We start from the raw sequence: 57,671 nt of genomic DNA, 5'->3' as shown, positions 1-57,671 counted from the left end.
ACCTTAAAGAACCTGCCTTTGCAGTGCTCACACAGATTGTCTGATGAAAAGAAAGAAGCAAGGCGTCTTGCGATTGAGACTTCAGTGTCCCCTTCGTCTAGAGGCCCAGGACACCGCCCTTTCACGGCGGTAACAGGGGTTCGAATCCCCTAGGGGACGCCACTTGCTGGTTTGTGAGTGAAAGTCACCGGCCACCGTATCTCAAAACTGACTCACGAGTCATGTTTGAGATATTTGCTCTTTAAAAATCTGGATCAAGCTGAAAATTGAAACACAGAGCAGTGCAAACTGTTCTGCGAGTCTCTCAAATTTTCGCAACTGAGGATGTTTCACGAAACATCTTCGGGTTGTGAGGTTAAGCGACCAAGCGTACACGGTGGATGCCCTGGCAGTCAGAGGCGATGAAGGACGTGCTAATCTGCGAAAAGCGCCGGTAAGGTGATATGAACCGTTATAACCGGCGATGTCCGAATGGGGAAACCCAGTGTGATTCGTCACACTATCATTAACTGAATCCATAGGTTAATGAGGCGAACCGGGGGAACTGAAACATCTAAGTACCCCGAGGAAAAGAAATCAACCGAGATTCCCCCAGTAGCGGCGAGCGAACGGGGAGGAGCCCAGAGCCAGAATCAGCTTGTGTGTTAGTGGAAGCGTCTGGAAAGTCGCGCGATACAGGGTGACAGCCCCGTACACAAAAATGCACAGGTTGTGAGCTCGATGAGTAGGGCGGGACACGTGGTATCCTGTCTGAATATGGGGGGACCATCCTCCAAGGCTAAATACTCCTGACTGACCGATAGTGAACCAGTACCGTGAGGGAAAGGCGAAAAGAACCCCGGCGAGGGGAGTGAAAAAGAACCTGAAACCGTGTACGTACAAGCAGTGGGAGCACCCTCTGGGGTGTGACTGCGTACCTTTTGTATAATGGGTCAGCGACTTATATTCTGTAGCAAGGTTAACCGAATAGGGGAGCCGAAGGGAAACCGAGTCTTAACTGGGCGTTAAGTTGCAGGGTATAGACCCGAAACCCGGTGATCTAGCCATGGGCAGGTTGAAGGTTGGGTAACACTAACTGGAGGACCGAACCGACTAATGTTGAAAAATTAGCGGATGACTTGTGGCTGGGGGTGAAAGGCCAATCAAACCGGGAGATAGCTGGTTCTCCCCGAAAGCTATTTAGGTAGCGCCTCGTGAATTCATCTCCGGGGGTAGAGCACTGTTTCGGCTAGGGGGCCATCCCGGCTTACCAACCCGATGCAAACTGCGAATACCGGAGAATGTTATCACGGGAGACACACGGCGGGTGCTAACGTCCGTCGTGAAGAGGGAAACAACCCAGACCGCCAGCTAAGGTCCCAAAGTCATGGTTAAGTGGGAAACGATGTGGGAAGGCCCAGACAGCCAGGATGTTGGCTTAGAAGCAGCCATCATTTAAAGAAAGCGTAATAGCTCACTGGTCGAGTCGGCCTGCGCGGAAGATGTAACGGGGCTAAACCATGCACCGAAGCTGCGGCAGCGACACGAATGTGTTGTTGGGTAGGGGAGCGTTCTGTAAGCCTGCGAAGGTGTGCTGTGAGGCATGCTGGAGGTATCAGAAGTGCGAATGCTGACATAAGTAACGATAAAGCGGGTGAAAAGCCCGCTCGCCGGAAGACCAAGGGTTCCTGTCCAACGTTAATCGGGGCAGGGTGAGTCGACCCCTAAGGCGAGGCCGAAAGGCGTAGTCGATGGGAAACAGGTTAATATTCCTGTACTTGGTGTTACTGCGAAGGGGGGACGGAGAAGGCTATGTCATCCGGGCGACGGTTGTCCCGGTTTAAGCGTGCAGGTGTGTGTTCCAGGTAAATCCGGTTCACTTTAACACTGAGGCGTGATGACGAGGCACTACGGTGCTGAAGTGACAAATGCCCTGCTTCCAGGAAAAGCCTCTAAGCTCCAGGTAACACGAAATCGTACCCCAAACCGACACAGGTGGTCAGGTAGAGAATACCAAGGCGCTTGAGAGAACTCGGGTGAAGGAACTAGGCAAAATGGTGCCGTAACTTCGGGAGAAGGCACGCTGATATGTAGGTGAAGCGGTTTACCCGTGGAGCTGAAATCAGTCGAAGATACCAGCTGGCTGCAACTGTTTATTAAAAACACAGCACTGTGCAAACACGAAAGTGGACGTATACGGTGTGACGCCTGCCCGGTGCCGGAAGGTTAATTGATGGGGTTATCCGTAAGGAGAAGCTCTTGATCGAAGCCCCGGTAAACGGCGGCCGTAACTATAACGGTCCTAAGGTAGCGAAATTCCTTGTCGGGTAAGTTCCGACCTGCACGAATGGCGTAATGATGGCCAGGCTGTCTCCACCCGAGACTCAGTGAAATTGAACTCGCTGTGAAGATGCAGTGTACCCGCGGCAAGACGGAAAGACCCCGTGAACCTTTACTATAGCTTGACACTGAACATTGAGCCTTGATGTGTAGGATAGGTGGGAGGCTTTGAAGCGTGGACGCCAGTCTGCGTGGAGCCAACCTTGAAATACCACCCTTTAATGTTTGATGTTCTAACGTGGACCCGTAAACCGGGTTGCGGACAGTGTCTGGTGGGTAGTTTGACTGGGGCGGTCTCCTCCTAAAGCGTAACGGAGGAGCACGAAGGTCAGCTAATCCTGGTCGGACATCAGGAGGTTAGTGCAATGGCATAAGCTGGCTTGACTGCGAGCGTGACGGCGCGAGCAGGTGCGAAAGCAGGTCATAGTGATCCGGTGGTTCTGAATGGAAGGGCCATCGCTCAACGGATAAAAGGTACTCCGGGGATAACAGGCTGATACCGCCCAAGAGTTCATATCGACGGCGGTGTTTGGCACCTCGATGTCGGCTCATCACATCCTGGGGCTGAAGTAGGTCCCAAGGGTATGGCTGTTCGCCATTTAAAGTGGTACGCGAGCTGGGTTTAGAACGTCGTGAGACAGTTCGGTCCCTATCTGCCGTGGGCGCTGGAGAATTGAGGGGGGCTGCTCCTAGTACGAGAGGACCGGAGTGGACGCATCACTGGTGTTCGGGTTGTCATGCCAATGGCACTGCCCGGTAGCTAAATGCGGAAGAGATAAGTGCTGAAAGCATCTAAGCACGAAACTTGCCCCGAGATGAGTTCTCCCTGAGACCTTGAGTCTCCTGAAGGAACGTTGAAGACGACGACGTTGATAGGCCGGGTGTGTAAGCGCAGCGATGCGTTGAGCTAACCGGTACTAATGAACCGTGAGGCTTAACCTTACAACGCCGAAGATGTTTTGGCGGAAGAGAGACAATAATCAGCCTGATACAGATTATATTGACAGACCGGAAGGTGTGTTGATGACAGAATTTGCCTGGCGGCACTAGCGCGGTGGTCCCACCTGACCCCATGCCGAACTCAGAAGTGAAACGCCGTAGCGCCGATGGTAGTGTGGGGTCTCCCCATGCGAGAGTAGGGAACTGCCAGGCATCAAATAAAGCAGAAGGCCCAGTCGGAAGACTGGGCCTTTTTGCTATTGTTTAGCCTGCACTGACTGCTAAAAAACTGCTAAAGGAAGTCGCCATGGCTGTTCTGTATGTCCAACTTTATAAAAACCGCATGGTTGTACGCAATCTTAATACCCATCAACACGTTTCCGGCCAGAAAGCTTTCAGCAATCAGCGGATCCTGGTCGCCGATTTCTTCCTCGCCGAAAAACTGTTGCATGACCTCATCCAACAGTTGATTCCTCGTTCTTTCTGGCAGAGCCTGCTTCCCGGCATGGGGCGCCTCGAAATCCTGTCACATGCGTTAGAAATGAACGAAGGTGGCCTGTCTGCCGTCGAAGAGCGCGCTATCCTTGAAATGACATTTGGTGCATCGCATGGTAAATGTCGCAGCCCGCAGGTCATTGCCAGCCCGACTCCCCTCAGCGATCAACAAGTACTGGCGGCCCTGAGTCAGGCTAAAAAAACCGTTCCGGCAAGAGGCCGCAACGGTGAAATCATTCGCTAAACCAACGGGGCGGGACGTGAAAATTTCTCACCTTCCACTTGCGATCTCGACATTTTGACAATTCCTGGGTATCTTCGGCTATCTGGATGTCTAAACGTTTAAACGTATGCAGTGAGGATATAAGTTATGCCGATTCGGGTGCAGGACGAGCTGCCAGCCGTCAACTTCTTACGTGATGAGAATGTCTTTGTAATGACGACCTCACGCGCAACAGTTCAGGAAATTCGTCCGCTGAAGGTGCTTATCCTCAACCTGATGCCGAAAAAAATTGAGACGGAAAACCAGTTCCTGCGCCTGCTGTCGAACTCACCGCTGCAGGTGGATGTGCGTCTGCTGCGTATCGACTCACGCGAGTCGCGCAATACGCCCGCCGAACACCTGAACACCTTTTATTGCAACTTCGATGAGATCTGCCACGAAAACTACGATGGTTTGATCGTCACCGGCGCACCGTTAGGGTTGGTGGAGTTCAACGATGTTGCCTACTGGCCTCAGATCGAGCAGGTTCTGGAGTGGGCAAAAGATCACGTCACCTCAACGCTGTTTGTCTGTTGGGCGGTTCAGGCCGCACTAAACATCCTCTATGGCATTCCTAAGCAGACCCGCAGCGAAAAACTTTCAGGCGTATACGAACACCGCATTCTTCATCCTCATGCTTTACTGACCCGTGGGTTTGATGATGTATTTCTGGCTCCCCACTCCCGTTATGCCGACTTCCCGGCCGTATTGATCCGTGATTACACCGATCTGGATATTCTTGCGGAAACCGAAGGCGGAGATGCCTATCTGTTTGCCAGCAAGGACAAACGTATTGCCTTTGTCACGGGGCATCCGGAATACGATGCCAACACACTGGCGAATGAGTACTTCCGCGATGTAGATGCCGGTCTGAGTCCGGAATTGCCGTACAACTATTTCCCGAAAGACGATCCGCAGAACACGCCGCATGCATCCTGGCGTAGTCATGGTAATTTGCTGTTCATCAACTGGCTTAACTACTACGTCTACCAGATTACGCCATTCGATCTGAGTCATATGAATCCGACACTGGATTAAGCGTTTCAGCCCTGCATTCCAGGCGCCTTCGGGCGCCTTTTTTATTTCCGAAAATCACTTCACAGCAGCCTAAAAATATAATTCCAATGTTATCAGCAAGTTAAATTCATTTTAAATTAAAAATGGAAATTGTTTTTGATTTTGGAAAAAGAATTGGCCAGGATTGATCCTGCTGAACGAAAACTGCACACCCGATCTTCGTTCGCATTGGGAAATGTCTTCGATGCATAAATGAGGAGCCGTACCATGACACAACAGGCGACAACAACCGATGAACTGGCCTTTACGCAGCCCTATGGCGAGCAGGAAAAGCAGATCCTCACACCCGCGGCGGTGGAATTTCTGAGTGAGCTGGTCACCCGCTTTACGCCAAAACGCAATCAGTTATTGGCTGCGCGACTGCGCCAGCAACAGCAGATCGATGCCGGAACGTTGCCTGGTTTTATTTCGGAAACAACTTCCATTCGTGAAAGCGACTGGACTATCCGGGGTATCCCAGACGATTTGCTAGATCGTCGGGTGGAGATCACCGGGCCGGTTGAGCGGAAAATGGTGATCAATGCACTCAACGCGAATGTAAAAGTGTTTATGGCGGATTTTGAAGATTCGCTGGCACCGAACTGGGAAAAAGTGATCGACGGGCAGATCAACCTGCGTGATGCGGTTAACGGTACCATCAGCTATACCAACGAGGCAGGCAAAATCTATCAACTCAAGCCCAACCCGGCGGTACTGGTTTGCCGCGTTCGCGGTTTGCACTTGCCAGAGAAGCACGTCACCTGGCGTGAAGAAGCCATCCCCGGCAGCCTGTTTGATTTTGCACTCTACTTTTTTCACAACCATAAAAACCTGCTCGCCAAAGGCAGCGGTCCCTATTTCTATCTGCCAAAAACCCAGTCCTGGCAAGAAGCGGCATGGTGGAGTGAGGTCTTTAGCTTTACGGAAGACCGCTTTAACCTGCCGCGCGGCACAATCAAAGCAACATTGTTGATTGAAACCCTGCCAGCGGTATTCCAGATGGATGAGATCCTGCATGCCCTGCGCGACCATATCGTCGGGCTTAATTGCGGGCGCTGGGATTATATTTTCAGCTATATCAAAACGTTAAAAAATTACCCGGACCGCGTTCTGCCCGATCGCCAGGTCGTGACGATGGACAAACCATTCCTGAGCGCTTATTCCCGCCTGCTGATCAAAACCTGTCATCGTCGCGGTGCATTTGCCATGGGCGGCATGGCGGCGTTTATCCCCAGTAAAGATACAGAACGTAATAACTGGGTACTGAATAAGGTTAAGGCAGATAAAGAACTTGAAGCCAAAAACGGTCATGACGGTACGTGGATTGCCCACCCGGGTCTTGGCGACACGGTGATGGAGGTGTTTAACGCGGCACTGGGCGACAACAAAAATCAGTTATCGGTGAGCCGTGAAGAGGATGCGCCGATCACCGCTGATCAACTGCTGGCACCTTGTGAAGGCGAACGCACAGAAGAAGGCATGCGCGCCAACATTCGTGTGGCGGTGCAGTACATCGAAGCGTGGATCTCTGGTAACGGTTGTGTGCCGATTTACGGACTGATGGAAGATGCCGCCACAGCAGAAATCTCCCGTACCTCCATCTGGCAATGGATCCACCACGAAAAAACGCTGAGCAACGGCAAAGCGGTGACCAAAGCACTGTTCCGCCAGATGCTGGCTGAAGAGATGCTGGTTATTCAGGAAGAGTTGGGTGAACACCGCTTTAGCAGCGGGCGGTTTGATGATGCCGCACGCCTGATGGAGCAGATCACTACCTCCGATGAACTGATCGATTTCCTGACGTTGCCTGGCTATCGCCTGTTAGCGTAATTCACCCACCTGTCACACTATGGAGCATCTGTATATGAAAACCCGTACCCAACAAATCGAAGCATTACAAAAAGAGTGGACACAACCGCGCTGGGAAGGCATTCGCCGCCCCTATACGGCGGAAGAGGTGGTGAAATTACGTGGCTCGGTAAACCCGGAATGTACGCTGGCGCAACTCGGTGCCGCCAAAATGTGGCGCTTGCTGCATGGCGAGTCGAAAAAAGGGTATATCAACAGCCTTGGTGCATTGACAGGTGGCCAGGCGCTGCAACAAGCGAAAGCGGGTATTGAAGCTGTGTATCTCTCCGGCTGGCAGGTGGCGGCAGATGCAAACCTGGCCTCCAGCATGTATCCGGACCAGTCGCTGTATCCGGCAAACTCGGTGCCATCGGTGGTGGAGCGCATCAATAACACGTTCCGCCGTGCGGATCAGATCCAGTGGGCGGCAGGTATTGAGCCCGGTGATCCGCGCTTTGTCGATTATTTCCTGCCAATTGTTGCCGATGCCGAAGCCGGTTTTGGTGGGGTGCTGAACGCATTTGAACTGATGAAATCGATGATCGAAGCCGGTGCTGCGGCCGTTCACTTCGAAGACCAGCTTGCCTCGGTGAAGAAATGCGGTCACATGGGCGGGAAAGTGCTGGTACCCACCCAGGAAGCGGTGCAGAAACTGGTCGCCGCACGTCTTGCTGCAGATGTGCTTGGCGTACCAACCTTACTGGTTGCTCGTACCGACGCCGATGCCGCCGATCTGGTGACCTCCGACTGCGACCCGTATGACAGCGCTTTTATTACCGGTGAACGCACCAGTGAAGGTTTCTATCGTACCCACGCCGGTATCGAACAAGCCATCAGCCGTGGCCTGGCGTATGCGCCGTACGCCGATCTGGTGTGGTGCGAAACGTCAACGCCGGATCTTGAGATGGCCCGCCGTTTCGCCGAAGCCATCCACGCGAAATTCCCGGGCAAACTGCTGGCCTACAACTGTTCGCCATCGTTTAACTGGAAGAAAAATCTCGATGACAGCACCATCGCGCGTTTCCAGCAGGCGCTGTCGGACATGGGGTACAAATTCCAGTTTATTACCCTCGCGGGCATCCACAGCATGTGGTTCAACATGTTCGATTTGGCTCACGCTTATGCACAAGGTGAGGGGATGAAACACTATGTTGAGAAGGTGCAACAGCCAGAGTTCGCGGCAGGTAAAGAGGGCTATACCTTTGTTTCGCATCAGCAGGAGGTCGGTACGGGCTACTTCGATAAGGTGACCACCATTATTCAGGGCGGAACCTCTTCGGTCACCGCGCTGACCGGGTCGACGGAAGAAGCACAGTTCTGATCTGTTCTCCCTCTCCCCACCGGGGGGAGGGACCAATGAGGGAAAACTATGTCGCGTGGCCTGGAACTGCTGATTGCACAAACGATCTTACAGGGCTTTGATGCTCAATATGGGCGGTTTCTGGAAGTGACCTCCGGCGCGCAGCAGCGCTTTGAGCAGGCAGACTGGCAGGCCGTCCAGCAGGCCATGAAACAGCGTATCCACCTCTATGATCATCATGTGGGACTGGTGGTGGAACAGTTGCGCTGCATCACAGACAGCCAAAGTCCGGATGCCGCTTTCCTGTTGCGGGTAAAAGAGCACTACACCCAATTATTGCCGGACTATCCACGCTTTGAGATTGCCGAAAGTTTCTTTAACTCCGTCTATTGCCGTCTGTTTGATCATCGATCACTGACGCCGGAACGCTTGTTTATCTTCAGTTCGCAGCCCGAGCGGCGTTTTCGCACCATTCCACGCCCGCTGGCGAAAGCATTCTGGCCGGAGCGAGGCTGGGAGGCACTGCTGACCAAAGTCCTGTCTGATTTGCCGTTGCGTCTGCCCTGGCAGGATAAAGCACGTGATGTCGGCTATATCGCGGCGCATCTGACGGATGCATTTGGCCCGGAAACCCTGAACCAGTCGCATTTGCAGGTCGCAAATGAGCTGTTCTACCGTAACAAAGCGGCCTGGCTGGTCGGTAAGCTGATCACGCCTGCCGCGACGCTGCCCTTTTTGCTGCCGATTCATCGCAGTGATGACGGGGAACTGTTTGTTGATACCTGCCTGACCACCCACGCCGAGGCGAGTATCGTGTTTGGTTTCGCCCGTTCCTATTTTATGGTCTATGCCCCGCTGCCTGCTGCTACCGTGGAGTGGTTGCGTGAAATCCTCCCCGGAAAGACCACCGCAGAGTTGTACATGGCGATTGGCTGCCAGAAACATGGCAAAACGGAAAGTTATCGCGAGTATCTGAACTACATCAACGCCAGCGATGAGCAATTTATTGAAGCGCCGGGGATCCGCGGTATGGTGATGCTGGTATTTACACTGCCGGGCTTCGATCGGGTATTCAAGGTGATCAAGGACGTGTTCCCGCCGCAAAAGGAGATGAGTGCGGCTCATGTCCGCGCCTGCTATCAGTTGGTTAAAGAACACGATCGCGTCGGGCGCATGGCCGATACGCAAGAGTTTGAAAACTTCGTACTGGAAAAGCGGCAAATTTCACCGGCATTAATGGCGTTATTACAGGAGCAGGCACCGGGCAAGATCACCGATCTCGGCGATCGCATTGCGATAAGCCATCTCTATATTGAGCGGCGGATGGTGCCGCTCAACCTGTGGTTTGAGCAGGTCACAGGCCAGCAACTGCGCGATGCGGTGGAAGAGTACGGCAATGCTATTCGCCAACTGGCCGCCGCCAATATCTTCCCCGGCGATATGTTATTTAAAAATTTCGGCGTCACTCGACACGGGCGGGTGGTGTTCTATGACTACGACGAAATTTGCTATATGACCGAAGTGAATTTTCGCGATATCCCTGCGCCGCGTTATCCGGAAGATGAGCTCAGCGCTGAGCCCTGGTACAGCGTTGCCCCTGGAGATGTTTTCCCGGAGGAGTTTCGTCACTGGCTGTGCGCCGACCCGAAAATTGGCCCACTGTTTGAGGAGATGCACGCTGATTTATTACGTGCTGACTACTGGCGCGGGCTGCAAATGCGCATCCGCAACGGGCATGTGGAAGATGTTTACGCCTACCGCAGGCGTCAGCGCTTTAGCGTACGCTTTGGCGCAACCGCGCTACGGCAGGCGGGATAGGTCAGGTAAAGTAGTAACGCACCACATGGAAGAAAATGGGGGCGGCCAAACAGGCGAACAGCAGCAGACCGCGCTGCAGGGTAATATTTTCAACCCGCCAGACGGCGAGGAAGCCGAGACAAGAGAGTATCGCAAAGACAATGCTGAACAGCGAAATGGTGTCTGGCGTGTGACCCTTTTGGTGTAAATACCGGGCAGCGGCCGCCGCCCAGCGTGTATAGTGCGTCCGGAGCGGACGGCGCTCGTGAACTTCCCTGGTCATCGGACATATCTCGTAAGACGAGTAAAAAATGGACGGGCGGTATATAACTTTTTGAAGTTAACGCATTCCTCCAAATTCCAGGGTAACCTCTTTTGCCCCGCGGATCACCATCGCGCCCAGTTCCGTCACACGATCGTCGGTAATGCGCGACAGCGGCCCGGAGATAGAGATAGCCGCAAACGGCTGGCCGTGTTCGTCATAAATACAAGACGCCACGCAGCGCAGGCCGAGCGCATGCTCTTCATCATCGAACGAGTAGCCCCGTTTGCGCGTCTGGGCGAGATCCTCTTTCAGGTGCACTGGCGAAACCAGCGTCGCATGGGTGTAAGCATGCAGCCCTTTACGGTGCAGTAAGCTGCTGACCTGTTCATCATTCAGATTGGCTAAAAACGCTTTACCTGCGCCGGAAGCATGCATCGGCAATTTACCGCCAATGGGCGCTGACATGCGCATCAGTTGGGTACATTGCACTTGATCGATAATAATTGCCTGATGATCGCTTTGATCCAGTACGGCAAGGTTGACCGTTTCCCCGGACGCCTCCATTAATTTACGCAGGATCGGGTGCACAATGGCCATCAGGTTGCGGCTTTGCAAAAAGCTGCTGCCAACGATGAACGCATGCGCCCCCACCGACCAGTGGCCCAGATCGCCAACCTGGCGAACAAAGCCCAGTTGTTGCATGGTGGTCAGTAAACGGTGGGTAGTGGAGTTCGGCAAACCCGCCTGTTGCGCCAGTTCGGTCAGTGCGACGCTGCCGTGGGATTCGGCTATCCATTCCAGCAGTTTCAGGCCGCGGGTCAGTGACTGGACTTGCCCACCGGCCGGTGCGGCGGGAGTCGTGGCTTTTCTACCCCGTTTAGCGGGAACGGAAGCAACCATGGCTGGCTCCTTTTTCTGTATCGTGGAAATTATTTTCGTTTTAAGTGAGTATAACGCAACTCCGTTGCAGACTGATCGGATGAGTGATGCTGAACATCTCTCATGTTAACCCAGCGCCGCTTTTCCGGTCTGTTACTTTGTGCCAGTATGTCCTGCTGGCCTTTTGGCCTGATTGAGCGTTGTCGGGAGCACGTGTGAGCAGCAAAGTTGAGCAACTGAAACAGCAATTAAACGAAAGAATTCTGGTTCTGGATGGGGGCATGGGCACCATGATCCAGAGCTACCGTTTGAGTGAGCAGGATTTTCGCGGCGAGCGCTTCGCCGACTGGTCCTGTGATCTGAAAGGTAACAACGACTTGCTGGTGCTCAGCAAGCCGGAGGTGATTGCCGCCATCCATGACGCCTACTTTGCGGCGGGTGCCGACATCATCGAAACCAATACCTTCAACTCAACGACCATCGCCATGGCGGATTACCAGATGGAATCCCTGTCGGCGGAGATCAACTTTGCCGCGGCCAAACTGGCCCGTGCCAGCGCGGACAAGTGGACTGCACAAACCCCGGACAAGCCGCGTTACGTGGCGGGGGTGCTTGGCCCAACCAACCGCACTGCCTCTATCTCACCGGATGTGAACGATCCGGCGTTTCGTAACATCTCGTTCGATCAACTGGTCGCCGCTTATCGTGAGTCAACCAAAGCGCTGGTGGAAGGCGGATCGGACCTGATCCTTATCGAAACGGTGTTCGACACGCTGAATGCCAAGGCGGCGATCTTCGCCGTTAAAGAGGAGTTCGATGCGCTGGGCGTCGAACTGCCGATCATGATTTCCGGCACCATTACCGATGCGTCCGGGCGTACGCTCTCCGGTCAGACGACCGAAGCATTTTATAACTCGCTGCGCCACGCCGATGCGCTCACCTTCGGCCTGAACTGCGCCCTGGGGCCGGATGAATTACGCCAGTACGTGCAGGAACTGTCGCGCATTGCGGAATGCTACGTTACCGCGCACCCGAACGCCGGTCTGCCGAACGCCTTCGGCGAGTACGATCTGGATGCCGACACCATGGCCACGCAGATCCGAGAATGGGCGCAAGCGGGCTTCCTGAATATTGTCGGTGGCTGCTGCGGCACTACGCCGGAGCATATCGCTGCCATGAGCCGCGCGGTTGCCGGTTTGCCGCCGCGTAAGTTGCCGGACGTGCCTGTCGCCTGTCGTCTGGCGGGGCTCGAACCGCTGAACATTGGTGACGACAGCTTGTTTGTGAACGTGGGCGAACGTACCAACGTCACCGGTTCCGCTAAATTCAAACGTCTGATTAAAGAAGAAAAATACAGCGAAGCGCTGGACGTGGCGCGTCAGCAGGTGGAAAGTGGCGCACAAATCATCGACATCAACATGGATGAAGGGATGCTCGACGCGGAAGCGGCGATGGTGCGTTTCCTCAACCTGATTGCCGGTGAGCCGGATATTGCCCGGGTGCCGATCATGATCGACTCCTCCAAATGGGAGGTGATTGAAAAAGGGCTGAAATGCATTCAGGGCAAAGGCATCGTCAACTCCATCTCGATGAAAGAAGGGGTTGAGTCCTTTATTCACCATGCGAAGCGGGTTCGCCGCTACGGCGCGGCGGTGGTGGTGATGGCGTTTGACGAAGTAGGTCAGGCGGATACTCGCGAGCGCAAAATCGAAATCTGCCGCCGCGCTTACCACATCCTCACTGAAGAGGTGGGCTTCCCGCCGGAAGACATTATCTTCGACCCGAACATTTTTGCTGTCGCAACCGGTATCGAAGAGCATAACAACTACGCACAGGACTTTATTGGCGCATGTGAAGATATCAAGCGCGAACTGCCGCATGCACTCATCTCTGGCGGCGTCTCTAACGTGTCGTTCTCTTTCCGTGGTAACGATCCGGTGCGTGAGGCGATCCACGCCGTGTTCCTTTATTACGCCATTCGCAACGGTATGGACATGGGTATCGTCAACGCCGGGCAACTGGCTATCTACGACGATCTCCCTGCGGAACTGCGTGATGGCGTAGAAGATGTGATCCTCAACCGCCGCGACGATGCGACGGAACGTATGCTCGAACTGGCAGAGAAATACCGCGGCAGTAAAGCCGCCGACGACGGCGCTAATGCGCAACAAGCGGAATGGCGCAATTGGGATGTGAAAAAACGCCTCGAATATTCGTTGGTAAAAGGCATTACGGAATTTATTGAACTGGATACCGAAGAAGCCCGCCAACAGGCTGCGCGCCCGATTGAAGTGATCGAGGGGCCGCTGATGGATGGCATGAACGTGGTCGGCGATCTGTTCGGTGAAGGGAAAATGTTCCTGCCGCAGGTGGTGAAATCTGCCCGCGTGATGAAGCAAGCGGTCGCGTATCTGGAGCCGTATATCGAAGCCAGCAAAGAGCAGGGTAAGAGCAACGGCAAGATGGTGATCGCCACAGTGAAGGGCGACGTGCACGATATCGGGAAAAACATCGTTGGTGTGGTGCTGCAATGTAACAACTACGAGATTATCGATCTTGGCGTGATGGTGCCTGCCGACAAGATCCTGAAGACCGCGCGTGAAGAAAACGCTGACCTGATTGGTCTCTCCGGTCTTATCATTCCGTCGCTGGACGAAATGGTTAATGTGGCGAAAGAGATGGAACGCCAGGGCTTTACCATTCCGCTACTGATAGGTGGTGCGACCACCTCGAAAGCGCACACGGCAGTGAAAATCGAGCAAAACTATAGCGGGCCGACGGTATATGTGCAGAACGCGTCGCGCACCGTGGGCGTGGTGGCTTCCCTCCTGTCCGACACCCAGCATGATGATTTTGTGGCTCGCACCCGGAAAGAGTATGAAACCGTGCGCATCCAGCACGCGCGTAAAAAACCGCGTACACCGCCGGTGACTTTGCAGGCAGCGCGGGAGAACGACCTGGCTTTCGACTGGGCAAGCTATACGCCGCCAGTGGCGCACCGGCTGGGCGTGCAGGACGTGACCGCCAGCATTGAGACGCTGCGCAACTATATCGACTGGACGCCGTTCTTTATGACCTGGTCGCTGGCAGGGAAATACCCGCGCATTCTGGAAGATGAGGTGGTGGGTGAAGAGGCAAAACGCTTGTTTGCCGATGCGAATGAGATGCTCGATAAACTGAGTGCGGAAAAACTGCTCAATCCACGCGGAGTGGTGGGGCTGTTCCCGGCGAATCGCGTGGGCGATGACATTGAAATTTATCGCGACGAAACCCGCACACAGGTTCTGACAGTGGGTTGTCATCTGCGTCAGCAAACAGAAAAAGTGGGCTTTGCTAACTACTGTCTGGCGGATTTCGTTGCGCCAAAACAGAGCGGCAAAGCGGACTACATCGGTGCGTTCGCGGTGACTGGTGGGCTTGAGGAAGATGCGCTGGCAGAGGCCTACGATGCGGCGCATGACGATTACAACAAAATCATGGTGAAAGCCGTCGCCGATCGTCTGGCTGAAGCGTTTGCCGAATATTTGCACGAGCGGGTGCGTAAAGTGTACTGGGGCTATGCACCCACTGAAAACCTCAGCAATGACGAACTGATCCGTGAAAATTATCAAGGGATCCGCCCGGCTCCCGGCTACCCCGCTTGTCCGGAACACACTGAGAAAGGGACGATTTGGCAACTGCTGGATGTGGAAAAGCATACCGGCATGAAGCTGACGGAGTCTTTTGCGATGTGGCCTGGCGCGTCCGTTTCCGGATGGTATTTCAGCCACCCGGACAGCAAGTATTTTGCTGTGGCGCAGTTGCAGCGGGATCAGGTTGAAGATTATGCACGGCGCAAAGGCATGTCGGTGGCGGAAGTTGAACGCTGGCTGGCACCCAATTTAGGCTACGATGCGGACTGATTCCAGAAGGGCATTTTTTAATGCCCTTTTTCATTGTTATTTCATTTGTGCGAAACAATTGTGAAGCAAACATAATACAAATTGAAACTAAGAACATTCTTAAAAGTGGATATTTTCTTAGACCCTTGTTCACCTTCATGCGTATGATAGTCGTTCGGCTAAAAGGCAAGATTGCTTACTCTTTTGCGCTTCATTTAATTGTCATAAATTTAACTTAGGTGTTATGAAATGGATATTTATGATATAAGGAAAAGAAATCTATTGCCGAAGGATTTTGAAAACATCCTGGCCCCGGATATCGCGAAAAATATAATCAAAAAAGAATATTTTATTGAGAGCAGCCCGAATAATATTTTGGGCAGCATCGACGGTTATACCATAAAGCGACATCACGGTTTTAAATATGGATTGCCGCACGATCCGTTAGGTCATCAAAAAGAAAAACATATTGATAGTCTGGTGGATAAAGGCGTGGTGGTGGTCGCGCGACCGAATGTTAGTACGCGTAGCCGCTTCTATTATCCTTTCTTTATTGCCGAGAATGGTGATCTGTTTTGTGTGCAACCTCTGTCGTTTAACGCCGTGTTTATCAGAACGATTCTGAACGGTTTTAAAGACAGCGTGGCGATGCATGGCCGCCCGGCGCCAACGCGTAGCGGCTTTGCGCCAGTGACGCCGGAGTATGGGCCTGGCTACTGGAAAAACAGTGAAAATGATTACCCTGGCGTGAAAAACGCGGCGATGATGATGATCAACCGGGCAACCAGCATGGCTGATGAAGGGCGGGTATTTGGCTCCGAGGGTAAGGATTATATGAATACCGCGCGTAACAGCGTTCAGTTATGGACGCCCATCCCGGACAGCGTGACATCGGATACTCGCGAAATCCTCTTTACCCGTTCGGTTATCCGGCGTTATGGCGAGAAGCGCACAGTATCCCAGAAATATCCACAAGGGGAGGATGCCAGGGCGCAATCGGGCCAATCATGGCAATGGATTCCAGGTGTATGTGATGAGGATTATGAGTTTAAAAAATAACGTATTGGTCTTTTGGGGAATTATGGATGGGCTGGCATTAGTCAGTTATTTCTACTTTTCGCTGCAAAGTGGCAAGGTTCCTTTTTATTCCGATATAAGCAGTTTTTATACCCATTTTTCACAGTTGGGTGCCAGTGGTTTGATGGGGGGAATTATTCAGGTGATGTTTTTTATAAATATCGCACTGATCGTCTCGTTGTTTTTTTCATGCTGGTCGTTGATTGTGAAAAAAGATATTCATAGTATCTTCTTTATTGGGCAGGAAATAGCCCGTTTATTGTCGTTAAAATGTTCGTTAGCGTTGATCCCGTTGTTTATGCACTTCACTGGTTATAGTGCCGCGTGGGGAGCATTCCTGCTGTTTTTTGTGTCGGAAGCGTTGAAAATTGGTTCGGTGGTATGGGCCAAACGCCATCCCGTTCCGCACGCTGATTCCATGATTACCGGCTAAATCTCCGTTTCTGTCACAAAATTGTCATTTTCCCTTACAACTCAGAGGGCGTCAGCTCGGCGTCCTGCGTTTTTCCCGGCTTTAACGCCTTATACTTACTTCATAATGTTGACGTTATCTTCGTGGGTAACACGCAACGCATAACGATAAGGAGGACCGGACCCTGTGTTGACTTTGCTCCATCTGCTTTCCGCTGTGGCCCTGCTGGTATGGGGGACCCATATTGTCCGTACTGGTGTGATGCGCGTGTTCGGCGCGCGTTTACGCACGGTTCTCAGCCGAAGTGTTGAAAAAAAACCGCTCGCGTTCTGTGCGGGCATCGGTGTTACCGCGCTGGTGCAAAGCAGTAACGCCACCACGATGCTGGTGACCTCGTTTGTGGCGCAGGATCTGGTGGCGCTTACCCCGGCATTAGTGATCGTGCTCGGCGCGGACGTCGGGACCGCCTTAATGGCGCGTATTTTAACGTTCGATCTCTCCTGGCTGTCGCCGCTGCTGATTTTTCTCGGCGTGATTTTCTTTCTCGGACGTAAGCAAACCCGCGAAGGGCAACTGGGTCGCGTCAGTATCGGCCTGGGGTTGATCCTGCTGGCGTTGGAACTGATTGTGCAGGCGGTCACGCCAATTACGCAGGCGAATGGCGTACAGGTGATTTTTGCGTCGTTGACGGGCGACATCATGCTCGACGCGCTGATTGGCGCAGTCTTCGCCATCATCAGTTACTCCAGCCTGGCGGCGGTGTTGCTCACGGCGACGCTGACCACCGCCGGTATTATCTCTTTCCCGGTGGCACTGTGCCTGGTGATCGGCGCAAATCTCGGCTCCGGTTTGCTGGCAATGCTGAATAACAGTGCCGCCAATGCTGCGGCTCGCCGTGTAGCGCTCGGCAGCTTGCTGTTTAAGCTGGTGGGGAGCCTGATTATTCTGCCGTTTGTGCATATGCTGGCGACGTCGATGCAAAAACTGCCGCTCCCGGAAGCGGAACTGGTGATCTACTTCCACGTTTTCTACAACCTGATCCGCTGCCTGGCGATGGTGCCGTTTGCCGGACCGATGGCGCAGTTCTGTAAACGGATCATCCGCGAAGAACCGGAACTGGATACGCGTCTTAAACCGAAGCATCTCGACAGTTCCGCGCTGGATACCCCAACCCTTGCGTTGGCCAATGCCGCCCGGGAAACGCTGCGTATGGGCGATGCGATGGAGTTGATGCTGGAAGGGCTGCATAAGGTGATGCACGGTGAACCGCGACAGGGAAAAGAGCTGCGCAAACAGGCCGATGACGTCAACGTGCTGTATACCGCGATCAAGCTTTATCTGGCGCGCATTCCTCAGGGAGAACTGGCGGAGGAGGAGTCAAAGCGCTGGGCGGAAATTATCGAAATGTCGCTCAACCTTGAGCAGGCCGCCGATATTGTCGAGCGAATGGGCAGTGACATTGCGGACAAATCACTGGCGGCGCGGCGTGCTTTCTCCCTTGAGGGGCTGAAAGAACTGGATGCGCTGCACGAACGGCTGGTGGGGAATCTGAAACTGGCGATGTCGGTATTTTTCTCCAGCGATATCTCCAGTGCTCGCCGCCTGCGCCGCAGCAAGCACCGTTTCCGCATTATGAATCGCCGTTTCTCACATGCACACGTTGAGCGTCTGCATCAGCAAAACGTGCAGAGCATTGAAACCAGTTCGCTGCACCTTGGCTTGTTGGGTGACATGAAACGCCTGAACTCCCTGTTCTGTTCCGTGGCCTACAGTGTGCTGGAACAACCGGATGAAGACGACGAACGCGACGAGAATTGACCCGTGTTGTGCCGTGCCCACGGGCACGGCTTGTCTGGTTTTTATCGCTCATTGTGTTGAGCTAAAAACCACACTTTTACTGCGGTAGTGCACAAATTCGATTATATGGCGTAAAAATCCATTTTTATCTCTCCCGGAAGCCAGTTATATTCCGCTTTTACAGGAGAATGTATGCTGCCAACCCAATCAACACGTTTAAACAAATACATCAGCGAAAGCGGGATTTGCTCACGCCGCGAGGCTGACCGTTACATCGAACAGGGCAATGTCTTTATTAACGGCAAGCGCGCCGGTATTGGCGATCAGGTTGTTGCCGGAGACGTTGTAAAAGTGAATGGTCAACTTATCGAGCCGCGAAACGAAGAAGATCTGGTATTTATCGCGTTGAATAAGCCCGTTGGCATTGTCAGTACGACGGAAGATGGCGAAAAAGACAATATTGTTGATTTCGTTAATCACAGCAGCCGAATCTTCCCTATCGGTCGGTTAGACAAAGATTCTCAGGGGCTGATTTTTCTCACGAACCACGGCGATCTGGTGAATAAAATCCTGCGTGCCGGCAATGACCATGAGAAAGAGTATCTGGTCACGGTAAATAAGCCGGTTACCGATGAGTTTGTGCGCGGTATGGGGGCAGGTGTGCCGATCCTCGGCACGGTAACCAAAAAGTGCAAGGTGAAGAAAGAAGCACCGTTTACCTTCCGCATCACGCTGGTTCAGGGGCTGAACCGCCAGATCCGTCGTATGTGCGAACACTTTGGTTATGACGTCACTAAGCTGGAACGCACGCGCATTATGAACGTCAGCCTGACCGGGTTGCCGCCAGGGGAGTGGCGCGATCTTACGGATGATGAGTTGATTACGCTGTTTAAGCTGATTGAAAATTCAACCTCAGAAGCGAAGCCGAAAGCAAAAGCGAAACCGCAGGCGGCGAAAAAACCTGCGGTGAAAGTGGCAAAGCCCGAAGAGAAAAGCCGGGCCAAACCGGCGGGCAAACGCTTTACCCAACCGGGGCGAAAAAAGAAAGGGCGCTAATCAGCGTCTGCCGCGCGTTGAGGTGTTCGCAGACCAGGAAAACGTCGTGTTTTCGTCCGGTTTATAAGCCTGCTGTTTTTTCACCTGGCGGGCTTTCTTCGCAGCCACTTCACGCTGCGCCATCAGTTTATCGATGTACTCTTTCTTTACGTGATTCGCTTCAGAGTTGCTGAGCGGGCGCCCGTGTGCGATGCGCGCGCGGTCGAGCAGCGTTTTCAACTCCCGCTGCTCACTCTCTGTCATCTCTTTTTGCGTCAATCTGGTCAGTGCCATAAGACTCTCTCCCTGGGATGTGTTTCGAGTGTACGCGATGTCCAGGTATTGTACATGTGTGGGGCGCACAACTCTGGAAAGCGCCCCCACGTTGCCGATAAACGGTCATGTTACGCTTGATGCGCAGAGCACCGTACTGGACAAGCCTGGCAGACCGGTTATTCGCGCTCTGTCACCGCTTCTGTTTTCCGCCCATCCACCGGTTTACCGGACCAGTAGCCTGCCAGCAGTGAGCCGGACAGGTTATGCCAGACGGAGAACAGTGCACCGGGCAGTGCCGCGAGTGGCGAGAAGTAAATTTTCCCCAGTGCGGCCGCAAGACCGGAGTTCTGCATCCCCACTTCAATGGCCAGCGTGCGGCAGGTGGACTCGTCAAACCCGAACAGACGCCCACCCCAGTAACCACCGAGCAGACCGATGCTGTTATGCAGGATCACGGCGGCGATAACCACCAGACCGACCGATGCGATATACGAGGCGGAACCGGCAACCACAGCACTGATAATCGCCAGAATGCAGACCATCGAGAACGCAGGCAACCAGGGTTCCACAGCCTTGACCAGACGCGGGAACAGGTGGTGGATCACCAGCCCCAGGCCAATCGGGATCACCACAATTTGCAGGATGCTTAGCAGCATTCCCATCACATCCACCTGAATATGCGCATCCACATACAACCGCGTCAGCAGCGGCGTCGCAATCACGCCAACCAGGGTGGAAACCGACGAAATAGTCACGGATAGCGCCACGTCGCCTTTTGCCAGATAAATCATCACGTTTGACGCCGTACCGCTGGCGACGCTACCGACCAGCACCATTCCGGCGGAGAGGTCCGGCGGCATTTTAAATATCAACGCCAATAGCCATGCCGCCAGCGGCATCACCAGATAGTGCAGGAAAATCCCTGCCGCGACCGGTGCCGGGCGCGCCAGAACGCGTTTGAAGTCGTCGATTTTCAGGTGCACGCCCATACTCAGCATAATCAGCATCAGCAGCGTGGTGACCCACGGGCCGATGGCAATAAACGTCGGTGGGAAGTAATAGGCGAGGACAGAGAGCAGCAGTGCCCATAACGGGAACAGCCGCGTGAGAGTTGCGAGCATGTATCTATTCCTTGCGATTGTTATGTCGTGTCGTGTTGTCTTTTTTGTAATAAGGGTCGGGATCGGGCCCGACCATAGTTATTGTTTATCGTGCTAAGGAATATTATTCAAACGAATTATGATGAAGATGTTTTATGTTGCGCTACGCACGCTTTCCCAGCTTAACCCGAAGCGGGCAAGGTATTTGCGCAGGCGATCCGCATCATTTGGGTTCGCCTTTTTTTGCCGGGAAACCGCAAACAGTTCGCGCCCGGCTTCCGACAGCGTCTGACTGCGGCGGCAAATGGCGATCACGGTTTCCAGTTGGCGTTGATCAAAGAGATCAAGCGCGCTGAGATCTATCGGCAGCGCGGAAGAGACCGGTGCGCCGCGCCAGTGGTGCTCCAGGCGCTGTAGCTCTTCATCGACCAGCGCGAGCGTAATGCGCCCTTGCTCGGCCAGCGTGGCCATGCGCGCAATCGACGTACTGAGTTCGCGGAAGTTTCCCCGCCATGCCGCGTGTGGCGAACAGGCGAAAGCCAGGTAGCGCTCACGGGCATCTTTATCGAAACGGATTTGTGTCTGTTGCTCCAGTGCAAAACGTTGCAACTCATACTCAATATTGGGGGCGATATCCTCCCGGCGATCTGCCAGCCCTGGCAGCGCGAAGGTCCACATATTGATACGCGCATAGAGATCTTCGCGAAAGCGGCCGTCATCCACCCACTGCTGCATATTCCGGTGTGTCCCGGCGATCAACTGGAAGTCGCTGTGTACTTCTTTATCGGAACCGAAGGGGAAAAAGGTTTTCTCTTCAATCGCTTTCAGCAGCATGGCCTGCTCATCCAGCCCTAATTCGGCGATTTCGTCGAGAAACAGTACGCCGCCATCTGCTTCACGCAGCAGGCCAGTACGTGCCTGTTGTGCGCCCGTAAAGGCACCTTTCACATGACCGAACAGCGTCGACATGGCGTTATCGCCGCGCAGCGTCGCGCAGTTCACCGCCACCAGTCGCCCCGGCACCAGATGGCGTGACTGGCGTAGCTGGAAAATACGCTTTGCCAGAAACGATTTGCCCGCACCGGTGGGGCCTGTGAGCAGAATGGGTGCCGTTGAACGCAGCGCGACGCGTTCAATCTGATCGATAAGCCGGTTAAAGGTGGTGTTGCGGGTATCAATGCCGGATTTGAGAAACGACACCGATTGCTGTTGTTCACGCTGGAAACGGCTGGTTAACGTGGCGTAACGGCTTAAATCGAGATCGATCACCGAACAGACGCCAGCGGCGATCGCCTCATCAGACGAACCTTTTGCCGCCGGGCCGGTTTGCAACAGGCTGGCGGGCAGATAACGCGCTTCCGTCAGCAAAAACCAACAGATTTGTGCGACGTGCGTCCCGGTGGTGATATGCACCAGATACTCTTCGTTATCCGTATCGAACGGATAGTGCGTGGCGAAATCGAGAAAGGCGGCATACACCTCTTCAAAATCCCAGGGATCTTTAATCGTCACCGCATGCATGCGAACGCGGGTATGGGGGGAGAGTTGCGCAATATCGTCCGCAGCCTGTTGCGCCAGCCCTTTATCCCGCGGTTGATGCAGCAGTTCGAGACGATCGACAGGAAAATCTGGCTGCTGGCATAGCCCTACCGTTGGCCGCCATTTGCGAAAGCGGTTTTGCCGCTTTCCCCGTTTATCCAGCACCGTGCCCAGGACACCAATCACCACTCGACGCTTCATGTTTATCCTAAAAGATAAAAATAGATATTAAAGGATAAAAAATACCTTTCTGATGCGCAACCGCTCTGCACGTTGTTAAAAATAAAATATTTATTTATCAATAAATTAAAAATTTATCTGGCGGATTTTTTATGTTGGCACGTATCTGGCAATAACTACCCATGTCAGCATGCTGGGTCCGCAGGGGGTAACACTCCCCGCCGGCGCACCGGGAACGGCGTAAGTCGTTATCCAGGGGGCGTTCCGTCAGCAGAAAGACATGTGCGAAAAGTCGGTTTTCAATCGGGTTCGAATCCCGAATTCGCAACTCATTATCCCTTGAGATAACCATGATGCAGTACCCGGTAGCCAGCTGTACATGGCTACCCCCAACGACCGCCGGTAACGGCGCCGGGCGGCAGGCAAAACACCGTTTCCCCTGTGGTTTCGCCCCTGCATCCGCGGTCGTTAAGGCAAAACACGATTAAGGAGAGAGTCATGACCAATAAAATCACAATACGTAAAGGTCAGTTAGGTCTGCTGGCAAGAGAGGGCGACTATTATCAGGTGCTGGAAGCCGGTGAGCACCGCCAGCCATGGTTCAACAAGCCCGAGCTGCTGGTGGTGAATATTGACGGCAGCGATGTGGCGGAAGGCCTGGCGGAGTACCTGCGTCGTTTTCAGCCGCAATGGGTTGAGCGTTACTGCCTGGTGGCTGATATGGATACGCATGAAGCGGGCGCGCTTTACCGGGATGGCGTATTGCAGGAGATCCTGCCGCCCTCTACACGTCGCCTGTACTGGAAAGCGGATGAAACGCTGAAACTGGTGCGCATGGACACGCGTGACGTGAGCGTGCCGACAGAGATCCTCAATGCGGTGTTACAGCCGAAGCGCGGTGCAACGGTAAAAGGTCGCGATAACATTCTGGCGGTGCAGGTACCGGCATGGCATGTGGGTGTTTTAAAAGTGGATGGCGCAACACAGGGACTCTTACCGGCAGGTTTAAGCGGTTACTGGAAAGTGAACCACCTGGTCGAAGCGGACGTGGTGGATCTGCGCTTGCAGGTGCTTGAGGTGAGCGGCCAGGAGATCCTCACCAAAGACAAAGTGACGCTGCGCCTGAACCTGGCGGCGAACTGGCGTTATACCGATGTCCTGAGCGCGTTTGCGCAGTTAAGCAAACCGCTGGAGCACCTCTATCGTGAGTTGCAGTTTGCCCTGCGTGAAGCGGTGGGAACGCGCACCCTTGATGAGCTGCTGGCAGATAAGCAAATCATTGATGAAGCCGTTAGCGCGCAGGTGGCGGGTCGTATGGCGGCGTTTGGGATTGAGGTGGCATCGCTGGGTGTTAAGGACATCATTTTACCCGGTGAGATGAAAACCATTCTGTCGCGTTTAGTGGAAGCGGAAAAATCGGCGCAGGCCAACGTGATCCGCCGCCGGGAAGAAACTGCCGCGACCCGTTCGTTACTGAACACAGCAAAAGTGATGGAAAGCAACCCGGTAGCATTGCGCCTGAAAGAGCTGGAAACCCTGGAACGTGTAGCGGAACGCATCGATAAGATCTCGGTCTTCGGTGGTCTGGATCAGGTATTACACGGCCTTGTGAACATCAAAGGAAGCCATGATGCAAAATAACGATTATCAGTTGCTGGCGCAGGAGAACACCGCGCCGGTGAAAATGTGGACCCACGGCGTACCGGTAGAACCGGAAGCGCGTGAGCAACTGCTGAAGACGGCAAAAATGCCATTTATCTTCAAACATCTGGCGGTGATGCCAGATGTACATCTGGGAAAAGGCTCGACCATCGGCAGTGTGATCCCGACCAAAGGGGCGATTATCCCGGCGGCGGTTGGCGTGGATATTGGCTGCGGCATGATTGCGGTACGCACCTCGCTGTTGGCGGGGGATCTACCGGACAACCTGAGCGGATTGCGGAGCGCCATCGAGCAGGCCGTACCGCATGGCCGTTCGGTGAACCGTGCGAAGCGTGATAAAGGCGCCTGGGAAAATCCGCCCCAGGAAGTGAATAACCACTGGGCTTTGCTGGCACCGCGTTTTCAGCGTTTAACGGAGAAATACCCCCAATTGTTGAAAACCAATAATCATCAGCATCTGGGTACATTGGGAACCGGTAACCACTTTATTGAAATATGTCTGGATGAACAGCAGCGTGTATGGGTGATGTTGCACAGCGGGTCGCGTGGTGTCGGGAACGCCATTGGTAATGTGTTTATTACTCTGGCGCAGCAAGATATGCAGCAGCATATTGCGAACCTGCCGGACAGAAACCTGGCTTACTTTCAGGAAGGTAGCAAACACTATGATGACTATCTGGAAGCGGTGGAGTGGGCGCAGGATTTTGCCCGCCATAACCGTGAAGTGATGATGGCGCGGGTACTGGCTGTACTGTCGAAGACCGTCACCAAACCCTTTATGACGCAGCAGGAAGCCGTAAATTGTCATCACAACTATGTGCAAAAAGAGACGCACTTTGGTGAAGCGGTATGGGTCACGCGTAAAGGTGCGGTTTCGGCGCAAAAAGGGCAGATGGGGATCATTCCTGGTTCGATGGGGGCGAAAAGCTTTATTGTCCGCGGGCTGGGTAATGAAGATAGTTTCTGTTCCTGTAGCCACGGCGCCGGACGGACCATGAGCCGTACGGCGGCGAAAAAACGTTTTACGGTGGATGATCAGATCCGCGCCACTGCGCATGTGGAGTGCCGTAAAGACAGCGATGTGATCGATGAGATCCCGATGGCTTACAAAGATATTGATGCCGTGATGGCGGCGCAGGCCTCGCTGGTGGAAGTGGTGCATACCTTGCGTCAGGTGGTGTGTGTAAAAGGATAAAAAGAAGGATAACCAGTATGGAATATCAAGGGGTTGACACCGCCATGCGAGAACGCGTGCGGCAAACGTTATGCGAGGTGGAGCGGAAATACCGCATAAAAGTGCTGTATGCCTGCGAGTCCGGGAGTCGTGGCTGGGGGTTTGCGTCGCCAGACAGTGACTACGATGTGCGGTTTTTGTATGTTCATGAACCCCAGTGGTATCTGCGGGTTGAACCGCAGCGCGATGTCATAGAACTGCCCATAGACGATGAGCTGGATGTGTGTGGTTGGGAGTGGCGCAAAGCGCTGGGGTTGCTGAAAAGCGCTAACCCAACCTTAATCGAATGGCTGGATTCACCGGTGGTTTATCAGCAGGAGGATGCCACGCTGGCGGCGCTGCGTACGCAGGTGCCGCACTGGTTTTCACCGGTCAGAGCACGCTGGCATTACTATTCGATGGCGAAGAAAAACTTTCATGGTTATTTGCAAGGGGAAGCGGTGCGGCTGAAGAAATATTTCTATGTGCTGCGCCCGTTGCTGGCAGTGCGCTGGATAGAAGCCGGCAAAGGAATGCCGCCGATGCGTTTTGCCACTCTGCTGGAGGGCAGCAACCTGGGCGCTCCCCTGCGTGCGGAAATCGATGAATTGCTGGTGTTAAAACAGCGGGCGGGAGAAGCGCAATACGGCCCGCGACGCCCTGTATTGCACGACTTTATCAAAACGGAACTGGCGCGCGGTGAAGTACCGGACGTGCTGCCGGAGAGCCGTAGCGGTAAGGTGAGCGATCTCGATCAGTTGTTGTACCAGACCGTGTTGTCTTCTTCGTGAACGTTGCCGGAGAGTGCTGCACTTACCCAGCCTGCTTACTCCCGCAGGCTGGGTAACGCGAAGTCACCCTCCGGCAGCATCGCCTGTCACTCAAAGAGATTATGGTGCAGTTTCTGCACCACTTGCTCGGCTTCTGCGCCCGGCACCAGGAAGCAGAGGTTATGGCTGGATGCACCGTAACAAATCATGCGGATGTTGAACGGATCCAACACGCCAAACACCTCTTTACCCACGCCGCACGCTTTCGACAAATCGTTGCCAATCAGCGCGACCAGCGCCAGGTTCTCTTCCACTTCCACGCGGCACAGTGATGAGAGTTCTGTCAGCAACCCCTGCGTGAGTAATGTATCGCCCGTAGACGTTGAGCCAGTGGTATCCAGCGTCAGCGCCACGCTCACTTCGGAAGTGGTGATCAAATCGACGGAGATGTTATGCCGCGCCAGAATGCCGAATACTTCCGCAAGGAAACCGCGGGAGTGCAGCATATTCAGGCTGTGCAATGTCAGCAGCGTTTGTTTGCGGCGCAGCGCCAATGCACGGAACAGCGGCGGGTTGTTGGTTTTATTGCACACCAGCGTGCCACCGGCTTTAGGCTCTTTGCTGGACCCCACAAATACCGGGATATCACTGCGTACCGCAGGCAGCAGTGTGGCAGGATGCAGCACTTTCGCACCAAAGGTCGCCATTTCTGCCGCTTCTTCAAAGGCGATTTCATCAATACGTTTTGCCGCTGGCACGACACGCGGATCGGTGGTGTAAATACCGGGGACGTCGGTCCAGATGTCGACACGCGTTGCGTGCAACGCTTCACCGAGAAGCGCGGCGGTGTAGTCGCTGCCGCCACGGCCCAGCGTAGTGGTGCGACCTTTGGCCTCGCTTCCGATAAAGCCCTGAGTGATCACCAGACCGTCGGTAAGGCGAGGCGCAAGCTGCTGCGCAGTCAGTTCCGCCAGCGCAGGGACGTCCGGCTCGGCGCGGCCAAAACGATCGCTGGTACGCATGACTTTACGCACATCAAACCACAGCGCCTGTACACTGCGTTCACGCAGCACTTCAACAAACAGCAGGGTCGACATCAACTCGCCGTGGCTAACCAGTTCATCGGTCAGGGCGGTGGAGGTAGCAAGCGAGGCAGCTTCTGCAAGCGTGCTGATGTTTTCCAGCAGGCGTTCAATCTCTTCGCGGATCACGTCCGGGTTGGACATCCGCTCCAGAATATCGAACTGAATTTTACGAATAGCATCGAGTTTGACGAACCGTTCACTGGCCTCCAGTCCTTCTGCCAGCGCGACCAGCAGATTGGTCACGCCCGCAGAGGCGGAGAGCACCACCAGGCGAACATCGGAATCGGAAAGCACCACGTCCGCACTACGGTTCATGGCATCATAATCGGCAACGCTGGTGCCGCCGAATTTGGCGACAACTAAATTAGACATAACAACCTCGTGTCAGGGGATCCACTATTTCAGCCATGGCACAAGGGAAGAGCGAAAAACGGGGTGGGCGCAGATAACAAAACAACTACGATTTCCCCAGAAGTGCTCCACCTTGCGAAACGCCCGACTGGGAACGTTTCTGGTGACAACCCAGAGGATTCAGCCTCTGTAGCCGATAACAAACGCTGCCAGGCGTTTTGCTATCTCGGCGTTGCTCCCCCTCAGGTGTTTTCTTCAGTTTGGCTCTTCCAACACCGTGTACCTGGGCAACGCGCCTCTTCTGGCTATTACCTTCGCCTTTCGCGCCGCAGCGGTGTTGGCTGCCTTCACTTACCCCGGTCACTTACCTGTGTAAGCTCCCGGGGATGCGCTCAGTTGCCGCCTTGCTGCAACGCGAAATGCGTTGGTAATAAATACCTTCGCCTTTCACGGCTCGGTAGTACAACACAATCGACTCCACGCGCACGCGGAGCGTGTCGTTATAAATAAAGCGTCAGCGGGTGCGCTGTCAACGACGGGATTATGCGGATTTTTCATGCTGCTTTGGTGATCAGTAAAATGCCTTATGTTGTGCGCAAACGTACCGTTTTTTGCTGGCGTTTTGCGCATTGCGCACCGGGTGCGAAACAAAAACCATCACAATTTTCCCTGGCAGGCGCTACAATCGACCGCAGTCACAATTCTCAAATCAGAAGAGTATTGCTATGAAAAACATCAATCCAACGCAGACCTCTGCCTGGCAGGCATTACAGAAACATTACGCTGACATGAAGGACGTTACTCTCGCGGAGTTGTTCGCGAAAGATGGCGACCGTTTTGGCAAGTTTTCCGCAACGTTCGACGATTTGATGCTGGTGGATTTTTCTAAAAACCGCATCACCGAAGAAACCCTGAACATCCTGTTGTCGCTGGCGAAAGAGACGGAACTGGCTGGCGCCATTAAATCCATGTTCTCTGGCGAGAAAATTAACCGTACGGAAGATCGCGCGGTTCTGCACGTCGCGCTGCGTAACCGTAGCAATACGCCGATTGTGGTTGATGGCAAAGATGTCATGCCGGAAGTGAACGCAGTTCTGGAGAAAATGAAAGCTTTCTCGGAAGCGATCATTTCTGGTGCCTGGAAAGGTTACACCGGCAAACCGATCACCGACGTGGTGAACATTGGTATCGGTGGTTCCGACCTTGGCCCGTTCATGGTCACCGAAGCACTGCGCCCGTACAAAAATCACCTCAACATGCACTTTGTTTCTAACGTCGATGGTACCCACATCGCTGAAGTGCTGAAAAAAGTGAACCCGGAAACCACGCTGTTCCTCGTGGCTTCCAAAACCTTCACCACCCAGGAAACCATGACCAACGCCCACAGCGCGCGCGACTGGTTCCTGAAAACTGCCGGTGATAATAAACACGTAGCGAAACACTTTGCGGCGCTTTCCACCAACGCCAAAGCAGTTGGCGAGTTCGGTATCGACACCGCGAATATGTTCGAATTCTGGGATTGGGTAGGTGGTCGTTACTCTTTGTGGTCCGCTATTGGTCTGTCGATCATTCTCTCTGTGGGCTACGACAACTTTGTGGAACTGCTCTCCGGCGCCCATGCGATGGACAAGCACTTTTCCACCACTGAGCTTTCGAAAAACCTGCCGGTATTGCTGGCGTTGATCGGCATCTGGTACAACAACTTCTTCGGTGCTGAAACCGAAGCGATCCTGCCGTATGACCAGTACATGCATCGTTTTGCCGCTTACTTCCAGCAGGGCAACATGGAATCCAACGGCAAATATGTTGATCGTAATGGCAACGCGGTGGATTACCAGACAGGCCCTATCATCTGGGGTGAGCCGGGTACCAACGGTCAGCACGCGTTCTACCAGCTGATCCATCAGGGGACAAAAATGGTGCCGTGTGACTTTATCGCACCGGCTAAAACCCACAATGCGCTCTCCGATCACCATCAGAAACTGCTGTCTAACTTCTTTGCCCAGACCGAAGCGCTGGCGTTCGGTAAATCCCGTGACGTGGTTGAACAGGAGTATCGCGATCAGGGTAAAGATCCGGCGACGCTGGAAAACGTTGTGCCGTTCAAAGTGTTCGAAGGCAACCGTCCGACCAACTCCATTCTGCTGCGTGAAATCACGCCATTTAGCCTCGGTGCGTTGATTGCGCTCTATGAGCACAAAATCTTCACCCAGGGTGCCATTCTCAACATCTTCACTTTTGACCAGTGGGGCGTTGAGTTGGGTAAACAATTGGCGAACCGCATTCTGCCGGAGCTGGGCGATGCCAGCGCAGTGTCGAGCCACGATAGCTCCACCAACGGCCTGATTAACCGCTATAAGTCCTGGCGCGCTTAATCCGGAAAGCGTCGCTTCGGCGACGCTTTTTTTCCTCTGCATTTATTACGTCCGGGTTTTATATATTGGTGCCCCGAACTTGCCGATATATAAGTAATGGCAATATTGATATTTTCATTATGGAAAGATTATAAAGAATAATCTGATTCGGTAATGTCGTAATGAACGATCAGGTTTATCCGAAAATGTCGTCAACGCCGTCGACCCTTGCTATAAATTTTAGGACTAGCCTCATTGCGTCACCTTTTTGCAATTATTTAATTGTTTGATAAATATCACATTTATTTTTTATTCATTTTCTTCCCAACCGCTAAATACCCGTTTTCCTAAAACTCACTCGCCTATTTCCCGGGGCGTAATTCATCTGCTTTAGTTGTGTATACTCGATCTCGCCTGAGTTTTTTCAGGTAAATCTCCATTCATTCAATGAAGGGATATTGATATGAAAAAAGTCCTGTATGGCATTTTCGCCATATCCGCACTTGCGGCGACCTCTGCCTTTGCAGCACCGGTATTAGTCGGTGAAGCAGCAGGGTCAGCAGCGACCTCTGTCTCTGCGGGCAGTTCTGCAGCGACGGGCGTTAGCACCGTAGGCTCTGCGGCGGGTGTCGCTCTGGCGGCAGTCGGTGGCGGTGATGGCTCCAACACTGGAACCACGACCACCACAACAACAAGTACCCGGTAATAGCGGGTGCATTAACTATAACCACACTTCGGTGTGGTTATTTCGCCCCTTTCGGAGAAGAGTCGTGAAGCGACCTGGAATCATTTTGCTTTGCCTGCTCCTTCAGGCATGTTCTGGCCCGATCAAAGGCCTGGGAACGTCGCTTTGGAATAGTGTGTTTGGTACCCCTGGTGCGCATCTGACAGATGACGAACTGCTCAATATGCCTTATGCCAGTCAGTACGTGCAGCTTAATGACGGCCCACAACTGTTTGTGGTGCTCGCTTTCGCGGAAAACGGGCAGCAGAAATGGGTGACCCAGGATCAGGCTGTCATCGTCACACAGAATGCCCGCATTGTGAAAACCCAGCTTGGCGGCGACAAGCTCGGCGGCGATAACCTCATTGAAGTGAATAACTTAAGCGCCGATCCGTTGGCCAAACCGAATCAGATTATTGATGGCACCCGTTGGACGCGCGTTATGGGCTGGTCACAGCATAAGCAGGTGCGCTATGCCGTCGCGCAGTCAGAGTTCCATTGGAACGGAACGGACACGATAAAACTGGCCGGTGATGAAACGGTTGTTCGCGTGCTGGATGAAGAGGTCACCACCGAAGAGAAAAACTGGCGTAACCGTTACTGGGTAGATGATGAAGGGCTTATCCGCCAGTCGGTACAGTCTCTCGGCGCGGGATTCTTCCCGGTGAAAATGACCCTGATTAAGGCGGCGAAAGAATGAAAACGTACGCGTTGCTTCCGCTATTACTCCCACTCTTTTCCCCGCTGGTGCTGGCGACAGGGACCGTCGATGTGTATGTCGCAGGCGATGCGACACCGAAAAAGCTCACCAATGCTGAGCATTTAGTCGACCTGGTTGGGCAACCCCGACTGGCGAACAGCTGGTGGCCTGGCGCGGTCGTCAGCGAACGACAGGCTACCATTGCACAGCAGGCGCGGCATCAGGCACTGCTGGAGCGCCTGAGTCGTCTTGCCGCTGACGAAGACGGTGATGCTGCAGCGGCCATTAACGCTCTGCGTCGGCAATTGCAGGCGATAAAAGTAACCGGTCGGCAAATCGTGCCGCTCGACCCGGACTATATCCGTCTACACCGCCTTTCTAACCGCCCTTTGCAAGGGGAATACACCCTGTGGGTTGGGCCGCAGCCTGACACGATTAGTGTGGTGGGATTGATCAGTAGCCCTGGCAAGAAGCCGTTCACACCCGGGCGGGATGTGGTGAGCTATCTGGATGATATGGACCTGCTAAGCGGGGCGGAACGCAGTTATGCCTGGGTGATTTATCCCACCGGTCAAACACAGAAAGTGCCGGTGGCGTACTGGAACAGACGCCACGTCGAGCCGATGCCCGGTAGCGTGATTTTCGTGGGTTTTGCGCCGGGTCTGTGGAGCAACGTTTATGACGAGCTCAATGCCGACATTCTTGAGTCCCTGACGCATCGGATACCGGAATAATAATGAAAAAATCGTTTGTAATAAGCCTGTTGGCGCTTGGAGTAAGCGCGGCCTGTCACGCAGAAACGTTTCCGGACCCGGTTGGCCCGTCCCAGTCTGATTTTGGCGGTGTGGGTCTGCTGCAAACCCCAACGGCACGTGTAGCACCAGAAGGCGAGCTAAGCCTTAACTACCGCGACAACAAGCAATACCGCTTCTACTCCGCTTCAGTGCAACTGTTGCCGTGGCTGGAAACGACGCTGCGTTATACCGATGTGCGTACGCGCAAATACAGTTCCGTGGAGGCGTTCTCCGGCGATCAATCTTACAAAGATAAAGCGTTTGATTTGAAAGTGCGGTTGTGGGAAGAGGGCTACTGGTTACCGCAAGTGGCCGTGGGTGCACGTGACGTGGGCGGTACCGGTTTGTTCGATGGTGAATATCTGGTGGCGAACAAAGCCTGGGGACCGTTCGATTTCTCACTCGGTATCGGCTGGGGCTATCTGGGTACCAGCGGCAATATCAAAAACCCGCTCTGTACCTACGACACGAAGTTCTGTACCCGTGATACCCGTTATAAAGCCGCAGGCTCAACGGATACGTCACAAATGTTTCGCGGTCCGGCCGCGCTGTTTGGCGGGGTGGAGTACCAGACGCCCTGGCACCCGCTGCGTCTGAAGCTGGAATACGAAGGCAACAACTATCAGCAGGATTATGCCGGTAAACTGCCGCAGCGCAGCAGCGTTAACGTCGGTGCTATTTACCGCGTTGCCGATTGGGCCGACATTAACCTGAGTTATGAGCGCGGTAACACCTGGATGTTCGGCTTTACCTTGCGCAATAACTTCAACGATCTGCGCCCTGCTTATATCGATAACTCACGCCCGAGATATCAGCCAGAGCCGCAGGACGCCATTTTGCAGCACTCCGTGGTGGCGAATCAGCTTACTCTACTGAAATACAATGCCGGTTTCGCAGACCCGCAAATTCAGGTAAAAGGCGATACGCTGTATGTCACCGGCGAGCAGGTGAAGTACCGCAATACCCAGGAGGGGATCGAGCGGGCTAACCGCATTATTATGAATGACCTGCCTGACGGTATTCGTACCATTCGCATTAACGAAAACCGGCTGCACTTGCCACAGGTGACCACCGAAACGGATGTCGCCAGTCTGAAGCGCCATCTTGAAGGTGAACCGCTGGGGCAAGATACGGAACTGGTGCAAAAACGCGTGACGCCAATCGTGCCGGAGAGTACCGAGCAGGGATGGTATATCGACCGACCGACGTTTGACTTCCATATCGATCCGGTACTTAACCAGTCGCTTGGCGGCCCGGAAGGGTTCTACATGTACCAGATCGGCGTGATGGCGACAGCGGATTGGTGGTGGACGGATCATCTGCTGACCACAGGAAGCCTGTTTGGTAACCTGGCCAATAACTACGACAAATTTAACTATACCAACCCGCCAAGGGACTCAGCGCTGCCGCGCGTTCGTACTCGCGTGCGTGAATATGTGCAGAACGATGTCTACGTGAACAACATGCAGGCGAACTACTTCCAGTATCTGGGCAATAACATTTATGGCCAGGTGTATGCCGGGTATCTGGAAACCATGTATGGCGGGGCCGGTGCAGAACTGATGTGGCGTCCCGTAGACAGTAACTGGGCGTTTGGCGTAGATGCCAACTACGTGAAACAGCGTGACTGGCGCAGCGCGCAGGACATGATGAAATTTACCGATTACAGCGTGAAGACGGGGCATTTCACCGCCTACTGGACGCCGTGGTTTGCACAGGATGTATTGGTGAAAGCCAGCGTCGGGCAGTATCTGGCGGGGGATAAAGGCGGCACGCTGGACATCTCCAAACACTTCGACAGCGGCGTTGTGGTTGGTGCCTACGCCACGATCACCAACGTGTCGGCAGCACAGTACGGGGAAGGGGACTTCACCAAAGGGGTTTATATTTCAGTACCGCTGGATCTCTTCAGTATCGGTGCCACCCGCAGTCGTGCTGGCATCGGCTGGACGCCGCTGACGCGTGACGGTGGCCAGAAACTGGGTCGTAAATTTGAGCTGTACAATATGACCAACGATAAAACGCTGAACTTCCAGTAAGCATTTCTTTCGCTGAACGTTACCGGACACCCCTCTCTCAGGAGAGGGGGTTATAGCTGGCGCAGCAACCGCGCCGGGTTTCCCGCATAAACCCCTTTCGTGGTAATCGATTTGGTCACTACGCTGCCTGCGCCGATAACTGCACCGTCGCAAATGGTCACCGCCAGAATCGTTGCGCCGCTGCCAATCGACACATCATTGCCAATCACAATGCGTCCCCAGCTTTCGCGGTCCGGATTGGGTTTGCCTTCGCGGAACATGTCGTTCGCAAACATCACCCCATGGCCGATAAAGCAGCGCTCGCCCACGGTCACGTATTCACAGATAAAGGTGTGTGACTGAATTTTGCTGCCGTTACCAATCTGCGTATTCCCCTGAATTTCCACAAATGGCCCGACGAAAACGCACTCACCCAGCGTACAGCCATACAAATTGGCGGGTTCGTAAATCACCACATTCTCACCGCAGGTGACGTTACGTACCCCGGTCTGGCGGACTTCCATTCTCACTCCTTAAATCGATTTGCCCAGAATATGCAATAGGCTCTGCTGAGAGGGGGTACTGAACACGGTATCCTTGAGATGCGTGAACCCCTGGCGGAGATAAAAACGGTATGCCTGTGGGTTGGCATCCAGCACTTCCAGCCAGAAAAAGGTTTCGCCCCGGCTTTTCGCCCTCCGTTCTATTTCCGCAATCATCTGTTCTCCATAACCTTTACCGGTTTTGCCGGGAAGCAGATAGAGCTTATGCAGCAGCGTACCCGCAAGGCTATCGCCCTCTCCGGTATAGTGCCAGGAGACTTTGGCGAATCCTACCGGCGCGTGATCCTGCGCGATAAACCAGTCACTGACATCACTTTGCAGGCTCTGCTGTAATGTGTTCAGGGAATACTCTTGCTGCAAAAAAGCCTGCAACTCATGCTGCTGATGCCACAGATGAGCAAAGTGGTGGGAATAACTGGCATAACCCATCTCGCTCAATAATGCGGCGTCATCCGGGCCTGCTTTACGTATTGTCAGCACTCTTTGGACCTCCATGCGTGAACGTTGACGATGCAACATGTCATCACGCGGTGTCACAAAATATAAGTAAATAATGTAGATCCAGATCACATTTCTGCGTTATACAGGAGGCTCGCCACTAAGCATGAGGTGCTGATATGACGTCGCTAACGCGTCCGCGCGCTGAGTATATTTCGACCATTTTGCAGACCGTGCTTAACCTCGGCCTGCTGAGCCTCGGCCTGATTCTGATTGTCTTTCTGGGGAAGGAGACGCTGCATCTGGCGGATGTGCTGTTCGCCCCTGTGCAAACCAGCAAATATGAGCTGGTGGAAGGGCTGGTGGTTTACTTCCTCTACTTCGAATTCATCGCGCTGATTGTAAAGTACTTTCAGTCCGGTTTTCACTTCCCGCTACGCTATTTCATCTACATTGGCATTACTGCGATTGTGCGCCTGATTATCGTCGATCATCAGTCGCCCATGGATGTTCTGATCTACTCGGCGGCGATCCTGCTGCTGGTTATCACGCTGTGGTTGTGTAACTCCAAACGGCTGAAGCGAGAATAAAAAAAGGGCGGCTGATTAAGCCGCCAAACAACAGTCACAAGTTACTCGTCATACTTCAGTCTGCTGCAGGGGCGTTGACTGCGCTTACTCATCCCAGTCACTTACTCGGGTAAGTTCTGGGATGTTCTCGCTTGCCGCCTTGCTGCAACCTGAATTATTTAGAGTGTCGGGTCATACAAGTTGAGGGTGCAGTGGCAATAACAACGATGAAACTTAACCTTTCACACCGCCTGCGGTCAGGCCGTTAACCAGCCAGCGCTGCGCAAGCAGGAAGACAACCGTAATCGGAATGGCGGACAATACCGCCGCTGCGGCAAAATCCCCCCACAGGTAGTTTTGCGGGTTGAGATACTGCTGCATACCCACCGCCAGCGTGTAGCTGTTTACATCACGCAGCAACAGCGAAGCGACCGGCACTTCGGTGATGGCAGCAATAAACGACAGAATAAACACCACCGCCAGGATCGGCACCGACAGCGGCAACAACACCAGACGGAACGCCTGCCACGGGGTGGCACCATCCAGCGCGGCGGCCTCTTCCAGCGAACTGTCGATGGTTTCGAAATACCCTTTAATCGTCCATACATGCAGTGCAATGCCGCCCATATAGGCGAAGATCACCCCACCATGCGTGTTCAGACCAATAAACGGAATGTACTGGCCCAACCGATCAAACAAGGCATAGAGCGCCACCAGTGACAGCACAGCCGGGAACATCTGGAAAATCAGCATGCCTTTCAACAACGTCGCTTTGCCACGAAAACGCATACGGGCAAAAGCGTACGCACAGGTCGTGGAGAGCGCGACAATCCCGACGGCGGTGATCCCGGCGATCTTCACCGAGTTCCACAGCCAGAGCAGCACCGGGAAGGGCGGCGGTGTCACGCGACCGTCCGCGTGTTCAACGCTAAAGCCCAGCGCCAGTCGCCAGTGCTCCCAGGAGATGGTTTCCGGGATCAAGCTGCCGGTGGCAAAGTTGCCTTCACGCAGCGAAATGGTGATCACCATCAGCAGCGGGAACATAATGGCGGCAATAAACACCAGCAATAACAGGTGAGTGACCAACAATCTCAGCTTTTGCGATTTCGCTTGCACCATAGCCATACTTTTCGTCCTCCTTAATCGAATTTCATGCGTGTGGCTTTCAGGTTGACGATAGCCAGCAGACCGACCAGCAGGAAAATCAGCGTGGCGATGGCGGCAGCAAGGCCAAAGTCCTGACCGCCGCCGCCTTCAAAGGCGATGCGGTAGGTATAACTCACCAGCAGGTCGGTATACCCCGCAGGCGTGGTGGTGCCGATGCGGTCCGGCCCACCGTTGGTCAGCAACTGGATCAATACGAAATTATTAAAATTAAAAGCAAAACTGGCGATCATCAGCGGCGTGAGCGGTTTGATCAGCAGGGGAAAAGTGATGCGGAAAAAGTTCTGCAACGGCCCGGCACCATCCATTGCCGAGGCTTCGTACAGATCGTCCGGGATCGCTTTTAACAGCCCCATGCAGAGGATCATCATGTAGGGGTAACCGAGCCAGGTATTGACGATCACGATCATCGTACGGGCCGTTGTTGGATCGCTGAACCAGGCCGGTTTGATGCCGAACAGCGTACTGAGCATCATGTTAATTTCGCCGAAGCTCTGGTTAAACAGACCCTTGAAAATCAGGATCGAGATAAACGACGGCACGGCATAGGGCAGGATCAGCAGCACGCGATAAATCGCTTTGCCTTTCAGCGATTCCCATTGCACCAGGCAGGCCAGCACCATCCCTACCGCCACCGTCAGCACCACGGTGAGGACAGAGAACACCACCGTCCAGATGAAAATGGCGACAAACGGTTTCTGGATGCCCTCATCGGTGAACACCCGTGTGAAGTTATCCCAGCCAATGGTGACGGTATAACCGGGGCTCAACTTTTCATTGCCCCAACTGCCATCGGCATTCACAGACTGGAAGAAGCCAATGTTGTTATTGGCCCGGTATTTCACGCCGTTCTGGTTATTGGTTAATGTGCCATCCTGCGCCAGCTGATAGAGCGGGCGGGTGCCAGAAAACTGGCGCAGCGAGCTCATGGCAACTTTGCTCTCATCCGGCAATATGGCGGTGAGCTGGTTCAGGGCCTGGCGCTGTTGGGTGATCACGCGCAGGTTGGCGCGCTCGCCAGCGGGCAGAGCCGTGACCTCTTTTAAGGTAATTTTCTGTTCTCCGCCGGGTTTAAACGCGTCGGAGAGGTAATTTTTTCCGGTGTCGCCATCAGTCAGCGCCAGTTGCCATTTGTCACCCACCGGGTACAGACCAAAATTGTAGGCTTTTCCTGCCTGGTAAGAGCGGTCAAGCAGGACTTGTTGTGCGCGCTCCTGGGTAAGCTGGTTGGTGCTGCTGTAGTTAGTAAAGGCAATGGCGATAGTGCAGATCAGGGGAAACAGCACAAACAGCCCCATCCCCGCCAGACCCGGATAGACATAACGCCAGGCATAGGCTTTACGGTTGGCGAAAATATAGAGACCCGCTGAACTCAGGATCAGCGTCGTTATGGCAAAAAGGTATTCCCCTTGGGCATACATCAAAACAACAAGGTATCCCACCAGTAATCCCATAAGGGCAATGGCCGCCCATGCGAGCTGCGGGCTTTGCCACCAGTGGCGTTTTCTTACAACATCCATGGGAAGTCCTTTTACAACGTTGAAAACGAATGTCAGGTGGCGCTGCGTTTACCTGATTTGTGCGTAGCGCCACCCGACATATTGCTTACTTGGTAATACGACCCTGTGCGTCTTTCAGGGCAGCATCGACGGTCTGACGACCGCTGACCGCATTGATAACGGCAGTACGGGTGGCGTACCAGAAGGCAGCCATCTGCGGGATATTCGGCATGATTTCGCCGTTTTTCGCGTTATCCATGGTGGCGGCAATGCGCGGATCTTTCGCTAACTGATCCTGATAGGTTTTCAACGCCACCGCGCCCAACGGTTTATCTTTGTTCACTTCTTCCAGACCCTGATCGGTCAGCAAGTAGTTTTCGAGGAACTCTTTTGCGAGTTCTTTGTTCGGGCTGGCGGCGTTAATACCGGCACTCAGCACGCCAACAAACGGTTTGGACGGTTTGCCTTTGAAGGTCGGCAGCGTGGCGACGCCGTAATTGATTTTGCTTTTATCAATGTTGGCCCACGCCCACGGACCGTTGATGGTCAGCGCGGTTTCCCCTTTGTTAAAGGCGGCTTCGGCGATGGAGTAATCTGTGTCGGCGTTCATGTGCTTGTCTTTAATCAGCTTCACAAGGAAGCCAAGACCGGCCTTCGCGCCAGCATTGTCGACGCCGACATCTTTCACGTCGTATTTGCCGTTTTCAAATTTGAACGCGTAACCCCCATCGGCGGCAATCAGCGGCCAGGTGAAGTACGGTTCTTGCAGGTTAAACATCAGCGCGCTCTTACCCTTCGCTTTCAATTCTTTGTCCAGCGCCGGGATCTCTTCCCAGGTTTTTGGCGGGTTTGGCAGCAAATCTTTGTTATAAATCAGCGACAGGGATTCCACGGCTACCGGGTAAGCAATCAGCTTGCCGTTGTAGCGCACCGCATCCCAGGTGAAGGGATACAACTTATCCTGGAAGGCCTTATCCGGCGTAACTTCCGCCAGCAGACCGGACTGCGCATAGCCGCCAAAACGGTCGTGCGCCCAGAAGATAATGTCCGGGCCATCACCGGTCGCGGCAACCTGCGGGAACTTCTCTTCCAGCTTGTCCGGGTGTTCTACGGTGACTTTGATACCGGTGTCTTTCTCAAATTTCTTACCCACTTCGGCAAGACCGTTATAGCCTTTATCGCCATTAATCCAGATGACCAGCTTACCTTCTTCGATCTTGGCGAGGGCAGAGGCGGAAAACATCATCGTCGCCACTGCGGACAATGCGAGGATGCGTGCGCCTGTTTTGATTTTCATATATCCCGTCCTTTAGGTGTTGTGCTCGTGGATACGTTCAGGTGGTTCGACGGGGATTAGTCTCCTTTTTTGACAAGCGCTTCTCATCCTCCTTAAACCTACGCCCCTGGGGGGATTTGTGTGATCCCTGTTACACAAATTTTTATTATGTGTGGCAGCGCACATAAAAATACGCCGGTTTTTGCAGCCTCCATCACGAAATTGCCCGCAGTCCCTCAGCCTGGGGGGCAGAGCTGCTTCTCTCATCCTCCCGCCTCCTCCCCCATCAAAAACCAGGGGGGTGGAGGATTCACACGCGATATTGATGCGCCATAGTCAGCCCACGTTGAATGTTTCTGTTGGTGACAGGTTGTAACGAAGGGAGAAGGGCATGGCGAGCGTACAGCTGCGTAATGTAACGAAAGCCTGGGGCGACGTGGTGGTGTCGAAAGATATCAATCTCGATATTCACGAAGGTGAATTCGTGGTGTTTGTTGGCCCGTCAGGCTGTGGTAAATCGACGCTGCTGCGCATGATTGCCGGGTTGGAAACCATTACCAGCGGGGATTTGCTGATCGGCGATACCCGTATGAATGATGTTCCTCCCGCCGAACGCGGCGTCGGCATGGTATTTCAGTCCTATGCGCTCTATCCGCACCTTTCGGTGGCGGAAAACATGTCTTTTGGCCTGAAGTTAGCGGGTGCGAAAAAAGAGACGATCAAAGCGCGTGTAACGCAAGTGGCCGAAATATTACAACTGGCCCATTTGCTGGAGCGTAAACCGAAAGCCCTTTCCGGTGGTCAGCGTCAGCGCGTAGCGATTGGGCGCACGCTGGTCGCCGAACCCCGCGTCTTCTTGCTTGATGAACCCCTCTCCAACCTTGATGCCGCCTTGCGTGTGCAGATGCGTATTGAGATCTCCCGTCTGCATAAACGCCTTGGCCGCACGATGATTTACGTCACCCACGATCAGGTCGAAGCGATGACGCTGGCCGACAAGATTGTGGTGCTGGACGCCGGTCGCGTGGCGCAGGTGGGTAAACCGCTGGAGCTTTATCACTACCCGGCTGACCGTTTTGTCGCCGGCTTTATCGGCTCGCCGAAGATGAACTTCCTGCCGGTAAAAGTCACTGCCACCGCCATTGAACAGGTGCAGGTTGAGCTGCCTAACCGCCAGCAAGTGTGGCTGCCGGTAGACAGTGCCAATGTGCGGGTCGGCGCGAATATGTCTCTGGGCATTCGCCCGGAGCATCTGCTTCCAAGCGACATCGCCGATGTCACGCTGGAAGGCGAAGTTCAGGTCGTAGAACAGCTTGGTCACGAAACACAAATTCATATCCAGATCCCCGCAATACGTCAGAACCTGGTTTACCGCCAGACCGACGTGGTGCTGGTAGAAGAGGGTGCCACATTCGCCATCGGCTTACCGCCGGAGCGTTGCCATCTGTTCCGTGAAGATGGCACCGCCTGCCGCCGGTTACATAAAGAGCCTGGCGTTTAAGCATTCCAAAAAACTTACACAGAGCCATTCGCGCCACCCGTTGATAAAGCGTGTGCGCGAAAGGCGATGTGTAAAAAGAAAAGCAATGATCTCAGGAGATAGAATGATGATTACTCTGCGCAAACTTCCACTGGCACTCGCCATTGCCGCAGGCATCCTGTCTGCACAGGCGGGCGCCGTCGACTTTAAAGGTTATGCCCGTTCCGGTATTGGCTGGACAGGCAGCGGCGGCGAGCAGCAATGCTTCCAGGCGACAGGTGCAGGCTCTAAATACCGTCTCGGTAATGAATGCGAAACCTACGCGGAATTAAAACTTGGTCAGGAAGTGTGGAAAGAGGGCGATAAAAGCTTCTACTTCGACACTAACGTTGCTTATTCCGTCGCACAACAAAATGACTGGGAAGCAACGGACCCGGCATTTCGTGAAGCCAACGTGCAGGGTAAAAACCTGATCGATGCTCTGCCAGGCGCCAACATTTGGGCTGGTAAACGTTTCTACCAGCGTCATGACGTACACATGATTGACTTCTACTACTGGGACATCTCCGGTCCGGGCGCGGGTCTTGAAAACGTCGATCTTGGCTTCGGTAAACTCTCTTTGGCTGCAACCCGTTCGACTGAAGCGGGTGGTTCCGCGACCTTCGCCAGCAACAGTATTTACGATTACACGGAAAAAACCGCCAACGATGTTTTTGACATGCGTTTAGCGCAGATGGCCGTTAACCCGGGTGGTACGTTAGAGTTTGGTGTTGACTATGGCCGCGCCAATACCCGTGACGGCTACCATTTATATGATAATACCGAAACGAAAGACGGCTGGATGTTCACAGCTGAGCACGTTCAAAGCATGCTGAAAGGCTATAACAAGTTTGTCGTGCAGTACGCAACTGATGCGCTGACATCGCAGGGCAAAGGGTTATCGCAAGGCTCTGGTATCGGTATTGAGAGCAACAGCAAGTTGCCTTATAGCGCTAATAACAACGGCAGCCTGCTGCGTATCCTCGACCACGGTGCTATCTCTCTCGGCGATCGTTGGGATTTGATGTATGTCGGTATGTATCAGGACATCGACTGGGATAACAACAACGGCACCAAATGGTGGACTGTTGGTGTGCGCCCGATGTTCAAATGGACACCGATCATGAGCACCCTGTTGGAAGTAGGCTACGACAATGTGAAATCTCAGCGTACCAACGACACTAACAACCAGTACAAAATCACCCTCGCGCAGCAGTGGCAGGCAGGCGACAGCATCTGGTCTCGCCCGGCAATCCGCGTATTCGCAACCTATGCGAAATGGGACGAAAAATGGGGCTACAACACCAGTGGTAACCCGGGCACTAACGCCAACTATGGTCTGGCAACCCGCAATGGTACGGGTGGCTCAAGCTTCGGCCGTGGCGACAGTGACGAATGGAGCTTTGGTGCCCAGATGGAAATCTGGTGGTAAGGGCTTTACTCGCGTAAACAGAAGAGGGGCGCAAGCCCCTCTGATTCTTACAAACAGCGCGCTATTGCCTGGCCAACGCTGTTTTGCATCCTGAAGGTGATTAAAATGAAAATGAAAAAAAACCTCATTGCCCTGTGCCTCTCCGCGGGTATGTTGGCGGGTGTACCGGGTTTTGCACTGGCTGATGTGAATATCGTGCCACAGAACACAACAGCAGCGCCGTCGATCCCGGCATCTGCACTCCAGCAACTCACCTGGACGCCGGTCGACACGTCCAAAAGCCAGACAGTTCGGCTTGCTACCGGCGGACAGCATCTGAATGTGCCGGGTATTACCGGGCCAGTTGCGGCATTTAGCGTGCCAGCTAACATTGGTGAGCTTTCGCTGACGCTGTCAAGCGATGTCAATAAAAACACTGGGGTATTTGCGCCGAACGTGCTGGTATTTGATCAGAATATGTCGCCTGCGGCCTATTTCCCCAGCAACTATTTTACCTACCAGGAACCGGGAGTGTTAAGCGCAGATCGACTCGAAGGGGTTATGCGCCTGACGCCTGCGCTGGGTCAGCAGAAGCTCTATATCCTTGCATTCACCACCGCGAGCGATTTGCAAAAAACCACCACACTGCTTGATCCGGCTAAAGCCTATGCTAAAGGCGTGGGTAATGCGATCCCTGATATTCCCGATCCGATAGCGCGTCATGTTGCGGAGGGTGTGGTGAACCTGAAAGTGAAAAACAGTAGCAACTCCAGCATTCTGGTAGGCCCGCTGTTTGGTTCCTCGGGCCCCGGCCCGGTCACCGTGGGCAATACCGCCGCGCCGGCTTATAGCACGCAACCAGCTCCGGCTGCCGCGCCCGCTGCGGCTCCTGCTCCAGTAGCGAAAAGCGAACCGATGCTTAACGACACGGAGAGCTATTTTAACCAGGCCATCAAACAAGCTGTTGCGAAAGGCGATGTTGATAAGGCGTTGAAATTATTGGATGAAGCAGAGCGCCTCGGGTCGAAAACCGCCCGTTCCACTTTTATCGGCAGTGTAAAAGGCAAGGGGTAACAGTCTCCCCACAATGCTGATATTTGCAGCAACTGGTGCGTCGCCTGACGCACCCTTTTTCCGGCGCAGCGGTGCGCTGTTGCACACCTGTTGCGCTGATGAAAACCGAATGAACTTTCCCCGCCCGTAAAGCCTGTTCTGCGATACAATAATCCTACGTTATGTACCGGAGAGTAAGGCATGTCTCACCCCGCGCTTACGCAATTGCGTGCGCTGCGCTATTTAGACGCGATTCCTGCGCTTGAACCGCAACTGCTGGACTGGCTGTTGCTGGAAGATTCCATGACGAAACGTTTTGAGCAGCAGGGCAAAACGGTCAGCGTGATGCTGATTCGGGAAGATTTTGTCACCGCAGACGAGATAACGCAGGAGCACGGCCTGTTGCCAGAGGAGTCGCGTTATTGGTTGCGCGAAATCATTCTTTGTGCGGATGGTGAACCCTGGCTTGCCGGGCGCACCGTGGTGCCGGAGTCCACTCTAAGTGGTCCGGAGCTGGCGCTGCAACAGTTGGGAACAACGCCGCTTGGGCGTTATCTCTTTACCTCTTCTACGCTTACGCGTGACTTTATTGAAATTGGTCGTCATGAGCAGCTCTGGGGACGCCGTTCCCGCCTGCGTCTGGGCGGGAAACCGTTGATGCTGACCGAACTGTTTTTGCCTGCGTCGCCGTTGTATTAAGAGGAATCGAAAATGGAGTGGAGTCTCACGCAGAATAAGCTGTTGGCCTTTCACCGGCTGATGCGTACGGACAAGCCGATTGGTGCGTTGCTACTGCTGTGGCCGACGCTGTGGGCGTTATGGGTGGCGACGCCGGGAGTGCCGCCGCTGTGGATTTTACTGGTCTTTGTGGCGGGCGTCTGGCTGATGCGCGCCGCCGGATGCGTGGTGAACGATTACGCGGATCGTAAGTTTGATGGCCATGTTAAGCGCACCGCGAACCGTCCGTTGCCCAGTGGTGCCGTGACGGAGAATGAAGCGCGAACCCTGTTTGTGGTGCTGGTATTGTTAGCGTTTGCGCTGGTGCTGACGCTCAACATGATGACCATTCTGCTGTCGGTGGCTGCACTGGCGCTGGCATGGGTCTATCCGTTTATGAAGCGCTACACGCATCTACCGCAGGTGGTGTTGGGCGCGGCGTTTGGCTGGTCGATTCCGATGGCGTTTGCCGCGGTCAGCGAGTCAGTACCGCTGAGTTGCTGGATCATGTTCCTTGCCAATATTTTGTGGGCTGTGGCTTACGACACGCAATACGCAATGGTCGACAGGGACGATGATGTCAAAATTGGTATCAAATCGACAGCGATCCTGTTTGGCCGTTTCGACACGCTGATTATTGGTATTTTGCAGCTTGCGGTGATGGTGCTGATGGCATCCATTGGCTGGTTGAACGGGTTAAGTTGGGTCTATTACGCGACGGTGCTGATAGCGGGGGGGCTGTTTGTCTACCAGCAGGTGCTGATTGCAGGCCGTGAACGCGACGCCTGTTTTAAAGCCTTTATGAACAACAACTACGTGGGCCTGGTGCTGTTTTTAGGGCTGGCGTTCAGTTACCTGCATTAATATTTCTCACCCCTCTCCTTTCGGGAGAGGGGTGTCTTACCTTCACGCTTCTGCTTGCGTTGCGCTCTCAATCGTTAAACGCACATCCGACGTAATCAGCTCCGCCAGCATCTGGTACACGCTTAATGTCTGCGCGGGTTCCGCATCGCCAGTATCGCTAATATAGCCTTCGTCACGCAGTGTCAGCACCAGCGTACTGAAGATCGCCTTATCGAAGAACTCCGGTGCGTTGATACCGTGCAGCACCGACAGACGTTGCGCCAGCGTACGGCTCTCTTTTTCCAGCGTACTGCGGTTCATCGACGGGTTCGCACTCAGCAGCCAGAAAGTAATGGCGTAACGTTGCAGCGTTTCGCGCGCGCCTGCGGCGAGCAATTGCAGCGTGCGCGAGTGCGCCGGGTTAATGCTCACACGATCGTCTTTCACCGTCAGCAGCCCCTGGCGCAGCAGCTCCTGGGTCAGGTTTTCCAGCACCTGCGCCAGCTCTGCTTTCTCCCAACGCAGGAACAACTCCGCTTTCAGCATCGGGTAGAGTAGCTCTACATGACGCAGAATTTCCTGTTGGGAAATGGCGCGATGCTGGGTCACGATAGCCGCCAGCAACGACGGCAGCATCAGCATATGCGCAATGTTGTTGCGGTAATAGGTCATCAACACGGCCTGTTCGCGCGGCAGAATGATGATATCGCCGATAGTATCTTTCTCGACTTCAAACTTGTTCATCTGCAACGCGTGATCGATAAGCTCACTGGCGCTGGCGGACGGCGTGGTTGAATCCGGCGAATAGGGCACATTACGCATGAGCTCAAGGTAGCAACTCAACTGCTCGGTTAACTGCTCCCGCGTCAGAGAGCGCTGACGCGATGCCAACAGTGCTGTACAGCACAAGTTCATGGCGTTAGCCGCACCCGCGTTGTTAATTCGTACCATCAGATCGGCGGCAATGCCGTTCACCGTCGGCGTTAACCATGCCGGACGGATAGCTTCAATCGGATCGATCGACTCGCGCCACTCCGGCACATGATGGTTCAGGTAGTTCATCAGCGAGATAGGCTCACCGAAATTCACATACCCCTGGCCCAGATTGCGCAGCTTGCTCAGGCCTCGCACCATCTGCAACAGACTCTCTTTCTCTTTCGTCGCCCCGCGCAGCTCTTTAGCGTAGGTGCCCACTTCCATCACGTGCTCATACCCGATGTAAATCGGCACCAGCGTGATAGGACGCGTACCGCCGCGCAGCATTGCCTGAATGGTCATCGACAGCGTACCGGTTTTTGGGTCCAACAAACGCCCGGTGCGGGAACGGCCGCCCTCGACAAAATATTCGACGGAATAACCGCGGCTAAACAGCTCACCCAGGTATTCACGAAACACGGTGGAATAGAGCTTATTGCCCTTAAAGGTACGGCGAATAAAGAACGCGCCCAGGCGGCGGAAAATCGGCCCGGCGGGCCAGAAATTCAGGTTAATGCCTGCGGCGATATGCGGCGGCACCAGCCCCTGGTGATAGAGCACGTACGACAGCAGCAGGTAGTCCATATGGCTGCGGTGGCAGGGCACATAGACAATCTCGTGACCATCATGGGCCAACTGGCGCACGCGCTCGGCGTTGTGCACATTAATGCCCTGATAGAGACGGTTCCAGGTGAAGCCGAGGATGCGGTCAGTCAGGCGGATCATCTCGTATGAGAAGTTCGCCGCGATCTCTTCCATCAATGCGATAGCATTTTGCTGCGCCTTATCGTGGGAGATTTTCTTGCTGCGCGCCTCATCTTCGACTGCTCGGGCAATTGCTTTGGATGAGAGCAGCTTATTAAACAGATCCTGACGCGCAGGCAGGCGCGGGCCAACTGCGGCAAGGCGTTGACGGGCGAAGTGCATACGCGCGACGCGTGCCAGTTTCTGCGCGATAATTTTGTCTGTGCCGTGTTCTGTCGCCATGCGACGCAATGAAACAGGCGGTGAAAAACGCACAAAGCTGTCGCGACCAAGCCAGGACACAGCGAAGAATTTCTGGATGCCGTTGAGCATGCGCAAAGGCGGGTTGACTTCGCCCTTCTCACGCCCGGGGGAGCGACCAAACATCACCGATACCGGTACCATTTGCACATCCAAATCCGGATGACTGCGGTGGAGATCCAGGTAATCATGGAACAGTTTGATGGATTCTTCTTTTGGCGTGTAATAGGTAAATACACGCGGCCCGCCGTGGATAAACACGTAACGCGGTAGCAGTGCGCCGTCGATTTCCAGCGGTTCCAGTGGGTCTGGCAACTCATGCGCCAGACACTGAGCGCGCAGCGTCATCAAGTCTGCCTTGGAGTTGTAAGGCAGCACATACATGATGGGACGTGAGGTATCGAGACCCAGTTCCTGTGCAGGTTCTGCGGGGATCGATTTACTTTTTACCAGCACGCTTAATGGTAAATTCAGTAATTTGTAGTAAATTCGTGGCCAGCCGGACATAAAGGATGTAAAGCCTCTGGGTTAATAGTGCCATTGCGCCGCAAGAATATCAGAAAGCGCGCATAATTTCTGTTGTACCTCTTCGTGCTTACATAGACATTGATGCTCATTAGATAAAAAGGTTCTTTTCATGGCCAATAATACCACTGGATTAACCCGGATCATTAAAGCGGCGGGCTATTCCTGGAAAGGCGTTCGTGCCGCATGGATAAATGAAGCGGCGTTTCGCCAGGAGGCCGTCGCGGTCGTGCTGGCCATTATTATTGCCTGCTGGCTCGATGTGGATCCCATCACGCGCGTACTGCTGATTGGTTCGGTATCGCTGGTAATGATCGTTGAAATCCTCAACAGTGCAATTGAAGCGGTGGTGGATCGGATTGGCGCGGAATTTCATGAACTTTCCGGGCGAGCGAAGGATATGGGGTCGGCAGCGGTGCTGATGTCTATCCTGCTGGCGCTGTTTACCTGGATCTCACTGCTCTGGTCGCATTTTCGATAACGCTTCCAGAATTCGATAACACTCTGGTTATTTGCTTAAATTTGGTTCCAAAATCACCTTTGACTGTATATACTCACAGCATAACTGTATATACACCCAGGGGGCGGAATGAAAGCATTAACGGCCAGGCAACAAGAGGTGTTCGATCTTATCCGCGATCGCATCTCCCAAACAGGTATGCCGCCGACACGTGCGGAAATCGCGCAACAATTGGGGTTCCGTTCCCCAAATGCGGCTGAAGAACACCTCAAAGCGCTGGCGCGCAAAGGGGTTATCGAAATCGTATCTGGCGCATCACGCGGTCTTCGCTTGCTGCTTGAAGAAGAAGACGATCTCGGACTGCCGCTGATCGGCCGCGTGGCCGCTGGTGAGCCGCTGCTGGCGCAGCAGCATATCGAAGGGCATTACCAGGTCGATCCTGCGCTCTTCAAACCGCATGCGGATTTCCTGTTGCGCGTGAGCGGAATGTCAATGAAAGACATCGGCATTATGGACGGCGACCTGCTCGCGGTGCATAAAACGCAGGATGTACGCAACGGCCAGGTCGTTGTGGCGCGTATTGAAGACGAAGTGACCGTTAAACGTCTGAAAAAACAGGGCAACACAGTTGAACTGTTACCGGAAAACAATGAGTTTTCCCCGATTGTTGTTGATCTGCGCGATCAAAACTTCACCATTGAAGGACTGGCGGTAGGCGTCATTCGCAATGGCGAGTGGCTGTAACGCCTCCCTTATTCGCTGCGGTGCTGTTTTACGCTCCGCAGCGTTAATGCCTTTCCCCGATCGATTCTGACGCTGCTATGCCGCTGCTGACTGCATCCGACAAAGCGCTGTGGCGACTTGCCCTGCCAATGATCTTCTCCAATATCACTGTCCCGTTGCTGGGGCTGGTGGATACGGCAGTGGTCGGGCATCTGGATAGCGCAGTCTATCTGGGTGGTGTGGCCATCGGCGCGACAGCGACCAGCTTCCTGTTTATGCTGCTGCTGTTTCTGCGAATGAGCACCACCGGGCTCACGGCTCAGGCATACGGTGCGAAAAATGCGCCTGCGCTGGCTCGGGCGTTAGTGCAGCCACTGCTGCTGGCGATGGGCGCTGGCGTGCTGATTACACTCTTACGCGTGCCACTTATCGATCTGGCGTTGCACATTACCGGCGGCAGCGCTGCGGTGCTGGAGCAGGCGCGGCGCTTCCTTGATATCCGCTGGTTAAGTGCTCCGGCATCGCTCGGTAACCTGGTGCTGCTGGGATGGCTTTTGGGCGTGCAGTATGCCCGCGCACCGGTGATCTTGCTGGTGGTGGGCAACGTTCTCAATATTGTGCTTGATGTCTGGTTGGTGATGGGGCTGGGCATGAACGTTCAGGGAGCGGCATTAGCAACGGTGGTGGCGGAGTACGCGACCTTTGCGCTCGGCCTGTTGATGGCACGACGTGTGCTGGTTATGCGCGGTATCACCTTCCCGGTGCTGAAGGCGGCCTGGCGCGGCGGCCTTGGACGCTTGCTGGCGCTTAATCGGGACATCATGCTGCGCTCGTTATTGTTACAGCTCTGCTTTGGTTCGATAACCGTGTTCGGCGCGCGTCTTGGCGGCGAAACCGTGGCGGCGAATGCGGTGCTGATGATGTTTCTGACGTTCACTGCCTATGCGCTGGACGGGTTCGCTTATGCAGTGGAAGCCCATTCCGGGCACGCTTATGGCGCGCGTGACGACACGCAGCTTAAGCTCATCTGGCACGCGGCATGCCGCCAGGCTGGTCTGGTGGCGTTGGCGTTCTCAGCGGTGTATGCGCTGGCCGGGGAGTCAATTATCGCGTTACTCACCTCACTGCCAGCCTTGCAAAACATGGCCGGGCACTACCTTATCTGGCAGGTGATCCTGCCGGTGGTGGGCGTGTGGTGTTATTTGCTGGATGGCATGTTTGTAGGCGCGACGCGCGGTGCAGAAATGCGCAACAGCATGGCGGTTGCCGCTGGAGGGTTTGCCCTGACGTTGTTGACGGTGCCGACGCTGGGCAACCATGGCCTGTGGCTGTCGCTGACGGTGTTTCTGGCGCTGCGAGGGCTGACTTTAGCATGGGTGTGGCGTCGTCACTGGCGCAATGGCACCTGGTTTTCCGGTATTGGCCACCCCTGACCCCTCTCTTTTCTTATACTTCTTTCTCCCGCCTCGTTAATACTGCTTTCTTTGTCGTAAATGGTTAAAGATTCCGAATATAAACCAACTGGCAGTATTCCTGACTACAATGATCAGTACGTTCAGCGTAACAGGAACGTAACTTTTAACCGAACGATAAGGAGTCAACGATGAACAAAGACGAAATCGGCGGTAACTGGAAGCAGTTTAAAGGTACTGTGAAAGAGAAATGGGGCAAGTTGACCGATGACGATATGACCGTCATCGAAGGCAAACGTGACCAACTGGTGGGTAAAATCCAGGAGCGTTACGGTTACGCAAAAGATGAGGCAGAAAAGGAAGTTACGGATTGGGAAAGCCGTAATGATTACCGCTGGTAACGGACATTGACCCTCAATGTGTTGATTTTGTGAGCGTTACCCTGCCCAAGTGGTACACGGATGTACCCTCCCTTTATCTTTCACGTTTTACCGGTGTTGGCTGCGCTTTCTCGCCCGGGTCACATACTGATGTATGCTCCCCGGAACGCGTACGCTTGCCGCCTGGGTAAAACGCGAAATCTTTCGGGATGTCCCGTTATCTTTGATGTGTTACCGGTGTTGGCTGCGCTTTTTCGCCCGGGTCACATACTTATTCCCCGGAACGAACTATCAGCGCTATTAACGCGGTTTTTTCTTTACAAGAATGCTGTGATCGTGATGGCAGTGCTCATGATGACGGCAGGCCTCCACTTCCACACAGGCGGCGCATAAACCGTGTGCTTCAATCACGTTATGGCGCAGGGCAAAACCCATCTTCGCCGCCAGCGCGTGCATAATATCTTCCACGCCTTCCGCCTGCTCTTCTTTCACCGACCCGCAGCGATCGCAAATAAACATGGCGGACGTGTGCGTCGGTTGATCAAACAAATGGCACAGCACATAGCTGTTAGTCGACTCTACCTTATGAACAAACCCTTGCTCCAGCAGGAAATCCAGCGCGCGGTAGACGGTTGGCGGCTTAGCCTGCGGCTCGCTGACGCGTAATAAGTCGAGCAGATCGTAAGCGCTGATTGCCCCTTGCTGCAGGCTCAGTAATCGCAGCACTTCAAGACGCTGGGGAGTCAGGCGCACATTGCGCTGCGCGCACAGCTTTTCAGCCTGCACTAACATCTCTTGCGAAGTGGTCTTATCCATGGGCGCTCTCTGTTTCGGGGGAAGCAATAAACCCGTACTTTACCATGTCCGGCGCGAAACGCCGAGATCGCGTCCTGGGATCCGTTTTTCGCCGATATATCCACGAACTCATCAGCGTCTTCTATAAATAATGAGTGTCATTAATCACAAAAATCACTTCTGTCGATTATTTTTCGTTCAGAAGATTTAGCTACTTTTTCCTATGTTATTCGCAGCAATAGAGCCTTCCTGTTTAGCAAATACTAATCAGGTTTAAAAAAAACTCATTCTGACTACGAGACGCATACTGTGAAAAAAAATCTCAAATTTTCGGTGGTCGCGATAGCTGTCTCCTTCGTTGTGGCAAATCAGGCGGGAGCAGCCAATACCTGGGCGGAAGCACGTAATGATGCAATGGGGGGAACCGGTGTTGCCTCCGCAAACTATGGCAGCGGCGCCCTTATTAACCCGGCACTGCTGGCAAAAGCCAAACCGGAAGACGATATCACCGTTATTCTGCCTAGTGTGCAGGCGCAAATTACCGATAAGGACAATCTGCGCGACGAAATCGACAATATCAGTGACAAAATCGACAGCTATCGCGATGTCGTTGATAACCTCACCGCCGCGCAATTTCTCGCTAACCCTCTGGGTACCATCGGTCAATTCCAGAGTGCTGCCAAAGACCTGGCGAATGAACTGACTTTCCTGAACGGGAAAACCGCGCGGGCCAAAGCGGCGGCGGGTATTGCTGTCAGCATTCCAAACGATGTGCTCTCGGTGGCTTTTGTCACCAAAGCCTATGCGCATGCCATTGTTAGCTCGTCGGTTGATCAGCAGGATATTACCTATTTACGCAGTATTCAGAACAGTACAACGGTTGCAGCAACTGAAGCGCTAAATGCCGTTGTGTCGCCAAATGGCAGCAATGAGATCACCAAAAATCTCAACTCCACGGCATCCGGTCGTGCGGCTGTTGTATCGGATTACGGCGTTGCGGTTGCCCGGCAGTTCGAGGTGGGCGGCATCCCTTTATCTCTGGGCGTGACGCCAAAGCTCCAGAAAACCTGGGTCTGGAACTACACTACCTCTATTTATGACTATCACAGCAGTGAGTGGAGCAATAGCCGCTATCGTACCGATGACACCGGCTTTAACGTGGATGTGGGTGCGGCGGCAGATTTAGGGGAAAACATCTCTGTTGGTCTGACCGGTACAAACCTGATTTCCCGTGATATCGACACCAAAGATGTCCTGATCCGCAACGGCAGAACCGGGCAGACGGTCAATTATAAAGACACTTACCAGATTAGCCCGGTGGTGACGGCCGGGGTGTCATGGCATAACGATCTGGTGACGTTAAGTGCCGACGGTGATTTAACCGAAACCAAAGGCTTTAAGAGCGAGAAGGACTCCCAGTATGTGGGCGTCGGCGGTGAAATTCGTCCGCTGAGTTGGCTGGCGGTTCGGGCCGGTTATCGCGCTGATGTGAAAGGCGATGACAAAAACGTCTTTACGGGTGGTGTCGGTTTCGCGCCGTTTAACCGGGTTCACGTCGATTTAATGGGGCTGGTAGGCGAAGACAAAACATGGGGTGCTGGTGCGCAACTTAGCGTGACATTCTAAGGTACAACCAGACGAAGACAAAACCGGCGGCGCGTGGCCTCCGGTTTTTTTACACGGTTATTTGTTGCTCAACGTATTAAAACTGGTCATCAGGTTACGGTAATCCGGAATATGGTTCGAAAACAGGTTACCCAGGCCTTCAATATCATTACGCCAGTCACGGTGTAATTCGCAGGCGATGCCAAACCAGGTCATCAACTGTGCGCCGGCTTTTGACATGCGATCCCAGGCCGAATGTCGCGTAATATCGTTGAATGTCCCGGATGCGTCGGTGACGACAAATACCTCAAAACCTTCTTCCAGCGCCGATAGTGCAGGAAAGGCCACACACACTTCCGTTACAACACCGGCAATGATCAACTGTTTTTTACCGGTCGCTTTTACCGCTTTAACAAAGTCTTCATTATCCCAGGCGTTGATATTGCCAGGACGAGCAATATACGGCGCATCAGGAAATTGCGCTCTTAGCTCAGGAACGAGAGGACCATTAGGGCCAGTTTCGAAGCTGGTGGTGAGAATGGTGGGAAGCTTAAAATATTTAGCGAGATCGCCTAATGCCAGAACGTTATTTTTAAATTTGTCTGGATCGATATCTCTCACTAATGACAGTAAACCCGTCTGGTGGTCAACGAGGAGAACAGCAGCGTTATTTTTATCGAGGCGAACATACGGTGTAGTCATCTTCTTTAACTCCTTTTACCCGTTACGGTGGTTAATAGCGTCAGGCTATTGACGAACATTTCCTATGCCTACCAAAAATGATAGGTGTCGATCGTGTTTTGTACAAGTTCATGCCGGTTATTGCGCTATCGGGTTGTACTGAATGCCATCGGGTTTAAGGTGTTCCATTATGCTAGAATGACGCCCCGCTATTTCAGGTGCCGTTATTTGCCTGACCTGGGCGGGCCTGATACCTCTATTTTTTAACTGCCAAAATTGCACGGTAATCCTACATGACAAAAAACCAGCAAACCCGCCTGATGCCCACCGATTCTGCTTATCACTGGTCTGGCAGGTTTAGCGTGGCGCCGATGCTCGACTGGACGGACAGGCACTGTCGTTACTTTCTGCGACTGTTGTCGCGTCAGACGCTGCTGTACACCGAGATGGTGACCACCGGTGCGATTATTCATGGTAAAGGCGATTACCTGGCGTACAGTGAAGAAGAGCACCCGGTCGCATTGCAGCTTGGCGGCAGCGATCCGGCGCAGCTTGCCCATTGTGCGAAGCTGGCTGAAGCGCGCGGCTATGATGAAATTAATCTCAATGTCGGCTGCCCGTCCGATCGCGTGCAGAACGGTCGCTTTGGTGCTTGCCTGATGGGAGAAGCGCAACTGGTTGCCGATTGCGTCAAAGCGATGCGCGATGTGGTCTCTGTTCCGGTGACGGTGAAAACGCGTATTGGTATCGACGATCAGGACAGTTACGAATTTCTCTGCGACTTTATCGGTACGGTTGCCGGTAAAGGTGAGTGCGAGTCCTTTATTATTCATGCCCGTAAAGCCTGGCTCTCCGGTTTAAGCCCGAAAGAAAACCGTGAGATCCCACCGCTGGATTACCCGCGTGTCTATCAGCTGAAGCGCGATTTCCCGCAGTTGACGATGTCGATTAATGGCGGGATTAAGTCGCTGGCGGAGGCCAAAGCTCATCTGGAACATATGGATGGCGTGATGGTGGGCCGCGAAGCCTACCAGAACCCGGGGATTCTGGCGTCGGTTGATCGGGAAATTTTTGGCGCGGAGGTCGGCGATGCCGATCCGGTGGCGGTTGTTCGCGCGATGTATCCCTACATAGAGCGTGAACTCAGCCAGGGGGCTTACCTGGGGCACATCACCCGCCACATGCTGGGCCTGTTCCAGGGGATCCCTGGGGCGCGCCAGTGGCGCCGCTACCTGAGTGAGAATGCTCACAAGGCCGGCGCAGATGTTGAGGTTGTTGAGAAAGCGCTCAGTCTTGTTGCTCAGGCGCGTTAAAAGTTCACTAAAACCTGGTCAAATTCACTAAAACCTGCACACCAGTGCAGGTTTTTTTATTGCTGAATCAGTAAGTTAAGGTTGGCATATTTCTTGTAATAGAAGAATGAGTTACCTGGTTTGTGGAGAGCGCTATGTTGGAACTACTGTTTATTATCGGCTTCTTTATTATGTTGTTGGTGACCGGCGTGTCGCTGCTGGGTATTGTGGCGGCGCTGGTTGTGGCAACCGCAGTGATGTTTTTAGGCGGGCTTTTTGCGTTGATGATCAAACTGTTGCCCTGGCTATTGTTGGCTGTTGCCGTGGTCTGGATCATTCGCGCTATCAAAGAACCGAAGCTCCCACGTTATCAACGCAATAACCGTTGGCGTTACTAAAGTATTGAGTGGTGCGTCACAACCCTGAAACATTTAGTGGCGCATTGCTTAGAACCGCATAGGATTTGCTTATCAAATCTGTCACTATCGCGACGTTAACGAATTCATCGCGCTGTACCCTACAATGCAGCCGAACTAAAAAAAGAAAGGGCTTCCTGCGGGAAGCCCTAATTCTTTCCGGCGATGAACTCAAGGGATCAATAAGCTTGAACCCTGGGTTGCACGGCTTTCCAGCACCTCATGTGCGCGCTGTGCATCCTTTAAAGCAAATTTCTGGCTCTCTGCCACATCCACTTTAATGACGCCGCTGGCAATCAATGAGAACAATTCATTGCTGGCTTCCTGCAACTCTTCCCGCGTGGTGATGTAGCCATTAAGGGAAGGGCGCGTGGCATAGAGCGAACCTTTCTGGTTGAGAATACCGAGGTTCACGCCGGTAACCGGACCGGAGGAGTTACCAAAGCTGACCATCAGGCCACGGCGACGCAGGCAATCGAGCGAGATCTCCCAGGTATCTTTCCCGACCGAGTCGTACACCACGCCCACCTTTTTGCCGCCGGTAAGCTCTTTCACGCGTTCGACCACATTCTCTTCGCTGTAGTTGATCACCTGCCAGGCACCGGCCTGCAATGCACGCTGCGCCTTTTGCGCTGACCCCACGGTGCCAATCAGTTTCGCGCCGAGCGCTTTCGCCCATTGGCAGGCAATAAGCCCAACGCCGCCCGCCGCCGCGTGAAACAGGAATACCTCGTCGGGTTTGATCTCCCAGGTTTTGCGCAGTAGGTAGAAGACCGTCAATCCCTTCAGGTAAGCGGCTGCGGCTTGTTCGAAAGAGATGGCATTCGGCAGGATCGCCGCTTTATCGGCAGGGACATTGTGTACCGAGCTGTAAGCGCCCAGCCCTGATTGCGCGTAGACCACGCGATCGCCCACCTTAATGTGCGTCACGCCGCTGCCCACTTTGCTGACGACGCCGGCTGCTTCGGTGCCCAGCCCGCTCGGCAAAGACGGCGGCGGGTAAAGTCCGCTGCGGATATAGGTATCAATGTAGTTGATACCTATGGCTTTGTTTTCCACCTGGATTTCGTTTTCCGCTGGTGCTGTGGGGGTAAACTCCACGGCTTTCAGCACGTCAGGGCCGCCATGCTTGTGAAATTCTATTCGTGTCGCCATGCTTCCTCCTGAACTCTGTGATAATCTTTCGAACCATTCATTACCTTGGTAGCTCCATTCACTATGGCAGGAAATAAACCCTTCAACAAACAGACTGAATCCCGCGACGTACAGCTTGAGGGGATGAAAGTGCCTCCGCATTCCATTGAAGCGGAGCAGTCAGTGTTGGGCGGTTTAATGCTGGATAACGAACGCTGGGATGACGTCGCCGAGCGTGTTGTCGCGGATGATTTTTACACGCGTCCGCACCGCCATATTTTCACCGAAATGCACCGCCTGCAGGAGATGGGCAAACCCATTGACCTGATTACGTTGGCGGAATCGCTGGAGCGTCAGGGGCAACTGGAGATCGTTGGTGGTTTCGCTTACCTGGCGGAACTGTCCAAAAATACGCCAAGTGCGGCGAACATCAGCGCCTATGCGGATATCGTGCGTGAACGGGCCGTGGTCCGTGAGATGATCTCGGTGGCGAATGAAATCGCCAATGCCGGTTTCGATCCGCAGGGGCGCACCAGTGAAGATTTGCTCGATCTGGCGGAGTCGCGGGTCTTCAAAATTGCAGAAAGCCGCGCGAATAAAGACGAAGGCCCGAAGAATATCGCCGATGTTCTTGAAGCGACCGTCTCGCGTATCGAGCAGCTTTTCCAGCAACCCCATGATGGCGTAACCGGGGTCAATACCGGCTATGACGACCTCAATAAGAAAACGGCGGGTTTGCAGCCGTCAGATTTGATTATCGTCGCGGCGCGTCCGTCGATGGGTAAAACGACATTTGCAATGAACCTCGTCGAAAATGCGGCAATGTTGCAGGATAAACCAGTGCTTATTTTCAGCCTGGAGATGCCATCTGAGCAGATTATGATGCGTTCCCTGGCGTCATTGTCGCGGGTTGATCAGACACGCATTCGTACCGGTCAGCTCGACGATGAGGACTGGGCGCGTATCTCCGGCACCATGGGTATCCTGCTGGAAAAACGCAATATCTATATTGATGACTCCTCCGGTCTGACCCCGACGGAAGTCCGTTCCCGTGCCCGACGTATCGCCCGCGAACATGGCGGCATCGG

General features: G+C 53.8%; 46 protein-coding genes, 1 tRNA gene, 3 rRNA genes, 1 pseudogene and 1 riboswitch (2 of these 52 running past the window's edge). Of the genes and pseudogenes, 36 read left to right on the top strand and 15 right to left on the bottom strand.

Annotated features, from left to right (window positions below):
- The 9 genes from O9K67_RS23210 to aceK form a co-directional block, all read left to right on the top strand.
- A 16S ribosomal RNA gene (locus O9K67_RS23210) occupies window position 1 on the top strand (it extends 1,541 nt beyond the left edge of the window).
- Window positions 2-86: 85 nt separating this feature from the next.
- A tRNA-Glu gene (locus O9K67_RS23205) sits at window positions 87-162 on the top strand.
- Window positions 163-353: 191 nt separating this feature from the next.
- A 23S ribosomal RNA gene (locus O9K67_RS23200) occupies window positions 354-3,261 on the top strand.
- 94 nt (window positions 3,262-3,355) lie between these two features.
- A 5S ribosomal RNA gene (rrf, locus tag O9K67_RS23195) occupies window positions 3,356-3,471 on the top strand.
- The 16S, 23S and 5S rRNA genes sit together here with 1 tRNA gene alongside, the layout of an rRNA operon.
- A 94-nt stretch (window positions 3,472-3,565) precedes the next feature.
- Window positions 3,566-3,997, top strand: coding sequence for a YjaA family stress response protein (locus O9K67_RS23190; RefSeq protein WP_061498954.1), 432 nt, complete (start codon window positions 3,566-3,568; stop codon window positions 3,995-3,997).
- A gap of 126 nt (window positions 3,998-4,123) precedes the next feature.
- A complete protein-coding gene (gene metA, locus O9K67_RS23185) occupies window positions 4,124-5,053 on the top strand; it encodes a homoserine O-acetyltransferase MetA (protein ID WP_061498952.1) in 930 nt (309 codons plus the stop codon).
- A gap of 246 nt (window positions 5,054-5,299) precedes the next feature.
- Window positions 5,300-6,901 (top strand): malate synthase A, encoded by a 1,602-nt coding sequence (gene aceB, locus O9K67_RS23180; protein ID WP_061498950.1) that lies wholly within the window; start codon window positions 5,300-5,302, stop codon window positions 6,899-6,901.
- Window positions 6,902-6,935: 34 nt separating this feature from the next.
- Window positions 6,936-8,240, top strand: a complete 1,305-nt coding sequence (gene aceA, locus O9K67_RS23175; RefSeq protein ID WP_061498947.1) for an isocitrate lyase — start codon at window positions 6,936-6,938, stop codon at window positions 8,238-8,240.
- Window positions 8,241-8,288: 48 nt separating this feature from the next.
- Window positions 8,289-10,037 carry a bifunctional isocitrate dehydrogenase kinase/phosphatase gene (gene aceK / locus O9K67_RS23170; protein WP_061498944.1) on the top strand — a complete coding sequence of 583 codons (1,749 nt, stop codon included), beginning with the start codon at window positions 8,289-8,291 and terminating at the stop codon, window positions 10,035-10,037.
- A gap of 1 nt (window position 10,038) precedes the next feature.
- Here aceK and O9K67_RS23165 read toward each other — a convergent pair whose 3' ends face one another.
- Window positions 10,039-10,299, bottom strand: coding sequence for a hypothetical protein (locus O9K67_RS23165; RefSeq protein WP_148654726.1), 261 nt, complete (start codon window positions 10,297-10,299; stop codon window positions 10,039-10,041).
- A gap of 57 nt (window positions 10,300-10,356) precedes the next feature.
- A complete protein-coding gene (gene iclR / locus O9K67_RS23160) occupies window positions 10,357-11,181 on the bottom strand; it encodes a glyoxylate bypass operon transcriptional repressor IclR (RefSeq protein WP_061498942.1) in 825 nt (274 codons plus the stop codon).
- A gap of 194 nt (window positions 11,182-11,375) precedes the next feature.
- On the opposite strand from iclR, the gene metH reads away from it, so the two are divergent.
- From metH to rluF, 5 genes are all read left to right on the top strand, one after another.
- Entirely contained in the window at window positions 11,376-15,062 is a 3,687-nt protein-coding gene (metH, locus tag O9K67_RS23155; protein ID WP_061498939.1) for a methionine synthase, read from the top strand.
- Window positions 15,063-15,290: 228 nt separating this feature from the next.
- Window positions 15,291-16,100 (top strand): hypothetical protein, encoded by an 810-nt coding sequence (locus tag O9K67_RS23150; RefSeq protein ID WP_245191394.1) that lies wholly within the window; start codon window positions 15,291-15,293, stop codon window positions 16,098-16,100.
- On the top strand, window positions 16,084-16,551 hold the full coding sequence (locus tag O9K67_RS23145) for a hypothetical protein (protein WP_082794194.1): 468 nt from the start codon (window positions 16,084-16,086) through the stop codon (window positions 16,549-16,551). Before O9K67_RS23150 ends, O9K67_RS23145 begins: the two co-directional genes overlap by 17 nt.
- A 165-nt stretch (window positions 16,552-16,716) precedes the next feature.
- Window positions 16,717-18,348 (top strand): Na/Pi cotransporter family protein, encoded by a 1,632-nt coding sequence (locus tag O9K67_RS23140; RefSeq protein WP_061498931.1) that lies wholly within the window; start codon window positions 16,717-16,719, stop codon window positions 18,346-18,348.
- A 171-nt stretch (window positions 18,349-18,519) separates the two neighbouring features.
- Window positions 18,520-19,383: a 23S rRNA pseudouridine(2604) synthase RluF gene (gene rluF, locus O9K67_RS23135; protein WP_061498928.1), complete on the top strand. Its 864-nt coding sequence runs from the start codon at window positions 18,520-18,522 to the stop codon at window positions 19,381-19,383.
- Here the strand turns inward: rluF and O9K67_RS23130 are convergent, their stop codons facing one another.
- The 3 genes from O9K67_RS23130 to rtcR all read right to left on the bottom strand — a co-directional run bounded on the left by O9K67_RS23130 (window position 19,384) and on the right by rtcR (window position 22,478).
- Window positions 19,384-19,656 carry a DUF3811 domain-containing protein gene (locus O9K67_RS23130; RefSeq protein WP_061498925.1) on the bottom strand — a complete coding sequence of 91 codons (273 nt, stop codon included), beginning with the start codon at window positions 19,654-19,656 and terminating at the stop codon, window positions 19,384-19,386.
- A 158-nt stretch (window positions 19,657-19,814) separates the two neighbouring features.
- Window positions 19,815-20,759 carry a ketopantoate/pantoate/pantothenate transporter PanS gene (panS, locus tag O9K67_RS23125; RefSeq protein ID WP_061498922.1) on the bottom strand — a complete coding sequence of 315 codons (945 nt, stop codon included), beginning with the start codon at window positions 20,757-20,759 and terminating at the stop codon, window positions 19,815-19,817.
- A gap of 132 nt (window positions 20,760-20,891) precedes the next feature.
- On the bottom strand, window positions 20,892-22,478 hold the full coding sequence (rtcR, locus tag O9K67_RS23120) for an RNA repair transcriptional activator RtcR (RefSeq protein WP_061498918.1): 1,587 nt from the start codon (window positions 22,476-22,478) through the stop codon (window positions 20,892-20,894).
- A 477-nt stretch (window positions 22,479-22,955) separates the two neighbouring features.
- On the opposite strand from rtcR, the gene O9K67_RS23115 reads away from it, so the two are divergent.
- Genes O9K67_RS23115 through O9K67_RS23105 form a run of 3 tightly spaced genes read left to right on the top strand, consistent with a single transcriptional unit; the run spans window position 22,956 to window position 26,123 of the window.
- Entirely contained in the window at window positions 22,956-24,098 is a 1,143-nt protein-coding gene (locus O9K67_RS23115) for a slipin family protein (RefSeq protein WP_061498915.1), read from the top strand.
- Entirely contained in the window at window positions 24,088-25,314 is a 1,227-nt protein-coding gene (locus O9K67_RS23110) for an RtcB family protein (RefSeq protein ID WP_061498912.1), read from the top strand. The genes O9K67_RS23115 and O9K67_RS23110 overlap by 11 nt, the downstream gene beginning before the upstream one ends.
- 17 nt (window positions 25,315-25,331) lie before the next feature.
- Complete coding sequence (locus O9K67_RS23105; protein WP_061498907.1) at window positions 25,332-26,123, top strand: nucleotidyltransferase domain-containing protein; 792 nt, start codon at window positions 25,332-25,334, stop codon at window positions 26,121-26,123.
- Between the two features lie 86 nt (window positions 26,124-26,209).
- Here the strand turns inward: O9K67_RS23105 and lysC are convergent, their stop codons facing one another.
- The gene (gene lysC / locus O9K67_RS23100; protein WP_061498904.1) at window positions 26,210-27,559 is read right to left on the bottom strand and encodes a lysine-sensitive aspartokinase 3; all 1,350 of its coding nucleotides are present in this window, start codon (window positions 27,557-27,559) and stop codon (window positions 26,210-26,212) included.
- 92 nt (window positions 27,560-27,651) lie between these two features.
- Window positions 27,652-27,847, bottom strand: a riboswitch (Lysine riboswitch).
- 416 nt (window positions 27,848-28,263) lie between these two features.
- Here lysC and pgi point away from each other — a divergent pair.
- From pgi to O9K67_RS23075, 5 genes are all read left to right on the top strand, one after another.
- Window positions 28,264-29,913 carry a glucose-6-phosphate isomerase gene (gene pgi, locus O9K67_RS23095; RefSeq protein WP_061498901.1) on the top strand — a complete coding sequence of 550 codons (1,650 nt, stop codon included), beginning with the start codon at window positions 28,264-28,266 and terminating at the stop codon, window positions 29,911-29,913.
- 442 nt (window positions 29,914-30,355) lie between these two features.
- On the top strand, window positions 30,356-30,598 hold the full coding sequence (gene yjbE / locus O9K67_RS23090) for an exopolysaccharide production protein YjbE (protein WP_061498897.1): 243 nt from the start codon (window positions 30,356-30,358) through the stop codon (window positions 30,596-30,598).
- A gap of 64 nt (window positions 30,599-30,662) precedes the next feature.
- A complete protein-coding gene (locus O9K67_RS23085) occupies window positions 30,663-31,316 on the top strand; it encodes a YjbF family lipoprotein (protein ID WP_061498895.1) in 654 nt (217 codons plus the stop codon).
- Complete coding sequence (locus O9K67_RS23080) at window positions 31,313-32,050, top strand: capsule biosynthesis GfcC family protein (RefSeq protein ID WP_061498892.1); 738 nt, start codon at window positions 31,313-31,315, stop codon at window positions 32,048-32,050. The genes O9K67_RS23085 and O9K67_RS23080 overlap by 4 nt, the downstream gene beginning before the upstream one ends.
- Window positions 32,051-32,052: 2 nt before the next feature.
- On the top strand, window positions 32,053-34,149 hold the full coding sequence (locus O9K67_RS23075) for a YjbH domain-containing protein (protein ID WP_061498889.1): 2,097 nt from the start codon (window positions 32,053-32,055) through the stop codon (window positions 34,147-34,149).
- A 50-nt stretch (window positions 34,150-34,199) separates the two neighbouring features.
- Here the strand turns inward: O9K67_RS23075 and O9K67_RS23070 are convergent, their stop codons facing one another.
- Both O9K67_RS23070 and O9K67_RS23065 read right to left on the bottom strand, forming a co-directional pair.
- Window positions 34,200-34,652: an acyltransferase gene (locus O9K67_RS23070; RefSeq protein WP_061498886.1), complete on the bottom strand. Its 453-nt coding sequence runs from the start codon at window positions 34,650-34,652 to the stop codon at window positions 34,200-34,202.
- A 9-nt stretch (window positions 34,653-34,661) separates the two neighbouring features.
- A complete protein-coding gene (locus O9K67_RS23065) occupies window positions 34,662-35,171 on the bottom strand; it encodes a GNAT family N-acetyltransferase (RefSeq protein WP_061500243.1) in 510 nt (169 codons plus the stop codon).
- Between the two features lie 137 nt (window positions 35,172-35,308).
- Between O9K67_RS23065 and psiE the strand changes: the two genes are divergently transcribed.
- Window positions 35,309-35,719, top strand: coding sequence for a phosphate-starvation-inducible protein PsiE (gene psiE / locus O9K67_RS23060; RefSeq protein ID WP_061498883.1), 411 nt, complete (start codon window positions 35,309-35,311; stop codon window positions 35,717-35,719).
- 213 nt (window positions 35,720-35,932) lie between these two features.
- Here the strand turns inward: psiE and malG are convergent, their stop codons facing one another.
- From malG to malE, 3 genes are all read right to left on the bottom strand, one after another.
- On the bottom strand, window positions 35,933-36,823 hold the full coding sequence (malG, locus tag O9K67_RS23055) for a maltose ABC transporter permease MalG (protein ID WP_061498880.1): 891 nt from the start codon (window positions 36,821-36,823) through the stop codon (window positions 35,933-35,935).
- Between the two features lie 14 nt (window positions 36,824-36,837).
- Entirely contained in the window at window positions 36,838-38,382 is a 1,545-nt protein-coding gene (gene malF / locus O9K67_RS23050; RefSeq protein ID WP_061498877.1) for a maltose ABC transporter permease MalF, read from the bottom strand.
- A gap of 85 nt (window positions 38,383-38,467) precedes the next feature.
- Complete coding sequence (malE, locus tag O9K67_RS23045; protein WP_061498874.1) at window positions 38,468-39,658, bottom strand: maltose/maltodextrin ABC transporter substrate-binding protein MalE; 1,191 nt, start codon at window positions 39,656-39,658, stop codon at window positions 38,468-38,470.
- Between the two features lie 370 nt (window positions 39,659-40,028).
- Between malE and malK the strand changes: the two genes are divergently transcribed.
- The 5 genes from malK (at window position 40,029) to ubiA (ending at window position 45,201) form a co-directional block, all read left to right on the top strand.
- Window positions 40,029-41,138 (top strand): maltose/maltodextrin ABC transporter ATP-binding protein MalK, encoded by a 1,110-nt coding sequence (gene malK / locus O9K67_RS23040; RefSeq protein ID WP_061498867.1) that lies wholly within the window; start codon window positions 40,029-40,031, stop codon window positions 41,136-41,138.
- Window positions 41,139-41,241: 103 nt separating this feature from the next.
- Window positions 41,242-42,588, top strand: coding sequence for a maltoporin (locus tag O9K67_RS23035; RefSeq protein ID WP_061498864.1), 1,347 nt, complete (start codon window positions 41,242-41,244; stop codon window positions 42,586-42,588).
- Window positions 42,589-42,693: 105 nt separating this feature from the next.
- Window positions 42,694-43,641: a maltose operon protein MalM gene (gene malM / locus O9K67_RS23030; protein WP_061498861.1), complete on the top strand. Its 948-nt coding sequence runs from the start codon at window positions 42,694-42,696 to the stop codon at window positions 43,639-43,641.
- A 180-nt stretch (window positions 43,642-43,821) separates the two neighbouring features.
- Window positions 43,822-44,319, top strand: a complete 498-nt coding sequence (gene ubiC / locus O9K67_RS23025; protein WP_061498857.1) for a chorismate lyase — start codon at window positions 43,822-43,824, stop codon at window positions 44,317-44,319.
- A 12-nt stretch (window positions 44,320-44,331) separates the two neighbouring features.
- Window positions 44,332-45,201: a 4-hydroxybenzoate octaprenyltransferase gene (gene ubiA, locus O9K67_RS23020; RefSeq protein ID WP_061498854.1), complete on the top strand. Its 870-nt coding sequence runs from the start codon at window positions 44,332-44,334 to the stop codon at window positions 45,199-45,201.
- Between the two features lie 42 nt (window positions 45,202-45,243).
- Here the strand turns inward: ubiA and plsB are convergent, their stop codons facing one another.
- Complete coding sequence (plsB, locus tag O9K67_RS23015; RefSeq protein ID WP_061498853.1) at window positions 45,244-47,667, bottom strand: glycerol-3-phosphate 1-O-acyltransferase PlsB; 2,424 nt, start codon at window positions 47,665-47,667, stop codon at window positions 45,244-45,246.
- A 130-nt stretch (window positions 47,668-47,797) separates the two neighbouring features.
- On the opposite strand from plsB, the gene O9K67_RS23010 reads away from it, so the two are divergent.
- The 4 genes from O9K67_RS23010 (at window position 47,798) to O9K67_RS22995 (ending at window position 50,681) form a co-directional block, all read left to right on the top strand.
- Window positions 47,798-48,166, top strand: a complete 369-nt coding sequence (locus O9K67_RS23010) for a diacylglycerol kinase (protein ID WP_061498849.1) — start codon at window positions 47,798-47,800, stop codon at window positions 48,164-48,166.
- Between the two features lie 108 nt (window positions 48,167-48,274).
- Window positions 48,275-48,889, top strand: coding sequence for a transcriptional repressor LexA (lexA, locus tag O9K67_RS23005; protein WP_061498844.1), 615 nt, complete (start codon window positions 48,275-48,277; stop codon window positions 48,887-48,889).
- Window positions 48,890-48,966: 77 nt separating this feature from the next.
- Window positions 48,967-50,301 carry an MATE family efflux transporter DinF gene (gene dinF, locus O9K67_RS23000; RefSeq protein WP_061498841.1) on the top strand — a complete coding sequence of 445 codons (1,335 nt, stop codon included), beginning with the start codon at window positions 48,967-48,969 and terminating at the stop codon, window positions 50,299-50,301.
- Window positions 50,302-50,471: 170 nt separating this feature from the next.
- Window positions 50,472-50,681: a CsbD family protein gene (locus tag O9K67_RS22995; RefSeq protein ID WP_061498838.1), complete on the top strand. Its 210-nt coding sequence runs from the start codon at window positions 50,472-50,474 to the stop codon at window positions 50,679-50,681.
- A 279-nt stretch (window positions 50,682-50,960) separates the two neighbouring features.
- Here O9K67_RS22995 and zur read toward each other — a convergent pair whose 3' ends face one another.
- Window positions 50,961-51,476: a zinc uptake transcriptional repressor Zur gene (gene zur / locus O9K67_RS22990; RefSeq protein WP_061498835.1), complete on the bottom strand. Its 516-nt coding sequence runs from the start codon at window positions 51,474-51,476 to the stop codon at window positions 50,961-50,963.
- Window positions 51,477-51,764: 288 nt separating this feature from the next.
- On the opposite strand from zur, the gene O9K67_RS22985 reads away from it, so the two are divergent.
- On the top strand, window positions 51,765-53,081 hold the full coding sequence (locus tag O9K67_RS22985) for a conjugal transfer protein TraF (RefSeq protein ID WP_061498832.1): 1,317 nt from the start codon (window positions 51,765-51,767) through the stop codon (window positions 53,079-53,081).
- Window positions 53,082-53,138: 57 nt separating this feature from the next.
- Here the strand turns inward: O9K67_RS22985 and ycaC are convergent, their stop codons facing one another.
- Entirely contained in the window at window positions 53,139-53,762 is a 624-nt protein-coding gene (ycaC, locus tag O9K67_RS22980) for an isochorismate family cysteine hydrolase YcaC (RefSeq protein ID WP_061498830.1), read from the bottom strand.
- A gap of 255 nt (window positions 53,763-54,017) precedes the next feature.
- On the opposite strand from ycaC, the pseudogene dusA reads away from it, so the two are divergent.
- Window positions 54,018-55,054: pseudogene (gene dusA, locus O9K67_RS22975) on the top strand (tRNA dihydrouridine(20/20a) synthase DusA).
- 134 nt (window positions 55,055-55,188) lie between these two features.
- Complete coding sequence (gene pspG / locus O9K67_RS22970) at window positions 55,189-55,431, top strand: envelope stress response protein PspG (RefSeq protein ID WP_061498824.1); 243 nt, start codon at window positions 55,189-55,191, stop codon at window positions 55,429-55,431.
- 189 nt (window positions 55,432-55,620) lie between these two features.
- On the opposite strand, the gene O9K67_RS22965 is transcribed toward pspG, so the two are convergent.
- Complete coding sequence (locus tag O9K67_RS22965) at window positions 55,621-56,604, bottom strand: quinone oxidoreductase (RefSeq protein WP_061498821.1); 984 nt, start codon at window positions 56,602-56,604, stop codon at window positions 55,621-55,623.
- Between the two features lie 63 nt (window positions 56,605-56,667).
- Here O9K67_RS22965 and dnaB point away from each other — a divergent pair, with 63 nt between their 5' ends.
- Window positions 56,668-57,671: the 5' portion of a replicative DNA helicase gene (gene dnaB, locus O9K67_RS22960; protein ID WP_061498819.1), read on the top strand. It continues 403 nt past the right edge of the window; only the first 1,004 of its 1,407 coding nucleotides appear in the window; it begins with the start codon at window positions 56,668-56,670; its stop codon lies off the right edge, out of view.

This window comes from Kosakonia oryzendophytica (genome assembly GCF_027886705.1).
Classification (GTDB): Bacteria; Pseudomonadota; Gammaproteobacteria; order Enterobacterales; family Enterobacteriaceae; genus Kosakonia; species Kosakonia oryzendophytica.
This window is presented reverse-complemented; position numbering and strand designations above follow the sequence as displayed.

What these genes read in the sequence shown, in the direction of transcription:
- O9K67_RS23190 (WP_061498954.1), top strand. Translation starts at nt 3,566, where the DNA reads ATGGCTGTTCTGTATGTCCAACTTTATAAAAACCGCATGGTTGTACGC.
- metA (WP_061498952.1), top strand. Translation starts at nt 4,124, where the DNA reads ATGCCGATTCGGGTGCAGGACGAGCTGCCAGCCGTCAACTTCTTACGT.
- aceB (WP_061498950.1), top strand. Translation starts at nt 5,300, where the DNA reads ATGACACAACAGGCGACAACAACCGATGAACTGGCCTTTACGCAGCCC.
- aceA (WP_061498947.1), top strand. Translation starts at nt 6,936, where the DNA reads ATGAAAACCCGTACCCAACAAATCGAAGCATTACAAAAAGAGTGGACA.
- aceK (WP_061498944.1), top strand. Translation starts at nt 8,289, where the DNA reads ATGTCGCGTGGCCTGGAACTGCTGATTGCACAAACGATCTTACAGGGC.
- O9K67_RS23165 (WP_148654726.1), bottom strand. Translation starts at nt 10,299, where the DNA reads ATGACCAGGGAAGTTCACGAGCGCCGTCCGCTCCGGACGCACTATACA.
- iclR (WP_061498942.1), bottom strand. Translation starts at nt 11,181, where the DNA reads ATGGTTGCTTCCGTTCCCGCTAAACGGGGTAGAAAAGCCACGACTCCC.
- O9K67_RS23150 (WP_245191394.1), top strand. Translation starts at nt 15,291, where the DNA reads ATGGATATTTATGATATAAGGAAAAGAAATCTATTGCCGAAGGATTTT.
- O9K67_RS23145 (WP_082794194.1), top strand. Translation starts at nt 16,084, where the DNA reads ATGAGTTTAAAAAATAACGTATTGGTCTTTTGGGGAATTATGGATGGG.
- rluF (WP_061498928.1), top strand. Translation starts at nt 18,520, where the DNA reads ATGCTGCCAACCCAATCAACACGTTTAAACAAATACATCAGCGAAAGC.
- O9K67_RS23130 (WP_061498925.1), bottom strand. Translation starts at nt 19,656, where the DNA reads ATGGCACTGACCAGATTGACGCAAAAAGAGATGACAGAGAGTGAGCAG.
- panS (WP_061498922.1), bottom strand. Translation starts at nt 20,759, where the DNA reads ATGCTCGCAACTCTCACGCGGCTGTTCCCGTTATGGGCACTGCTGCTC.
- rtcR (WP_061498918.1), bottom strand. Translation starts at nt 22,478, where the DNA reads ATGAAGCGTCGAGTGGTGATTGGTGTCCTGGGCACGGTGCTGGATAAA.
- O9K67_RS23115 (WP_061498915.1), top strand. Translation starts at nt 22,956, where the DNA reads ATGACCAATAAAATCACAATACGTAAAGGTCAGTTAGGTCTGCTGGCA.
- O9K67_RS23110 (WP_061498912.1), top strand. Translation starts at nt 24,088, where the DNA reads ATGCAAAATAACGATTATCAGTTGCTGGCGCAGGAGAACACCGCGCCG.
- O9K67_RS23105 (WP_061498907.1), top strand. Translation starts at nt 25,332, where the DNA reads ATGGAATATCAAGGGGTTGACACCGCCATGCGAGAACGCGTGCGGCAA.
- lysC (WP_061498904.1), bottom strand. Translation starts at nt 27,559, where the DNA reads ATGTCTAATTTAGTTGTCGCCAAATTCGGCGGCACCAGCGTTGCCGAT.
- pgi (WP_061498901.1), top strand. Translation starts at nt 28,264, where the DNA reads ATGAAAAACATCAATCCAACGCAGACCTCTGCCTGGCAGGCATTACAG.
- yjbE (WP_061498897.1), top strand. Translation starts at nt 30,356, where the DNA reads ATGAAAAAAGTCCTGTATGGCATTTTCGCCATATCCGCACTTGCGGCG.
- O9K67_RS23080 (WP_061498892.1), top strand. Translation starts at nt 31,313, where the DNA reads ATGAAAACGTACGCGTTGCTTCCGCTATTACTCCCACTCTTTTCCCCG.
- O9K67_RS23075 (WP_061498889.1), top strand. Translation starts at nt 32,053, where the DNA reads ATGAAAAAATCGTTTGTAATAAGCCTGTTGGCGCTTGGAGTAAGCGCG.
- O9K67_RS23070 (WP_061498886.1), bottom strand. Translation starts at nt 34,652, where the DNA reads ATGGAAGTCCGCCAGACCGGGGTACGTAACGTCACCTGCGGTGAGAAT.
- psiE (WP_061498883.1), top strand. Translation starts at nt 35,309, where the DNA reads ATGACGTCGCTAACGCGTCCGCGCGCTGAGTATATTTCGACCATTTTG.
- malG (WP_061498880.1), bottom strand. Translation starts at nt 36,823, where the DNA reads ATGGCTATGGTGCAAGCGAAATCGCAAAAGCTGAGATTGTTGGTCACT.
- malF (WP_061498877.1), bottom strand. Translation starts at nt 38,382, where the DNA reads ATGGATGTTGTAAGAAAACGCCACTGGTGGCAAAGCCCGCAGCTCGCA.
- malE (WP_061498874.1), bottom strand. Translation starts at nt 39,658, where the DNA reads ATGAAAATCAAAACAGGCGCACGCATCCTCGCATTGTCCGCAGTGGCG.
- malK (WP_061498867.1), top strand. Translation starts at nt 40,029, where the DNA reads ATGGCGAGCGTACAGCTGCGTAATGTAACGAAAGCCTGGGGCGACGTG.
- O9K67_RS23035 (WP_061498864.1), top strand. Translation starts at nt 41,242, where the DNA reads ATGATGATTACTCTGCGCAAACTTCCACTGGCACTCGCCATTGCCGCA.
- malM (WP_061498861.1), top strand. Translation starts at nt 42,694, where the DNA reads ATGAAAATGAAAAAAAACCTCATTGCCCTGTGCCTCTCCGCGGGTATG.
- ubiC (WP_061498857.1), top strand. Translation starts at nt 43,822, where the DNA reads ATGTCTCACCCCGCGCTTACGCAATTGCGTGCGCTGCGCTATTTAGAC.
- ubiA (WP_061498854.1), top strand. Translation starts at nt 44,332, where the DNA reads ATGGAGTGGAGTCTCACGCAGAATAAGCTGTTGGCCTTTCACCGGCTG.
- plsB (WP_061498853.1), bottom strand. Translation starts at nt 47,667, where the DNA reads ATGTCCGGCTGGCCACGAATTTACTACAAATTACTGAATTTACCATTA.
- O9K67_RS23010 (WP_061498849.1), top strand. Translation starts at nt 47,798, where the DNA reads ATGGCCAATAATACCACTGGATTAACCCGGATCATTAAAGCGGCGGGC.
- lexA (WP_061498844.1), top strand. Translation starts at nt 48,275, where the DNA reads ATGAAAGCATTAACGGCCAGGCAACAAGAGGTGTTCGATCTTATCCGC.
- dinF (WP_061498841.1), top strand. Translation starts at nt 48,967, where the DNA reads ATGCCGCTGCTGACTGCATCCGACAAAGCGCTGTGGCGACTTGCCCTG.
- O9K67_RS22995 (WP_061498838.1), top strand. Translation starts at nt 50,472, where the DNA reads ATGAACAAAGACGAAATCGGCGGTAACTGGAAGCAGTTTAAAGGTACT.
- zur (WP_061498835.1), bottom strand. Translation starts at nt 51,476, where the DNA reads ATGGATAAGACCACTTCGCAAGAGATGTTAGTGCAGGCTGAAAAGCTG.
- ycaC (WP_061498830.1), bottom strand. Translation starts at nt 53,762, where the DNA reads ATGACTACACCGTATGTTCGCCTCGATAAAAATAACGCTGCTGTTCTC.
- pspG (WP_061498824.1), top strand. Translation starts at nt 55,189, where the DNA reads ATGTTGGAACTACTGTTTATTATCGGCTTCTTTATTATGTTGTTGGTG.
- O9K67_RS22965 (WP_061498821.1), bottom strand. Translation starts at nt 56,604, where the DNA reads ATGGCGACACGAATAGAATTTCACAAGCATGGCGGCCCTGACGTGCTG.